Raw genomic sequence first — 55943 nt, forward strand, 5'->3', positions numbered from 1 at the left:
CCACCCCCGCCCTCTGCCGCGCCCCCGGTATGCGGGGCCGCGCCGCGGGTCGTCTCTGCCCGGCCCGGCACCCCCTGTGCTCCTGCTCTGCGGAGCAGCTCTCCAAGTCGCTTCGCTCGGATTGAGCGGGTTTGATCAACCGTTCAATCCGGGTCCGGATCATCAATGGTGCGGACACCTTTCAAGCGCCAGAGGGGATAAGCATGGAACACGTCCTCTGTAACGCCATTCCTGCTCACCCCCTCCCGGCCTCCCCCCTCAGGCGGGAGGGGGAAACACGGCGTGTTCATGGCCGGTCTGCCCTGAAGGTATGAACCTGTCCGCACCATTGATGATCCGGACTGCCGTCTGGTTCGCCGACCATCCGGAACTTCACCGGATGGCCAGCGCCACGTCCGGAGGGGCGTTTCTCTCCTTCTCTGCGGAGCAGCTCTCCGGGTCCGCATGATACGGATTCCGTTTGTTTCGCCAACAATCCGGAACTTCACCGGGTTGCCAACTCCACGTCCGGAACCCGCCCAGCTCCCACTCTGCAGGGCAGCTCTCCGAGTCGCATCCGCTCGGATTGAATGGGCTGCAAAGACCATTCAATCGGAGTCCGTATGAGAGGGTCTTGAAGGGATCCTCATTTGTCCCGGCCGTTGCGGCGGGCGATCTGGTACGCTGCGGCGTTGTGATCGCCCATGTGATCAATCCAGGAACCAGTGGGATCAAGCTCGCCTGCGCGAGCATCGAACCCAGCGAGAATCCGGCGCTGCCCGGACAGCTGCGTCTGACCCTCACGCGCGCCGAACTGCCCCTCACGGCCCCCCCCACGGCCGATCAGGTTCCGGAACTCACCCGCGCCGTCCTGGCCCTGACCGCCGACTGGCCCGCCCCGGACGCCATCGTGGGCCGCGGCGGCCTGATCGGGCAGGTCGCGACCGGCACGTACCGCGTCACGCCGGAACTCTCCGCCTACGCCGTCAGCGGCAGCGGCGCCAGTTACCCCCCCAACCTGGGCGGCCCGCTCGCCCTCGCGACCGCCCAGGTGCGCGGCGTGTCTGCCTTCATCGTGGACCCGCAGAGTGCCGACGAACTGCTGCCGGAAGCGCGCCTGACCGGCGTTCAGGGTGTGCGCCGCACCGCCGAATTCCACGCCCTGAACGCCCGCGCCGTCGCCCGTCGCGCCGCCCACGAGGTCGGCAAGCGCTTCCAGGACGCCCGCGTGGTGGTCGCGCACCTCGGCGCGACCACCAGCGTCACCGCCTTCGACCGCGGCCGCGCCGCCGACACGACCGGCACCGGCCCGGACGGCGGCCCGCTGGGCGCCATGCAGAGCGGCCCCCTGCCCACCCGCGCCCTGCTGGCACTGGCCCGCGAGCTCGGCGAGGCCGGGACCCTCACGCGCCTGAGCAGCGAGGGGGGCTTTCTCGCCCTGACCGGCAGCCGCGACCTGCGTGACCTGGAGCAGCGGCTCCCCAGCGACCCGGACGTGCAGGCCGTCGCCGCCGCATTCGTGCATCAGGTCTGCAAGGCGCTCGGCGAGCAGACCGGGGCGCTCAGCGGCCGCCCGGACGCACTGGTCATCACGGGCGGCATTGCCCGCTGGGATGAACTGGTCGACCGGATCGAGCGGCGCGTCGCGTGGATCGCGCCGGTCCTGGTCATTCCGGGCGAACTGGAACTCGAGGCGCTGGCCGAGGGGGCCGGCCGCGTCCTGCTGGGGCTGGAACAGGCCCGCGAGTGGCACCCGCCGCTGTCTGGCGGCCGCTGACATGCCGCGCCGCCGCCCGCCCCGCGCCGCGCCGGAACCCATCCGCGCCACGAGCATGTGGCGGGTGGATCAGGTCTTCCTGGCGCGCCGCGGCCTGCGCGTCGAGGTGACCTGCTCGATGGTGAATGACCAGGGGGGCTTGCGGAACCTCAGTGTCACCGCGCCCACCGAGGACCCCCATGCCGCCGTCCGGCACGCCGCGCGGTTCATTGCCGGCCGTGGCAACGTCAGCAGCGCCCGGCAGGCCCGCGTCCGCTGGACCCGCGAGCAGGCCACCACCGAACAGGACGCCCTGATCCGCGACCGCGCCCTGGAAGACGAATTCCTCGACGAGTTCGAGGAGACGCTCGCCGCCGTCCGTGACCAGCAACGCTGAGAGGAAGTGGGCGGCAGGCCGCGGCGCGTGGGTGGCTGCGGGTGGTCACGCCCCGCCCCCTGACCGTCCCCCGCTCCCCGTCACCGTTGGCGTCCGGTCTGCCTGCTACACTCCCCCCCGATGAGTGTTTCTGCCGATTCCGGGCCTTCCGCTCCCCTGCGTTCCGGTCCTGTCCGCGTGCTGGGCATCGACACGTCCTGCGACGATACCGGGGTGGGTGTCGTGGAACTCCTGCCGGACGGGCGCGTGCAGCTGCTGTCCAACCGGGTGTGGTCGCAGACGGTGCACGCCCGCTACGGGGGCGTCATGCCGGAACTGGCCAGCCGCGAACACGTCGAACGGATCGACGAGATCCTGCAGGACGCCCTGCAGGAGGCGGGCCTGACCGTCACGGACCTCGACGCGGTGGCCGCCACGTCCGGCCCCGGTCTGGTCGGGGCGCTGCTGGTGGGCCTGATGTACGGCAAGGGACTGGCGCAGGCGCTGAACGTGCCGTTCCACGCCGCGCATCACCTGGAGGGGCACATCTTCGCGGCGGCCAGCGAGGCCGAGCTGCGCGCCCCGTACCTGGCGCTGGTCGTCAGTGGCGGGCACACGCACCTGTTCGACGTGCCACGCGACGGGGAGTACCGGCTGGTCGGAGCCACCATGGACGACGCGGCCGGCGAGGCCTTCGACAAGATCGCGCGCCTGGCGGGCCTGGGCTATCCGGGCGGCCCGGCCATCAGTGAGGCGGCGATGCGTGGCGACCCCAACGCCGTGCCGTTCAAGGAACCGCTGCAGGGGCAGAAGGCCTTCGATTTCAGTTTCAGTGGCCTGAAGACGGCGGCGCTGCTCGCCCACCGGGGCGGCGCGCGTGCCGAGGATCTCGCCGCGAGCTTCCAGCGGGCGGCCGTGAGTTTCCTGGTGAAGACCACCGTCCGCGCCGCGCAGGCCAACGAGCGGCGAACCGTGGTCGTGTCCGGCGGGGTCGCCGCCAACGGGGCGCTGCGCGAGGCGTTCCGCGCGACCGGTCTGAACGTCGTGTTCCCGGGGAAGGGCCTGAACACCGACAACGGCGCCATGATTGCCCTGGCGGGCGCCGCTGCCATCCGCGCCGGACGCCCCGCGAGCGCCCTGAACGGCAGCGCGACCGCCTACGCGCCTCTGGCCAACGCCTAGGATCGGGACACACCGGCAGACGGCCGGGGGGGGCGGCCTGAGCAGGCCGCCCCCTCTGTTTTCCCGCTGCCTGCTTCCTGCCGTGCATACGGACTGCCGTGTGTGTCGTTCACAGATCGGAAGTGGCGCCGGATTGCCCTCTCCAGGCCCGCCTCCCCGGCGCTCTGCGGGTCCGTGTGGGGTGATACGGACTGCCGTTTGTTTCGTTCACAGATCGGAACACCGCCGATCTGTCAACTCCACGTCCGGAACCCGCCCAGGTCCTCCTCTGCGGGGCAGCTCTCCGGGTCGCATCCGCTCGGATGGAACGGCTCTGTCAGCCATTCAACCGGAGTCCGGATCAGGCGCTCCTGGCGGCGCGGGTCTCGCGGGCTTCCTGGGCAAGCTGGCGGCGCAGGATCTTCATGGCGGCGGTCTTGGGGAGTTCGGTGCGGAATTCGACGCTGCGGGGCACCTTGTAGGCGCTCAGCAGGCCCTTGCAGTGCGTGATGATGTCGGTTTCGCTGGCGGTCTGGCCGGGTTTCAGGGCGACGACCGCGTGGACGCTCTCGCCGCGGTAGGGGTCGGGCACGCCGACGGCGGCGGCCTCGAGGACGGCGGGGTGGCTCATCAGGGCTTCTTCGACCTCGCGGGGGTAGATGTTGTACCCGCCGGCGATGATCAGGTCCTTCTTGCGGTCCACGATGCGGAAGTAGCCGCGGTCGTCCATGGTGGCCATGTCGCCGGTCATGAGCCACACCTGACCGTCCTGCTGGCGCAGGGTCTTGGCGGTCTCGTCGTCGCGCTGCCAGTAGCCTTTCATGATCTGCGGCCCGGCGACCCACAGTTCGCCGACCTCGCCGGACGGGGTGGGTTGCCCGTCGTCGCTGACGATGATGGCGTCCACCCCGGGGACGGGCAGGCCGATGCTGCCTTCGAGCTGGTCGCCGAAGATGGGGTTGACGTGCGTGATGGGGCTGGCCTCGGTCAGGCCGTACCCCTCGACGAGGTTGGCGCCGCCGGTGATTTCCTTGAACCTGCGGGCGGTTTCGAGCAGCAGGGGGGCGCTGCCGCTGATGCAGGCGCGGATGCTGGTCAGGTCGTGCCGGGGGGTGTCCGGGTGGTTGTTGATGGCGTTGTACAGGGTGGGCACGGCGGGGAACAGCGTGGCGCGCGAGCGTTCGATCTGCGTGAGGACCATCTTCAGGTCGCGGGGGTTGGGGACCAGGACGATGTTCGCGCCGATCAGGATGCTGAGGTTCATGGCGACCGTCATGCCGTACACGTGGAAGAACGGAATGGCGGCCAGCGTGACTTCCTGGCCCTCGTGCAGGTCGCTCATCCAGCTGCGTGCCTGCTCGCAGTTCGAGACGAGGTTGGCGTGCGTGAGCATGGCGCCCTTGGGAACGCCGGTGGTGCCGCCGGTGTACTGCAGCAGGGCCACGTCGTCCGGCTGGAGGCTGACGGTGGGCGCGGCGGCAGGCTGCGAGGCCAGGACCTTGCGGTAGGGCAGGACGCGCTCGTCGTAGGGCACGTTGACCCAGCTGCCCTCGCGGCGGGCCTTGACGGGGTAGAGGAGGTTCTTGGGAAAGCTCAGGGCGTCCTGCACGCCGGTCACGAGAACGCGTTTGACCGGGACGCGCGTGCGGATTTCCTGGTAGCGGGGGTAGAAACTGTCGAGGATGATCAGGGTCTCGCTGCCGCTGTCCTGCAGCTGGTGTTCGAGTTCGCTGGCCGTGTACATGGGGCTGGTGTTCACGGCGATCGCGCCGGCCAGCAGCGTGCCGTAGAAGCTGGTCACGAACTGCGGGGTGTTGGGCAGCATGATGGACACGCGGTCGCCGGGGCGCACGCCCATGCGGCGCAGCGCGGCTGCGAAGCGCTGGGCGTCCTGCCACAGCTGGCGGTAGCTGGTGGTCGCGCCGATGAAGGTCAGGGCGGTGTGGTCCGGGTACTTGGCGGCGGCGCGTTCCAGCAGGGCGGGCAGGGTCAGGCCGCTGGGCGTGAAGGTGCGGGGCACGCCGCTTTCGTAGCTGCTCAGCCAGGGGCGGGGGTGGGTTGGGTGTGTCATGGCACTCCTGCGGGGGTGCCCCGGCCCAGCGGCAGGCCGGGTGGCGGGGATGGAGGGTGGAATCTGTTCCGCGCGGTCCGGTGGAACGTCTGGGGGGCGACCCCGGCGGGTCTGGAGCGGGACAGATGGGTACGAAGTTGAACTCAGTATAAGCAAAATTGGGGTGTCATCAATAGCTGACCCCGCCCGAACCGTAAGCAGCCTCACCCTGAATCGGGTCTTCACGCACGCGCAGAACACAGCCCAGCACACAGAATTCTTCCGTCAGACCGTCAGACTGCCGCCATGCCCCCCCAGACCCCCACCCCCACCGACCACCGCCGCTGGCTGCGACTCACCCTGGACCTCGCCCGCGAAGCGCAGCAGGCCGGCAGCGCGCCGGTCGGTGCCGTACTGGTCGACGCCAGCGGTCACGAGGTCGCACGCGGCCGCAACCGGGTGGGCGAGGCGCAGACCCCCGAACACGTCGGAAAGGCCAGCGTCGCCCACGCCGAGATGGACCTGTACTTCAGCGCCGGCAGCCTCGACAACCCGGAAACCCTGACGCTGTACACCAGCCTGGAACCCTGCCTGATGTGCGGCGGTGCCAGCGCCCTGCTCGGCGTGGGCCGCGTCGTGTGGGTCACGGACGACCCCTGGGGCGGCTCCGGACGCCTGATCCGCTGGAGCGACCACCCCGCCATGCAGGACACCGAGGTGATCCCCACCCCCGACCCGGAACTGGAACGTGAGGGCGCGCGCCTGTTCGCCCCGGAAGCCCGGCGGGCCTTCCCCGACGAGGGCTGGCAGCTGTGGCGGCAACGCTACCCCCGCGAGACCGAAGGCCTGTAACGCGCGCCACCCCCCGTGTTCCCCGCGCGGTTCCACCCGCCGCCGCACGCCGCTTCACGGTCGCCCCGTCCCGCATGGGCTAGCCTGCCCGCATGCGCTACCGCACCTTCACCGAGGCCGACTACCCGGCCATGCAGGCCCTCGACCTGCGCCTGCAACGCCAACGCGACCCGGCCTTCGACACCCTCCCGGAACGGGAACGCGACGGCCGCCTCCACACCAGCCTCCCGGCCCTGAAGTTCTACGAGCGCAGCGAACACTCCTTCGCCGCCGAGGAGGGCGACACCCTGATGGGGTTCATCCTCGCGCAGTCCGTGTGGCAGGGCGACCGTCCCCTGGTCCTGGTGCGGACCGTCAGCGTCGCCCCCGACGCCCCGGACGGCACGCACACCGGCCTGCTGCACGCCGCCGTGAAAAGCGCGTACGACACCGCCGTGTACGAACTGCACTTCACGCTGACACCCGAACTGCACGCCGCCGCGCTCAGCGAGAGCGCCGTCGTGACCGGGCAGAGCGCCGTGTGTCACCTCGGCACCCGCGCCGATACCGCGCCCGGCATCCGCCTGCGCACCGGCAGCCAGGAGGCATAATGACCGTCATGACCAACACCGCCACCCGCGTGCTGCTGGGCGTGCGCGGCATGACCCGCGACGCCGGGACCGCCGTCGCTGCCGCCCTGACTGCCCTGCCCGGCGTGATACGCGCCACGCCCGACGACGGCCAGATCGAAGTGCACTACGACCCCTCACAACTGACCGTCATGGACCTCGTGCGCGCCGTGCGCCGTCAGGGTTTCCTGGCCGGCATGCTCTGAGCGTGGCGCTCGGCTATGTGGGCGTCCTGACCATCCGGGTCGAGATGCCCTGGGTCGCCAGCCTCAAGGAGAAACGCGCCCTGGTGCGGCCCGTCGTGGAGCGCCTCAAGGCCCGCTACCCGTTGACCGTCGCCCGCCTGGACGGCCTGGACGCCCACGACTGGGAAGTGATCGGCGTGGCGACCATCAGCAACGACTACGGCTGGGTCGAGGAGACGCTGCGCATGGCCGCCGACTACATTGCCCGGGAAGGGCCGTACCGCGTCGCGAGCGAACACACCGAGATCACGTCCCTCGGACCCGACGGACCGGAGGACGTGGACTGATAAGGACTCCGATTGAATGGCTTACAAAGCCCGTTCAATCCGAGCGAAGCGAGTGGGAGCAACACGCCCCTCCGGACGTGGCGTTGACAGATCGGTGGTGTTCCGATCTGTGAACGAAACAAACGGCAGTCCGTATGGCCGTCCCGGCCGGGGAAGGCCACGCGCGGCCCGCCCCCGGCTGACCCTGCACGCCGCGCCCCGGCCGATCCCGGGACCGCGGCGTGGGTCAGGGTGCCGAGGGGGTCAGGGTGCCGAGGGGGTCAGGGTGCGGTGGGGGTCTTGAGCGCGCCGAACCCGGCGGGAGGGGTCAGCAGACGCCAGTTCAGGACGTTCTCGCCGCTGAACTCCGCGACCGTCCCGGCGCTGCAGTCGTACTTCACGTTCGCCTTGCGCATGATGGGCCACACGACGGCGGCCGCGCGGCCCGCCACGTCCCGCCGTTCGACCGGACCGATCATGCGGGAATCCTCGGAGCCGTTCTGCGTGCGGTTGTCGCCCATCACGTAGTAGCTGCCGGCCGGCACCGTGAACTCCTTCTGGTCCGACACGACGCCGTAGTTCACGGACGCGGTGGCGTAGTTCGCCAGGTCGCTCTGCGTGTCCCAGCAGCCCTGCTCCTTCCAGTAGGAGGTCGTCCAGCTGGCATCCAGCGGCGTGCCGTTCACGGTCACCTCGCCGCCCGTGATGCTGATGCGGTCGCCGGGCAGGCCGATCAGGCGCTTGATCAGGAAGGGCCGGTAGGTCCACAGTCCGAACGCGCTCTTGTTCAGGTTGGCGATCTGGGTGCTGGCCTCACGGGACGGCTTGAAGATCAGGATGTCCCCGCGCTTGAATTCCCCCACCCCGGCCTTGTGCAGCCACGTCTCGTACTTCGGCACGAACACGCGCTCGCCGTTGCGCAGGTTCGGCATCATGCTCACGCCGTCCACGCCGACCAGCGTCGCAACGAACTGCGTGATGACCACCGCGAACACGATCGGTTCGAGCAGCTCCTTCCACAGCTTCTGGAGGGCGGTCGGTGCAGGTCTGTCAGGTCTGGTCATGCACCGGGCAGAATACCGGATGGGACCGGGCCGCATGTCTCCGGGCGGGTGCTGCCCGTCGGGTGACGGATCATACGGATTCCATTTGTTTCGTTGACAACCCGGAACGGCACCGGGTCGTCAACTCCACGTCCGGAATCCGCCCAGCTCTTCCTCTGCGGGGCAGCTCTCCGAGTCGCATCCGCTCGGATTGGATGGCTTGCAGGGCCGTTCAATCGGAGTCCGTCTCAGCCCAGCAGGGCGCGGATGCGGGGCAGTTCACTCAGGGCCGCGTCGCGTCCGGCCTGGGTGGCCTGCGCGGCGCGGTTGAAGTTCATCAGGTCGATGTCGCCCAGCTGGGGGCGCAGCAGCACGTCCGGGCGGTACAGGCTGATGCGGGCGTCGGTCAGTTGCGCCTGCATGATCTCCACCGAGCGGCGCAGCGCCCGCAGCGGCCCCAGGTTCGCCTCGCGTTTCCAGAGCAGCACGCGCCGCTCATGCAGTTCCAGCGGGTCGGGGGCGGTCACGTCCACGGCCAGCACGCGCCGCGCCCCCAGGAACAGCGCGGCGTCCACCGGCACCTGGTTCAGGATGCCGCCGTCCGAGAGCAGCATGTCGTCCATGGGAACGGGTTCCAGCGCGCCCGGGTACGCGGTCGTGGCGCGCAGGGCGCTGTGCAGGTCCCCGCGCGTGAGGTACACCGCGCGGCCCGAGAGCATGTCGGTCGCGGTGATCGCCAGCGGCCGGCGCAGCTCCTCGAAGGTGGGCGGCAGGTGATGGGTCAGCCACGCACTCAGGCTGGACGTGCGGATCAGGCCGGGGCCAGGGCGCAGGTCCAGCAGCCGCCGCCAGGAGACGGACCGCGAGATCCGTTCCAGTTCATCGCCGCTGTACCCGGCGGCGATGAAAGCGCCCACCAGCCCGCCCATGCTGGTGCCGGCCACCACGTCCGGCAGGACGCCGCGTTCCTCGAGTACCTGCCAGACGCCCACGTGCGCCAGTCCGCGTGCGCCGCCTCCGCCCAGGACCAGGCCGTACCCGCTCATGCGGGGCCCTGCGGGAAGCGGGAGGCGGGCGCGGGCAGGGCAGGCGTCATGCTGCTGATTCTACGGGGAGCCGCCCGGATATTGAACCCGGTTCAGTTTGAGGTGATTCCGGGCCTTCCGACGACACTTTCAGCTGGTCCCGTTCCCCGCCGTCCCCCGCGCACCCCGGCAGGTCTACCCGCCCCGCGCGCCGCTGGGGTAGCTTGTACGGGATGCCTCTCGCAGGACAGATCGTGGGCGACGGAGTGAGACTCATCCGTCCCGTCGGCCGCGGCTCTCACAGTCTGGTGTACTTCGCCGTGGCGCGCGACGGTCAGCCCTGCGCCGTGAAGATCTTCCCCGCGCACCTCAGCGGGTACGCGGACCGCGAGTACCAGCACGCGCATGACCTTCACCACCCCCGGCTGGTGCGGGTGCTGCACCGCGCCGTCGTGGACGAACAACCCGCGCTGGTGGGCACCCTGGCGCGCGGAGAGGTGATGTTCCAGCGCTTCGCGCAGCGGCCCGCCGCGCAGCGGGACCGGCGGGCCTTCCTGCTGACCATCGTCCACCTGCTCGACGCCCTCACCTACCTGCACGGGCGCGGCCTGGTCCACCGCGACATCAAACCCGAGAACATCATGGTCGACGAGGACGGCAGCGCCAAACTGGTGGACTTCGACCTGTCCGGCCCGGCCTTCGAGACCTTCGACACCCCGGTCCGCATGGGCACCGCCGCCTTCCAGAGCCCGGAAGCGGCCCGTGGCGAACCGCTCGGACCGGAAAGTGACCTGTACGGGGTGGGCGTCCTGATCGGCTGGGGCATTCACGGCCGCCTGCCGGAATCCGACGAACCCTACCCGCTGAGTGCCGACCCGCTGGGATCCCTGCACGCCACCCTGACCCGCACGCACCGGGCAGAACGCCCGAACGACGCCGGAAGGGTCCGCCGGGAACTGCTGAGGCTCGCGCAACTGCCCTACTGATCCGGACTCCGACTGTCTGGCCCCGGGTTGCCAGCGCCACGCCCGACCGTCCTCCGGGCTCCCGCTCTGCGGCGCCGCTCTCCGGGTCCGTATGATCCGGATTCCGTTTGTTTAGCCGACCATCCGGAAGTTCACCGGATTGCCAGCTCCACGTCCGGAGGGGCGTTTCTCTCCTGCTCTGCGGAGCAGCTCTCCGGGTCGCATCCGCTCGGACCCAGCGGGCTTAGCAGCCCATTCAATCGGAGTCCGTATGAGACGGACCCCGATCCGGGCGTGAATCCGCCTCCCGCCCCGGGTGACCCGGTGCTGCCAGCGGTTCGACCGGAAACCGGATGACCGCCGCCCCGCCGGGAGCGCAGGCGGCGGCCAGACCCATCAGCGCAGGATGCGGGCCTCGTCCGGGCGCAGGGGTGCGCCGCTCGCGGGGTGGTCGCCGTGACTGCTCAGGAGCGTCTCGCCGGCCGCCAGCGCGCCGAGGTCGTGGGTCTGCGCGCCAAAGTTCAGCAGGACGGTCAGGGTCTCGCCGTGACCTTCGCGTACGAAGGCGAACACGCCGTCCGGGGCGTCCACGCTGCGGTACGAACCGCCGATCAGCGCGGGGTGCTCCTGGCGCAGACGGGTCAGGGCGCGGAAGTAGTTCAGGTCGCTGCGCGGGTCGTTCTCCTGCGCGGCGACGTTCAGGGTGGCGAAGTCGTCCGCGAGGGGCAGCCACGGCGTCGTGCCGGGCGCACTGAAGCCCGCATTCACGGAAGCGTCCCACTGCATGGGCGTGCGTTCCGGGTCGCGGCCCGCCTCGGGACTGTCGGGCTGCTGAAGCGCGGCCGGGTCCACGATGCGGTCAGCGGGGATGGGCACGTCGCGCATGCCGATCTCGTCGCCGTAGTACACGGTGGGCGTGCCGCGCAGCGTCAGCAGCAGGGTCTGCGCCACGCGGTACTGCGCGTCGCCCACGCGGCTGCGGAAGCGGTGCTGGTCGTGGTTGCCGAGCACCCAGTTAGGCCACGCGCCCGCCGCGAGGCACGCCGCGTCGTACCCGTCCGCGAACTGCCGCACCTCGGCGGCGGTCCAGGGGATCAGGATCAGGTGGAAGTTGAACGGCAGGTGCACCATCCGCGCGTCCTCGGTGCCCGAGTACGGCAGCAGGCGGTCGACCGGCAGGTAGATCTCGCCGACCATCATGCGGTCATCGAACTCGTCCAGCACGGCGCGCATCTCGCGGATGTACGCGTGTGTCTCCGGCTGGTCCTGCGTGTACGGGTGCAGCAGGCTCCAGTGTTCGGGCTGGCCGGGCTGCCAGTCCGGATTCTCGGGTTCGTCCAGGTAGCGGTCGTCCTCGGCGAGCAGCCAGATCACGTCCACGCGGAAGCCGTCCACGCCCCGGCGCATCCAGAAGCGCAGCGCGTCGAACATCGCCTCCCGGACGGCCGGGTTGCGCCAGTTCAGGTCCGGCTGGCTGGGCAGGAACTGGTGCAGGTAGTACTGCCCGCTCGCCTCGTCCAGCGTCCAGGCGGGCCCGCCGAAGAAGGACTTCCAGTTGTTCGGCAGGCCGCCGCCGGGAGCCGGGTCGCGCCACACGTACCAGTCGCGTTTCGCGCTGTCCTTGCCGGTCAGGGCCTCCTGGAACCACGCGTGGTCGGACGACGAGTGGTTGGGCACGTAGTCCAGCATGACCTTCAGGTCCAGGCGGTGCGCCTCGGCCACGAAGGCGTCGAAGTCCTCCAGCGTCCCGAACAGCGGGTCGATGTCGCAGTAGTCGGCGACGTCGTACCCGAAGTCGCGCATGGGACTCCTGAAGATGGGGGAGAGCCACACGGCCCGCACGCCCAGGCTCGCCACGTACGGCAGGCGGCGGGTGATGCCGCGCAGGTCGCCCACGCCGTCGCCGCTGTCATCCTGGAAGGAACGCGGGTAGATCTGGTAGATGATGCCGCTCTGCCACCACTTCAGCTCGCCGGTCAGGGAGGAGGTCATGCCCAGCACAGTACGGTCTGAATCGTTTCAGATCAAGAGGGGGGGCCGGAAAACCGGCAGTGGATGGGTGCCTCCTCTCCCACCCCCCTCATACGGACTGCCGTTTGTTTCGTTCACAGATCGGACCACCACCGATCTGTCAACTCCACGTCCGGAACCCGCCCAGCTCCTCCTCTGCGGGGCAGCTCTCCGAGTCGCATCCGCTCGGATTGAACGGCTCTGTCAGCCATTCAACCCGGGTCCGTATCAGGGTGCAGGTGTGTCCGAGCCCAGGCGCACCGTCACGTCCGCGCCGGACACCAGCGGCTGATCGCTGACCGTCCCGAAGCCCACGTCGCGCAGCACCCGCGCCGCCGCCGCCCCGGACGCGGTGGTCCTCGCAGGGACGCGCGCCTCGTTCGCGATCCAGACGTTCGTGTACCCCAGGCCCTCCAGCCGCGCCTTCAGCCGCCCGGCACTGCCGTCCGGGGCGTCGGTGTTCACGACCGCCACGCCCAGCGACCGCGCATCGTTCGGATCCCGGAAGTGCTTCGCGACAAGCGTGTTCAGCGCCGCGCGGTCCACCTCCCACACGCTCGCCGCACCCCGGTACCCGAACGTGCCGGGCACCTGATGGGTCCTGATCTTCACGCCGCCCAGGCCCGCCCCCATCAACGCGCCCACCTGCGACCGGGTCAGGTTCGACTTCATGTTCCGGTCCACCGCCGCCACCATCAGCGGGAGCCGCCACACGTTCAGCGGGCTCCGCACCTGCTCGCCCAGCGCCCCCACGAACTGCTGCTGCCGCGCGATCCGCCCGATATCCCCCAGGTTGTCGTGCCGGAAACGCAGGAAGCCCACCATCTGCTCGCCGTTCAGGCGCTGCCGCCCAGGCTTCAGGTCAATGTGCAGGTTCCCGGCGTTGTCGTCGTACTTCATCGCCTGCCCCACATCCACCGTCACCCCGCCCGCAGCCTCCGTCAGGGCCGGCACGGCATTCAGGCTCACCAGCACGTACCCGTCCACGGTCACGCCGGTCAGGGTCTGCACGGCGCGCATCAGCATGTCCGGTCCCCCGTGGACGTTGGCACCGTTGATCTTCCCCCAGCCGTATCCGGGCAGGTTCACCCAGGAGTCGCGCGGGACCCCCAGGATGTTCACCCGCCCGTCCGGCCAGACCTGCGTCAGCATGATGGTGTCGGTGCGGGTCTTGAACGACTCCGCCTTCGCCGGCCAGGGCCACACGGCCGCCCGGTCGTCGTAATCCACGTCCACACCGGCCACGACCAGGGTCACGGGCCCGTCGGCCCTGTAAGGCACGCCCGCGTACCGGGAGAGAAACGGCGCGGCGGGGGAGGCCACGGCCACCAGTCCCGCCGCCGCAACAAGAACCCACACAACACGGCGCACGCCGCCGAGCATAGCGCTCCCGCTCCCCCGGCGGATCAACCGGAGGGATGATCCACCCCCCGGCTGAAAGGTTGGCAACTGTCAACCCGGGCGGACTCGCAGGGCCGCGCCACTGAGCGAGCAGGAGAGGAACGCCGCTCCGGGCGTGGCGTTGACAGGTCGGTGGGGTTCCGATCTGCTGGAGCGGTTCTCCGAATGACGGCACCGGACGTCTGCTGTGCCCGTGTCTCTGTGCCCATGCCTCCATTCTCTGCCTCGCCGCTGTTCCAGTCTGTCCTGCCCGTCAACATGCCCTCGCTCTTCTGCAGGGCGTGACAGGTCCGCCCGGCGACACAGACCGCCTCCTCATGGCAACGGCTCTGCCGAAACAGACGGATTCCGTATGGGCGCCCGCGGGCCACCCACAGCAAAAACCGGGCTCCCGAAGGAACCCGGCCCGGCGCGAGGCGCCTTAGTTCAGGGTGATCTTGCTGGCGACGAGCTTCTCGCCTTCGATCTCGCCTTCCACGGCGACGTTGGCGTCCTTGCGGTCGGTGCCGAAGAACTCCTCGGCGGTCGTGGCGCCACCCTCGTAGGTGGTGGTGTCGGTCACGCTGACCTGGTAGTTCTTGTCGTTCTCGTTCAGGCCGAAGGTCTTGGCGGTGCCGTCGAACTCCATGATGGTGCCTTCGAGGCCGTCGCCGGCCGCCATGTCCACTTCCTCGCTGGTGCTGGCGCTGTCACCGTTGTTCATGGTGCTGTCGGCAGCGGCGCCGGTATCGGTGGTCGTGGTGGCAGTGGTGCCGTCCGTGGAGGTCTGGGTCGCCTCTTCCTTGGGAGCGCAGGAGGCGAGGAGGGCAGCGGTCAGGAGAGCCAGCAGGGTGGGTTTCATGCCCTCATCTTCACGGCTGGCACCGGTGACTAGATGAGGAGAATCGCAGGGAACCTTTACGTCCAGCACGCTGAAATTCCTGACCAAAGCATGAAGTGGTCATGAAGTGCCGGTGCCGCACCTGCGCCTCCTGACCGCCCGCCAGCTGCTATGGGGCGGCCCCGCCCGCCCCGGCGCGGAGTTTCAGTTGAGCGTGAATTCCCCGTTCCGCACGCCCACCTTCACGTTCCCGCCGTTCTTCAGGCGCCCGAACAGCAGCTCGTCGGCCAGCGGCCGCTTGAGCCGCGTCTCGATCACCCGCGCCAGCGGGCGGGCGCCCATGGCCGGGTCGTACCCCAGTTCCGCCAGTCGCGCCCGGGCCGCCGGACTGACCGTGACAGTCACGCCCCGCTCGGCCAGCTGCACCTGCAACTCGCGGATGAACTTGTCCACCACGCCGCCCATCACGGCCGGGGACAGCGGCGAGAAGTGCAGCACGGCGTCCAGGCGGTTACGGAATTCCGGCGTGAACGTCCGTTTCACCGCCTCGGCCTCCTCGCCCGCGCGGCCCACCCGCCCGAAGCCCAGCGCGGGCCGCGAGGCGTCGGCCGCCCCGGCGTTCGTCGTGAAGATCAGGATCAACCCGCGCCCGTCCACCTTCTTCCCGGTGTGGTCGGTCAGGGTGCCGTGGTCCATGAGCTGCAGGAACACGTTGTACACGTCCGGGTGCGCCTTCTCGATCTCGTCGAGCAGCACCACCGCGTGCGGGTGCCGCGCCACGGCGTCCGTCAGCAGGCCCCCCTGATCGAAGCCCACGTAGCCGGGGGGCGCTCCGATCAGGCGCGCGACCGTGTGCGCCTCCTGGTACTCGCTCATGTCGAAGCGCGCCAGGTGAATGCCCAGCCGGTCGGCCAGCGCACGCGCCAGTTCGGTCTTGCCCACCCCGGTCGGCCCGGCGAACAGGAACGCCCCCTGCGGTTTCTGCGGGTCGCGCAGGCCCGCGCGGGCCAGTTTCACGGCGCTCGCCACGGCGTCCACGGCCGGGTCCTGCCCGAACACCCGCGCCCGCAGGTCCGCGCCCAGCGTCGCCAGGGACGTGACCTCCTCGGCCTTCACGGCACCCAGCGGCACGCGGGCCATGCGGGCCACCGTGCCCTCGATGTCCGGCACGTCGATCACGCCGCCCTTCCCCGTACTGCTGCGCGCCGCGCCCGCCTCGTCGAGCACATCGATGGCCTTGTCCGGCAGGAAGCGGTCCCGCAGGTGGCGCACGGACAGCCGCACCGCCGCCTCCAGCGCCCCCGGCGTGAACGTCACCCCGTGGTGCGCCTCGTAACGCCCGGACAGCCCCTGCACGATCTTCAGGGCGTCCTCCTCGGACGGCTCGGGCACCTCGACCGTCTGGAAACGCCGCCACAACGCCCGGTCCTTCTCCAGAAAGCGCAGCTCGGCGGGCGTGGTCGCGCCCAGCACCCGCAACCCGTGCCCGTGCGCGCTGCCGCGGGCCAGCGCCGGCTTCAGGAGGTTCGCGGCGTCCACGTTCCCGCCCTCGGTCGCCCCGGCCCCCACCAGCGTGTGCAGCTCGTCGATGAACAGCACCGCGTTCCGCCCGTCCAGCGCCGCCAGGACCGCCTTCAGCCGCGCCTCGAAATCGCCCCGGTACCGCGTGCCGGCCAGCAGCGCCCCCAGGTCCAGCGCGAACACGCTGGCGTCCCGCAGGAACCCCGGCGCCCGCCCGTCCGCGATCCGCTGCGCGAGTCCCTCGGCCAGCGCGGTCTTGCCCACGCCCGGCTCGCCGACCAGCACCGGGTTGTTCTTCCCGCGCCGCGCCAGGATGTGCACCACCCGTTCCAGTTCCGCTCCGCGCCCGATCACCGGGTCGAAGCGCCCGGCCCGCGCCAGCGCCGTCAGGTCGGCGGCGTACGCCTCCAGCGGGTCCACGTCCGGCCCCGCACCCCCGGCCTCATCCGGGGCCGGGCCGTCCACGCCCGCCACGCGCCGCTCCCGCTCGCGGCCCGGCACCCTCGCCGTCCCGTGAGACACGAAATTCAGCACGTCCAGCCGCGACGCTCCCTGCGCCTCGATCGCGGCGCGCGCCGGACTGTCCTCCTCCTCCAGCAACTCCACCAGCACCCGCGCGCCGTCCGCCTCCTGTCCGCCACGGCCGCTGGCGTGCAACTGCAGCACCGCGCCCTCCACGACCCGGTGGACGCCCAGCGTGAAATCCGGCTCGGCGTCCGGCACGGCGTCCAGCTCCGCCAGCACCGCCCGCAGATCATCCCGCAGCCGCTCCACGTCCACACCCACCGCCAGCAGCGCCTCACGCGCCTCCGGGTCGTGCGTCAGGGCCAGCAGCAGGTGTTCGAGCGTCACCAGTTCATGTCCGGCCTCACGCGCGTAGTCCGCCGCGCGGCCGATCGTGACCTGCAGGTGCTCGCTGATCATTCGCCCGCCTCCGGCTCGGCCACCACGCGCAGCGGGAAGCCCTCCTGCCGCGCCGCCGCCATCACCTGCGCCACCTTCGTCTCGGCCACGTCCCGCGAGTACACGCCCGCCACGCCCTGCCCCCTGTGGTGCACGGCCAGCATGATCAGTTCGGCCTCCTGCTCGGACTTGCGGAAGAAGCGGCGCAGCACCTCCACCACGAACTCCATCGGGGTGTAGTCGTCGTTCAGCAGCAGTACCCGGAACAGCCGGGGCCGCTGCGTTCGCGTGCGCTCCAGCGTCTGGGTTCCAGAGTCAAGGTCCCGGCGTGTCATGCCGCCGAGTGTAGCGGCCCCGCGCGGCCCCTGCCGGAGCCAGGGTCACGGTCCAGAGGCTGCGGGCATCGGGGCGCGGTGCGTGGACGGCGGAGCGGCGCCTGCTCCCCCATACGGACTGCCGTTTGTTCGTTAACAGATCGGAACACCACCGATCTGTCAACTCCACGTCCGGAGGGGCGCCCAGCTCCTTCTCTGCGGAGCAGCTCTCCGGGTCGCATCCGCTCGGATTGAACGGCTTTGTCAGCCATCCAATCGGAGTCCATATCACACGACAGGGGCCGCGCCCCCTCCGGTGGGGGAGGAGGCGCGGCACTGGTGGAAAATGGATCAGGCTTTCTTGGCGTCGCGGGCCGCGCCCTTGACGTCGTTGGCGGCCTTCGTGGCGTCGGCCTTCACGTCGGCGGCCTTGGCCTGCACGTCCGCCTTGACCTCGGCGGCCTTGTCGGCCGCGGCGTTCTTCGCGTCGGCCGCGGCGTCCCTGGCCTTGTCGGCCACGTCGGCGGCCCGGTCGCTGGCGGTCGCGGCGGTGTCCCTGGCGGCGTCGGCAGCCTTCCCGGAGGCGTCGGCCACGGCGCCCTTCACGTCACCGGCCACTTCCTTGACCTTGTCGGCGGCGGCCTGGGCACCGCTGGCCGCGGCGTCCTTGACCTCGCCGGCCTTCTCGGCGATCACGGTCCCGGCGTCCTTGGCGGCGTCACGGGTCTTCTCCCAGCCTTTCGTGACGCTCTGGCCCACATCCTGCGCGGCGTCCTTGAGGCCCAGGTCGGCCAGTTTGGCATCCAGGGCGCGGCGGTTCTGTTCACGGCTGAAGTAGTACGCGCCCGCGCCCACCAGGGCACCCAGGACCAGCAGTCGTTTCAGGGGGAAATGACGATCACTTTTCATGAGAGTCAGCCTACGCCCCCCTCATCTGTGCAGGATGAGCCGTGATTCACGCGCAGTTCACGCCCCACCCGCCACGCACCCTCACCCCTGCGCACTGCCCCCGGTTTCGCCCTCCACCCGGAACCCGGCCTGTCAGCGCCACGCCCGGCAGTCCGCTCGGGTTGAACGCTGCTGCACACCTTCCAACCGCAGTGCGGATCAGAGCAGGCCCAGGCGGCGCGCCAGTTCACGCCCCAGAATCCACTCCTCGGGTTCCTCGGTGTCCTGCACGCGCACCAGCACGCACTCGCGACCCAGGTAGAACGCCACGATCTTCTCCCAGGCTTCCTCCTCGGTGTCCGCGGTCTCCTCGATGTCCTCCAGCGTGCCCCAGACGTCACCGTCCACGTCCGCGCTGCGCAGCGCCTCGGCGTGACCGCTCAGCACGTACGCGTCGACCGCCTCGTCGCGGCGGTACGTTTCACCGTCCCGGCGCAGGTCCAGGCGGTCGTCCCGCTCGAACAGGCTCTCCAGAAGGGCGTCCCACTGCCCGGCACTCAGGGTAATCACGTCGCGTCGCTCGTCACTCACGCGGGCAGTGTACCCGCCGGGACCGCCACCCCACCGAAAGAACACGTGAAGGCAGACCGTTCAGATGCGGGCCCGCACCGCCCCGTACACTGCGGACATGCAGCCCGCACAACGCAACCCTGGCGTTCCCCGCCGTCTCCTGTCCCTGGGCGCCCTACTGATCGCGCTGCTGACGCTGCTCGCCCTGGTCTCGCCGCTGGCGCAGGCGCAGTCCGGCGGTGGGTTCGGCGGCAGTTCCCGCAGTTCCGGCAGCTCCGGCAGTTCCGGCGGCAGCTTCGGTGGAAGCCGCGGCGGGTCCGGTGGCGGGTACAGCGGCAATTACGGCGGCGGGTACAGCGGGCCGATCATCATCAACGGCGGCGGGTACGGCGGCGGGTACGGGTACAGCAGCGGCGGTCTCGGCGGCGTGGTCACCCTGATCATCTTCGGCGTCGTGATCTTCGTGGTCATCAGCGCCATGCGCCGTAACCTCGGCGGGAGCGGCCGGGGCCTCACGGGCCTCAGCGGTACCGCCCAGGCCGTCAGCGTGCAGATCCTGATGGCCGAGGGCGAAGAGGTCAAACGCGCCCTGCAGCGCGTCGCGCAGACCGGCGACCCCGACACCAACGAGGGCCTGGCCCGCATGCTTCAGGAGGCCGCGCTGGTCGCCCTGCGCCACCCGGAACGCTGGGTGTACGGACACGTGCAGCGCGCCCAGGGGTCCGCCAGCACCGCCGACAGCCAGGTGGGCGCCTGGGCCACCGAGGCCCGCGCCGCCTTCACCGAGCAGACCACCAGCAACTACCAGAACAATGACCCCCGCAGCGGGTACGCGCACCGCGGCGACTACACCTTCAAACCCGACGCCGGCGATCAGTACCTCGCCGTGACCCTGGCCGTCGCCGCCCACACCCTGGCCGCCCTGCCCCCGGCCGGCACCACCAACGCCGCCGAGGCACGCGCCGCGCTGAGCGCCATCAGCGCCGTCGCGCCCGGCGACCTGATCCGCGCCGAGGTCGTCTGGAGCCCCGACGCCGACGGTGAATTCCTCAGCGAGGACGAGGCCATCCAGAAGTACCCCAACCTGACCCGCCTGTAACGGCCTGCACCCCACCTGCCCGGCCGGACTGTTCAGCGTCAGACAGTCCGGCCTTCCCGTGCGCCCGTATCTTCACGCATGGCCCGCCGGTCCCCCGCACCCACCTGGCCCCCGCCGCCCAGACCCGCGCCCACCTGCGCCCTGTGTCAGCGGGCGGTGCCGCACCTGACCGAACACCACCTGCTGCCCCGCTCACAGGGCCGCCGCCAGGGCGTGCGCGTGGCCGACCTGCCCACCACGCTGCTGTGCCGCCCCTGCCACAGTTTCCTGCACCGCACCTTCAGCAACGCCGAACTGGCCCGCGACTACCAGGACATCGGCGCGCTGCGCGCCCACCCGGACGTGCAGCGCTTCACCCGCTGGCTGCGCACGCAACCCGTCAGCAAGGGCGTGCGGGTGCGCTGATACGGACTCCGTTTGTTTCGCTGATACGGATTCCGTTTGTTTCGTTCACAGATCGGAACACCACCGATCTGTCAATTCGACGTCCGGAGGGGCGTTTCTCTCCTGCTCGCTCCGCGGCGCAGCTCTGCGAGTCCGCTCGGATTGAACGGCTTTGTAAGCCATTCAATCGGAGGCGGGCAGGACGCGCGGCATGCAGGCAGCGGGGAATGGAAAGGGGCCCGCCGCTGCCATGCCGGACGGGCCCCTTCCGGGTCAGGTCATTTCAGGGTGGCGACGTACGCGGCGACGGCCGTCAGGTCGGCGTCGGTCATGGGGCCCAGGGCGATGCGCATGGCGTCCGGGTAGGGAATGCCGGTCACCGGCGCGGCCTTGTACGCGCGCAGTGCCGTCAGGACCGACGGGGCGCTGCGGCCCTTCAGTGCGGGAATCCCGAGGGTCTCGGCGCCTTCGCCGGTCTCGCCGTGGCAGACGACGCAGGCGAGCACGCCGCGCGCCGGATCACCCGCGCTGTACAGCGTCTCGCCGGTCAAGGTCGTCCCGGCGGCGCTCGTGACCGGGGGCGCCGCGGGCGTTCCGTAGAACGCGGCGAGATCCGCGATGTCCTGGTCGCTGAGAGCCCCCGCCACGCGCTGCATGGTGCCGTTCGGGCGGGTGCCGGCGCGGAAGGCCAGCAGCGCGGCCTGGATGCCCGCAGCGCTGCGGCCGCTCAGGGTGGGGGCGCGGCCCGCACCGTGACAGCCGGCGCACGACCCGCTGAGGCCCTGCCCGCGCGCCGCGTCCGCCACCGGACGGCCCGGCGCGGCCTGGGCCAGGACAGCCGGCCGGCCCAGAATGACCGGCGCGCCGAGGACCAGCAGCGCGGGCAACAGGAACCGGGAAAGCCGTGTGAAGCGGACCTGCTCGAATCTGATCTTCATGGGTTCAACTCCGGTCAGGGGAGGTGCGCCGGAATGCCCCGGCCCGCTCATCCGCGCCGCTGGCATTCCTGACGAACTGGCTTTGACGGTCAGGCGCGTCCCACCACTGTACTCCCTCCGCTTCCGCTCACCGGGTGCCGGTCACCGGGGCGTGCCGGGTGGCAGGCTGCGCCGGCAGCGGCTCACCGGGCAACCAGCGGCGCAGCAGCAGCGGCACCCCCTCGGCCGCCACCAGCACCAGCAGCGCGTACCGCAGCGCCCGCACCAGCCCGATCTCCTTGATCCCGGCGGGCAGCGCCCCCAGCCCGAAGTACACGGCGAACACCACGGTCAGCCCGGCCAGCGCCACGATCAGTCGTCCTGCCAGGTCACGGGGGGGCGTGAAGGTCGGCCGCGCGAACCAGAACCCGGCCGCCAGCCCCAGGCCGACCGCGAACTCGCGTGGTGCGCCGATCGGCAGCAGGGCCGCCACGACCAGCGCCGCCAGCGGCGGGGCCCAGCGCAGCGCGCCAGCCTGCGGGAACGCGCCCCGAGCCGCCAGCAGGGCAAACGCGCCGCCCAGCAGCAGACCCACGGCCACGTCACTGGGGTAATGCACGTGCAGAACCAGGCGGGACGCGGCGATCAGCGCCACGAGCGCGAGCGTCACGCCGGTCACCCAGGGACGGCGCACCTGCGCGGCGATCCCCCACCACAGGGTCGCGGCCAGCTGCGAGTGCCCGCTGGGCAGGCCCGGCCCGCCCGCCGTGGCCCGCGCCGCGGCCGACGCCACGGACGGATCGTCCGTGAACGGGCGCGGCAGATTCAGGCCGTACTTCAGCGCCGCGTTCAGCAGGTAACTCAGCGCGAACGCCACGCCCAGCTGCCGCCCGCCCCGCGGGCTCACCAGCCAGGTGTACAGGGCCAGCGCCACGATGAAGACCTCGTCACGACCCAGGTTCGTGATCATCAACCAGACAGATTCCATGATCCCATCATCATGCCCCACGGAACGCCCGGACGGCAGGCGGGGTGTGACCGAAACAGCCGGCCCCGTCCGTATGACGCGTGCGCCCAGCCTGCCGGCCCTGCCACCGGTCCCGCGCACCCCCCCGGGGTCTGTCCAGACGAGCCCGTGAAAGCTAGACTGAACGTTATGACTGTTCCACAGGCCGACGTTCTGCGCGCCGTTCAGCACAACTCCCCGAACGCGCTGGAGTTGCGCGGCATCACCAAGCGCTTCCCCCTCGTACTCGCCAACGACGACATCTCCATGCAGGTCAGGTGGGGCAGCGTTCACGCCCTGTGCGGCGAGAACGGCGCGGGCAAGAGCACCCTGATGAAGATCGTGTACGGCATTCAGCCCCCCACCAGCGGGCAGATCGTCGTGGACGGCGAGACCGTCGACCTCACCGACCCCAGCGAGGCCATCAAGCGCGGCATCGGCATGGTCTTCCAGCACTTCATGCTGGTCGAGACCCTGACCGTCACCGAGAACGTCATCCTGGGCATGGAGCCCACCAGTGGCGGCGCCATCAATTACGCCGCGGCCCGCAAGCGCGTCGCGGAACTCATCAAGCAGTTCAACTTCGACCTGAACCCCGACGCCATCGTCGGTGAACTGCCCGTGGGCCTCCAACAGAAGGTCGAGATCCTCAAGACCCTCTACCGCGGCGCCCGCATCCTCATCCTGGACGAACCGACCGCCGTCCTCACCCCCAGCGAGACCGACGAACTGTTCGACTTCCTGAAACACCAGTACGCCGCCAGCGGCAACGCCGTGATCTTCATCAGCCACAAGCTGCACGAGGTCCTGCACATCAGTGACACCATCAGCGTCATCCGGGACGGCCGCATGATCGGCACCATTCCGACCCAGGGCGCCACGACCGAACTGCTGGCCCGCATGATGGTGGGCCGCGACGTCACCCTGAAGGTCAACAAGGCCCCCGCCCAGCCCGGCGCCGTCGCGCTGGACGTGCAGAACGTCACCGTCAAGGGTGAACACGGCAACGCCGTGGACGGCGTGAGTTTCCAGGTGCGCGCCGGCGAGATCGTCGGCATCGCCGGCGTGGAAGGCAACGGCCAGAGCGAACTGGTCGAGGCGATCACCGGCCTGCAGGCCTACCAGGGCCAGATCACGTACCTCGGCAAGGTCGCGCGCGGCGTGCGCGAGGTCGAGGCGTCCGGCCTGTCGCACGTGCCCGAAGACCGCAACGAGCGCGGTCTGGTCCTCGAGATGACCACCGCCGAGAACTTCATCCTGGGGGAGCAGGACCGCGCGCCCTTCGCCGGACCGCTGGGCTTCCTGAACCGCGAGGTCATCGAACAGAACGCCCGTGACCTGAGCGAGAAGTACGACGTGCGCCCCCGCTCCACCAGCCTGCCGGCGGGCCGCTACTCCGGCGGGAACGCCCAGAAGATCATCGTCGCCCGCGAGATGCGCAAGGGCCCCAGGATCCTGGTCGCCAGTCAGCCCACCCGCGGCGTGGACATCGGCGCCATCGAGTTCATTCACGCCCGCATCGTCGAGGCGCGCGACCAGGGGCTGGCCGTGCTGCTCGTCAGCGCCGACCTGGGCGAGGTCATGAACCTCGCCGACCGCATCCTGGTCATGTACGAGGGCAAGGTCGTCGGCGAGGTGGACGCCGCCCACGCCACCGACACGCAACTGGGCCTGCTCATGACCGGCAGCGGCGAGGCCATGAACACCCAGGTCAGCTGGCAGGAGTGATACGGACTCCGATTGAATGGCTGACAAAGCCGTTCAATCAGAGCGAAGCGAGGAGGAGAGAAACGGGTTCCGGACGTGGAGCCGGCAATCCGGTGCAGTTCCGGATTGTTGGCGAAACAACCGGAGTCCGTATCAGTTCACCGGTTCAGGCTCCGTGTGGGCGGTGGGTTTGCCGGTCAGGTTGATGCCGGCGCTGGCGGCGATCACGCACAGCATGGCGATCCACTGCGCGGCGCCCAGACGTTCACCCAGGAACAGCAGGCCGCTCAGGGCGGCGATGGCCGGTTCGACGCTCATCATCACGCCGAACACGCGGGCGGGAATGGCGCGCAGCGCCCGCATCTCCAGGGTGTACGGCAGGGCGCTGGACAGCACGGCCACGCCCAGGCCGAGCAGCAGTGAGCCGGGTGCCAGCAGTTTCGGGCCGGCCTCGGCCACGCCGAAGGGCAGGGTCACGATGGCCGCCACGATCATGCCCGCCACCACGCCGGTCGTGCCGGGCACGCGCCGCCCCACCGCGCCGCCCGCCAGGATGTACAGCGCCCAGAACGCACCCGCCAGCAGCGCCAGCCCGATCCCGACCGGGGAGACGGCCTCGGCGGCGCCGCCCGTCAGCTGATGTCCCAGCGGTGAGATCAGCGCGATGCCCACCCCGGCCAGGACGACCCACGCGACGTCCAGGGCGCGGCGGGACAGCAGCAGCGACAGCGTGAGCGGCCCGATGAATTCCAGCGTCACGGCCAGCCCCAGCGGCAGGGTCCGCAGGGCTTCGTAGAACGCGAGGTTCATCAGGCCCAGCGCCGCGCCGTACGGCACGATGGCCGCCCATTCGGCCCGGCGCAGCTGCCGCAGGGCGGGGCGCAGCACCAGGGTCAGCAGGGCGGCGGCCAGGGTCACGCGGACGGTCGTGGTGCCGGCGGCACCCAGCGTCGGGAACAGCGTCTTGGCGAAGGCGGCGCCACCCTGAATGCTGAGCATGGCGAGCAGCAGCGCCGGAATGGGCGGCAGGTCCGGCCGGGGGCGGGCAGCAGAGCGGGCAGCAGTCATGCCGGGCATTAGAGCACCTGCCCCTCCCCGGGCTGGCGGCGGGCGCTAGAGCAGTTGCCATAGAGAGGCCGTCTGCATGGCCGGGCGGACCTGTCACGCTCCGCAGGAGAGCGGGTGAAGGTTCACGGGCAGGAGGACTGGAACAGAGGCGAGGCAGAGACTGGAGGCACCGGACGTCTGTTGTTCCGACGCCTCCAGTCGGAGAACGGCTCTAGAACACGTTCCGTGCGCGTCTGCGCTGCGGCGCCCCCACAGGTTCGCCGCGGATTTCCCGCAGGGCCTGCCCCCACCATTCAACCGGAGTCCGTTTCATACGGACTCCGATTGAATGGGCTGCAAAGACCATTCAATCCGAGCGGATGCGACTCGCAGAGCTGCCCCGCATAGTAGGAGAGAAACGGATTCCGGACGTGGAGTTGGCAGATCGGTGGTGTTCCGATCTGTCAACGAAATAAACGGAATCCGTATCAGTCGCGCGCCGGTCCTTCCGGTGTCCCCTTGTCCGGTGTCTGCACCTGCGGCGCGGCCTTCCGTTCGGCCAGGACGCGCCCGGCGATATTGAAGCCGTTCAGCCCGGCGGGCACCCCGGCGTAGATGGCGACCTGATGGAGTACGTCGCTCAGGTCGCGTTCGCTCACGCCACTGTTGGGGGTGGCGCGCAGGTGCCCTTCGAGTTCGCGGTCACGGCCCAGCGCCGCCAGGATGCCCAGCGTGACCATGTGCCGCTCGCGGTCGGTCAGGCCGCCGCGGCCCCACACGGCGCCCCAGGCGTACTCGGTCAGGAACCGCTGGAAGTCCGCGCCGAAGGCGTCCGGGTCGCCCGCGAAGGCGCGGTCCACGAAATCCTGCCCCATGAGTTGCGCCCGCTTCTGCTTGCCGCGCGTGAGCAGTTCGCTGTCCTGCGGGCCGGTTCCCGGAGCGTCCGTGTGGTCGTTCATGCTCCACGCTACCCGCTGCGGGCATGTGTGGGTGTCATGCGGACTCCGATTGAATGGGTGGCAAAGACCGTTCCATCCGGGCGGAGCCAGACGGCAGTCCGTCTCATACGGATTCCGTCTGTTTCGTTGACAGATCGGAACGGCACCGGGTCGTCAACTCCACGTCCGGAACCCGTTTCTCTCCTACTCGCATCCGCTCGGATTGAATGGCTTACAGAGCCGTTCTATCGGAGTCCGTGTCACCCCGTGAAGGGCAGGGGAGACGCAGGGCCGTTCCCGAAACAGGGCCGCCCCCCGCGGACTGGGCGGGGGGCGGCGTGGGGTCAGTCCGGGCGGATCAGGTCCGCTTGATCAGGCCCACTTGATCAGGCCGGCTTCCAGGTCGTTGCTCAGGCCCTCCACGGCCGGGAACATGCGCACGCCGACCGAGTACAGCCCGCTCTCGTTCAGGGGCACGTCGGCGCTGAAGGTGCCGTCGCCGCGGCTGGTCAGCGGCACGCGGGTCAGCTGGCCGGCGCGGTTCAGGACGGCTTCCACCCGCAGTTCGTTCAGGTTGATGCCGGCCGGGTTCACGGTTGCCGTGACCGGCACGGTCTGGCCGGGCTGGCTGGTGGCGGGCAGACTGGCCTGGGCGTTCAGGGCCGTGTAGGGCCACTGCTGACGCACCCAGCCTTTCCAGCTGGCGATCTCGCGGGCGCGTTCGCTGTGGCGGGCGGCGAGGGCCGCGCCGCGCTCGGCGATGGGCCGGTAGTACTTCTGCACGTAGTCGATCACCTGACGCTGCATCGAGAAGCGGGGGCTGCAGGTCTCGATGGCGCGGCGGACGGTGTGCGCCCAGGATTCGGCGCCCTCGCGCTGCCCGTAGTAGCGGGGCGCGATCTCGGTCTCGATGGTCTGGTACATGCTGAAGGCGTCGGCGTCGTCCTGCACGTTCAGGTCGGCGTACTCGCGTTCCTCGCCGATGGGCCAGCCGTTCGTGCCGTCGTAGCCTTCACGCCACCAGCCGTCGAGGATGCTCAGGTTGGGGCTGCCGTTGAAGCTGGCCTTCATGCCGCTGGTGCCGGACGCTTCCAGGGGGCGGCGGGGGTTGTTCAGCCAGATGTCCACGCCCTGCACGAGGTGACGGGCGACGTGCATGTCGTAGTTCTCCAGGATCACGATTCGGCCGCGGAATTCGGGTTCCTGGCTGAGTTTGTAGATCTCCTGGATGAAGGCCTTGCCGGGGTTGTCGGCGGGGTGGGCCTTGCCGGCGAACACGAACTGCACCGGGCGTTCCGGGTGGTTCACGATGCGGCTGAGGCGTTCGCGGTCACGGAACAGCAGCGTGGCGCGTTTGTACGTGGCGAAGCGGCGGGCGAAGCCGATGGTCAGGGTGTTCTCGTCGAGCAGGGTGTCGGTGGCGGCGACGTCGGCGGCCGAGGCGCCGTTGCGGAGCTTCTGCTCGCGCATGCGGCCGCGCACGAAGGTGATCATGTCGCGTTTCATGTCGCGCTGCACGTCTTGCAGCTGCTGGTCGGTCAGCTTCTCGACTGCCTGCCACATCTGCTCGTCTTCGAGGCGTTCGGTCCAGTCGGCGGGCAGGACGGTCGAGAGCAGGTCGCGCATGGCCTGGCTGGTGAAGGTGAGGTTGTGCGCGCCGTTCGTGACGTGCCCGATCGGGACTTCCTCGGTCTGCGCGCCGGGGTACAGGAACTTCCACATGTCGCGGCTGACCTCGCCGTGCAGTTCGGACACGCCGTTCGCGGCGCGGCTCATGTTCAGGGCGAACACGGTCATGGAGAAGGTGGGGACGAGGTGGCCGTCCCACATCTGCTCGTGCTCGGCCAGCCGGTACAGTTCGTCGCGGCTGGTGGCGAGCTGCGCGGGCCACGCGCCGATGTAGCGGTCCATCAGGTCGTACGCGAAGGCGTCGTTGCCGGCGGGGACGGGCGTGTGCGTGGTGAACAGGGTGGAGCTGGCGACGGTTTCCACGGCGGTGCGGAAATCCAGGCCCTGCGCGACGTACTCGCGGGTGCGTTCCAGGCCCAGCAGGGCGGCGTGGCCCTCGTTCATGTGGTACACGTCGCCGGGGATGTTCAGCAGCCTGAGGGCGCGGATGCCGGCCACGCCGAGCAGCACGTACTGCTGCACGCGCAGTTCCTGGTTGCCGCCGTACAGGCGGGCGGTGAGTTTGCGGTCCTCCTCGCTGTTCTCGGGGACGTTGGTGTCGAGCAGCAGCACGCGGATGCGGCCGACGTTCAGGTTCCACACGCGCGAGTGAACGGTGCGGTTGCCGATCACGACGCTCACGCGCGTCTCCTCGCCGCTGTGGGTCAGGGCGGGGGTGATGGGCAGGGTGGTCAGGTCGAGTTCGTCGTAGGTTTCGTTCTGCCAGCCTTCGCGGTCGAACAGCTGCGTGAAGTACCCCTGGTGGAACAGCAGGCCGACCGCCGTGAAGGGAATGCCGAGGTCCGAGGCGCTCTTGCAGTGGTCGCCGGCCAGGACGCCCAGGCCGCCGGAGTAGATGGGCAGGGACTCGTGGTAGGCGTACTCCATGGAGAAGTACGCGACGGGTTTCATGTCCGGGGCGTTCTTGGCGGCCCAGGTGTCTTTCTTGCCCATGTAGGCGTCGAAGTCGGCCATGACCTGCGCGTAGCGGGCGAGGTAGGCGGGATCGGCGGCCACCTGTTGCAGGCGGGCCTGGGGGACTTCCAGCAGGGTGCGGACCGGGTTGTGCTGGAAGCGCTCCCAAATGGTGGAATCCAGTTCCTGGTACAGCGCCTGTGCGCGGGGGGTCCACGACCAGTACAGGTTGTACGCGAGTTCAGACAGCCTTGCGATGCCGGGCGGCAGCTGGGGCAGCACGGTGACTTTGCCAATGACGTTCATACCAGATGAGCTTACACTAAGCCCATCTTTACCGTCTAAACTCCGCCGCCGCGTGCAGCACGCCGCGTGAGGGCTGTTGTCCAGACAGGCACGCCGCGTGGCAGCATGACCGCATGCGCCCCACCGATTCCTCACCGGCCCCCGACCCGCAGGCCGCCCTGATGGCCGAAGGAGACCGCCTCGCCCGCCACCTGGCACAGACGCTGGGGGCCACCCTGCCCGACCAGCCGCGCCTGACACTGCTGGGCCGCAGCCTCGCCCTGAACCTCGTGAACGCCTTCGTGCCCACCCTGGAACACGTCACGCGGCGCGCCGGCAGTCCACTGCACGCCGCGCTGACCGTGGACGACCGGGGCCGGCCCCTGCTGCAGACCGCCACCCCGGACGGCGAGGCCGGCCCGGCCCTCAGCGCCGACGACCTGCTGCGCGACCTGCTGTTCGTGCGCGGCCACCTGCACCCCACCGTGCGCGACCACCTGCAGGCCGGCCTGGGCGGCAGCGAACACCAGGCCACCCGCGCCCTGGTCGCCTGCCTGAACAGCCGCCCCGTGCTGGACGCCATGACCCGCGCCGTTCAGGCGCTGATGCCCCGTTCCTGAACCGACCGCCGGCCGCTCCGGACGGCCGGTGGCGCGGCCCCGCAGAGGAGCAGAACGGGCCTCGGGCGTGGCGTTGGCAACCCGGTGGTGTTGCGGGTCGTCAACGAAACAGACGGAATCCGTTTCACACGGACTCCGATTGAACGGGCTGCAAAGCCCGCTGGGTCCGGGCGGATGCGACTCGGAGAGCTGCCCCGCAGAGCAGGAGAGAAACGCCCCTCCGGACGTGGAGTTGACAGATCGGTGGTGTTCCTACCGGTGAACGAAACAGACGGAATCCGTTTCAGCCGCGCTGCGGGCGGTTGCTGCTCTCCTGCGTGACCGGCGCGGGGCTCTGCAGGTGGCGGACCAGCATCACCAGCACGGCGCTGGCGTGCAGGGTCAGCAGCATCAGCAGCTCCAGGGTGGGTTTCATGACGTACCCGGCCGCCCCGACCAGCTGAAACAGGATCAGAATCAGCAGGCCGTGGGCGCGGCGCTCAGGCAGCCGCCGGTAGACGTAGGTGCCACCGACCATGCTGAACATCAGCGGCAGCAGCAATGCGTTAAGCATTTCTTGATCCATACCTCATTATGTGCCGGTCATCATGACAGCCGCATGACCGCCCCGGCCGCCCGGCCCTTCATACTCGTTTCCCACCCCGGAACTGCCTAAACAACTGCGGCCCTACACCCGGTAGCGGGCCAGAAGGGCCGGATCCACCCGGTGCGCCCGCAGGGACCCCACATCCAGCCAGCCGTCCCGGAACTCGATGGGTGCGTCCAGCAGGTCCGCCTGGAGTTTCAGCACGAAACTCAGTTCACACGGTTCCGTGACCTCGGGACGGGTGGACAGCAGCGCCGCGTGCAGCGTGCCCAGACCGGTGCTGGCCTGCGAGCCCACCATGCCGCGCTTCCCGTGCGCCGCCGCGCGGGCCAGCATGTCCAGCCCGTCCGTGAAACCGTTCCGGGCCGTCTTCACGTTCAGCACGTCGAAGGTGTTGAAGTCCAGTTCGCGCTCCAGGTCGGCCGGCGTGAAACAGGAGTCGTCCGCCACGATCGGCAGCCGCCCCTGCGCGTGCAGCTCGGCCCGCGCCCGCAGGTTCCGGGCTGGCAGGGGCTCCTCGACGTACAGCAGGCCCGCCGCGCGCATGGCGTCCAGCGCCGCCGGTGCCGAATCGGGCGTCAGCGTCTCGTTGCTGTCGGCGTACAGCAGCACGTCAGCCCCGAACTCCTCGCGCAGCGCCCGGATCACGCGCAGGTCCCGGTCGTGTTCGCGGCCCACCTTCACCTTCAGGCAGCGCACCCCGGCCTCCACCGCCCGGCGGGCCTCGGCCAGCATCTCTGCGGGCGGCGCGATGCCCAGAATGAAACTCACCCGCACGCGGGTGTTCGGGCCCAGCAGCGTGTCGAACAGCGTCAGGCCCTGCGCGCGGGCGCGGGCGTCATGCAGCGCCATGTCCAGCGCGCCGCGCGCCGTGTGGTTGTTCGCCACGCTGTTCCGCACGCGGTCCAGGCCCGGTCCGTCCGTGATCGGCAGGCCGCGCAGCTGCTCTTCCAGGTGCGCCAGGATGCCCAGCACGCTCGCCACCGTCTCGCCGTAGATGGTGGGGCGCGGCGTGGCCTCGGCCACTCCCACCGTGCCGTCCGAGAGGATCACGCGCACCAGCACGTGCTCGGCCGCGTTCAGCGCCGAGTGCGCCCCCCACGCCAGCGCGGAGGTCAGCGGCAGACGGAACGGAACGCCCTCCACCCGCGCCACCGTGGGCGCACTCACGCGGCACCTCCCGAGCGGGCGGCCCAGCCGCGCACGGCCGCCGCCACGCCGGCCGGGTCCAGCGCCACCGTGTCCAGCACCAGCGCCCGCGCGGGCGGCAGCGTCCGCAGGAACGACTCGGCCGCCGCCGGATCGTAGTTGCGGCGCTCGGACACCACGATCTTCACCTTCGCCAGCACCTCCGCCGGGTCGAACCCCGCGCCCGGCAGGGCCGCCAGCTCATCGAGTTCCGCGGGCGTGAACACGTCCTGCACGCCCCCGAGCCGCGCGAGTTCCTCCCGTGGCGTTCCCGCCCCCCCACCCCCGACCTGATCGAAGCTGTCCGCGCGGCCCAGCAGGCGCCGCACCCGCACCGTGTCCGGCGCGCCCAGCGCCACGAACCGCCACGCCGGGAACGTCCGCGCCGCGAAACGCACCTCGTCCAGGCCGCGCAGCCCGTCGAACACCGGCGCCTCGCCCCAGTGCCGCAGGTCCGCGACCAGGCTGCCCAGCGCCTGCGCCATGCCTCCCGGGTGCGCCTCCCGGTACGCCGCCGTCAGCCGGAAGCGTTCCTCGCGGTCCCGCACCGGCCGGCCGCCCGTGGCGGGCAGGATCATCACGGCGTCCGTCACGTCCCGCCGGTCCGGCAGGACCCGCATGGCCGCGTCCGCGCCGGTCAGGGCCGCCAGGGCCGTGCTCTTGCCCACGCCGGTCACGCCGACCAGGACGGTCAGCGGCAGGTCCGCAAGTCGCCGTTCGTGCGCGGCGGGGGGCGCGCCATCGGCACGCAGGAAGGGCAGGGAAACAGGGAGACTCACCCTCCGAGCGTAGCTCCTGCGCGGCGCTCCGGGAAACCCGAGGTTCAGTCAAGTCCGCCCGCGCCTGTCTGCCTGATTCCGGTTGCGGCGGCGCGCAGGGCCTATCCTGGGCGGCATGATCGAGTCGCTCATCGGCCACACGCCCCTGGTGCAGTTGCAACGGGTCACGGAACCGGACATGGCGGACGTGTTCGTGAAACTCGAGGGTCAGAACCCCGGCGGAAGCATCAAGGACCGCACGGCGCTCGGACTCGTCGAGGACGCCGAACGGCGCGGCCTGCTGAAACCCGGCGGGACCATCGTGGAACCCACCAGCGGCAACACCGGCATCGGGCTGGCGCAGGTGGCGGCCGCCAAGGGCTACCGGCTGATCCTGTGCATGCCGGCACAGATGAGCGAGGAACGCAAACGCACGCTCGCCGCGTACGGCGCCGAACTGGTCCTGACCGACCCGCAGCGGCGAATGCTGGCCGCCATCGAGGAGGCCGAGGCCATCGCCGCGCGCACCGGCGCGGTCATGATGGGCCAGTTCACGAACCCCGCCAACCCCGCCGTGCACGAGGCCACCACCGGCCCCGAACTGTGGGAGCAGATGGAGGGCCGCATCGACGCGTTCGTGTACGGCACCGGCACCGGCGGCACCATCAGCGGCGTCGGCCGGTACCTCAAACGCCTGAACCCGGCCGTGCAGATCATCGCCTGCGAACCCGCCCGCAGCAACGTCCTGAGCGGCGGGGAGCGCGGCGAGCACGGCTTTCAGGGCATGGGCCCCGGCTTCATCCCGCAGAACCTCGACCGCAGCGTCCTGGACGACGTGGCGCAGGTCTGGGAGGAGGACGCCTACCCGCTGGCCCGCCGGCTGGCCCGCGAGGAAGGCATCTTCGTGGGCATGAGCAGCGGCGCGATGGCCTGGGCGGCGCTGCAGGTCGCCCGCCGCCTCGGCCCCGGAAAGCGGGTGGCGACCATCGCCTGCGATACCGGCGCCCGCTACCTGACCACCAGCCTCTTCCAGCAGGAGCAGGACACCCCGCCCGGTTACCGCCCCCGCTCACGCGAACGCACGGACCGCACCGCCACGACCTGACGCTGACTCCGGTTGAACGGCTTGCAACGCCGCCGGGTCCGAGCGGACGCTGCCGGAGCGGCGCCGCACAGGAGCAGCAACACGGATTCCGGACGTGGACTCGGCGTCCCGGTGCATGGGCGGGTTGACGAAACAGACGGACTCCGTGCGCCCCCCACACTGGCCCGGCCCGCACGGCAGACGCCGGGGGTCAGCGGCGCTGGCCGGCCCCGCCGAACATGCCGATCAGGTCGTCCAGGGCGCTGCCGTCGCCGTCACTGTCCAGCGCGCGGTTCAGGGTGCCCATCAGGCCGCCGGCCGGCGCGGCCTGCTGCGGGGCCGGAGCTCCCCCCAGGACGCTGCCCAGCAGGCCGCCCAGGTCGCCGCCCGTGGACGCCGGCGCGCGGCCCGTCTGCGCCTGAGACTGCGCGCCCCCGCCCAGCAGCCCACCGAGCAGCCCGCCCAGCCCGCCGGCCGCGCCGCCACCCAGCAGTCCGCCCAGGACGCTGCCGAGGTCCGCGCCGCCCGCCGGCCCCTGACCCTGCTTCTGGCGGCTCAGGTAGGCCAGGACCAGCGGGGCCAGCATGCTCATGATCTGCATGGCGACCTGCGGGTCGATCCCGGCGCGCCGGCTGACGGCCTGCGCCGCCTGCTCCTGCTGCGCGCCGAACACGTGCCCGAGGATCCGCTGCCCGTCCTGCGTGTCGGGCACCTGCCCGCCCGCGAAGGCGTCCAGGGCGCTGCCGTCGTGGCGGTCGAGCGCGCCGGCCAGGGCGTCCAGGCCGCCGGGCTGCGCGGCGTTGCGGGTCAGGGCGCCCAGCAGCAGCGGCAGCGCCGCCTGGATGGCCGCCTGGGTCTGGTCGGGGCTGGTCCCGGTCTGCCGCGCCACCGTCTGCTCTGCCTGTCCCGCGCCGCCCAGCATGTTGAAGATGTCCATCATGGTGTGTTCCTCCGGTTGGTGAAGTGGGTTCAGCGTACCTCCCGGCGCGTCCCGCCCCCGCCGGGGGTGCTTCAGGAATCCCTGACGTCCGCGCCGTTCCCTCCGCCACCCGGCGTATTCCGCGTCCGTCCCCGCCCCTGTAGCCTGAACGCTTCCAGTTCGGCAACTGGAGGAGGGAACCTATGACCACCATGCCCGCCCCCCCCACGGGGGGCCACGTTTCACGTCTGTCCCGGCTGGCGCTGCCCTGGGCGGTGGCCCGGCTGGGCTTCCGGCGGCAGGTCGCGTACCCGCAGGCGGCCCTGTGGGGCCTGATCACCAACTCGTTCTTCGGCCTGCTGCGCGTGGCGGTGCTGCTGGCACTCTTCGGCACGCGCCCGCAGGTGGCCGGGTACACCCCGCAGGACGCCATCACGTACACCGGCCTGACCCAGGCGTTCATCATGGCCTTCAGCCTGTTCGGCTGGTTCGACTTCATGCGCGCCGTCCACCGGGGCGAGGTGACGGCGGACCTGCTGCGCCCCGCCAGCCTGCTGGGCTTCTGGGCCGCGCAGGACGCCGGGCGGGCCCTGGGGCAGCTGGTGCTGCGCGGCCTGCCCATGCTGCTGATCTTCCAGGTCATCTGGGGCCTGAACTGGCCGCCCGGCCCGCTCGCGTGGGCGCAGGTCGTCCTGAGCGTCCTGCTCGCCTGGGCGTGCGGGTTCCTGTTCCGCTTCCTGGTGAACTGCGCGGCGTTCTGGTCGCCGGACGCGGTGGGCTTCGGGCGCTTCGCGTGGGCGGTGCTGGGCCTGGGCTGCGGCTTCCTGATGCCCCTGGCGTTCTTCCCGGAAGGCTTTCGCGCCGTGCTGGCCTGGACGCCCTTTCCCGCCATGCTGAACACCACCGTGGAACTCTGGGTGGGCGTCACCACGGGCGGCGCGGCGTGGGCGGCGCTGGGCACGCAACTGGGCTGGACCGTGGCGCTGCTGCTCGCCTGCCGGGTCACGCTCCGGGCGGGCCTGCGGCGGCTGGAGGTGGCCGGTGGCTGACCTGCGGCGTCACCTGACCCTGTACCTGCGGCTGCTGGGCGCGCAGATCCGCTCGCAGGGCGCGCACCGCACCTCGTTCCTCCTCGACGCGCTGGGCAGCCTGCTGATCACCGCCGCCGAGTTCGCCGCGCTCGCCCTGGTCCTCCCACGCTTCGGCGGGCTGGGCGGCTGGACGCTGGGCGAGATCTGCCTGCTGTACGGCCTCGCGGAACTCGCGTTCGTCCTCATGGACATCCTGTTCGGGGGTTTCGACGCGCCCAACCTGTCCGCGCACGTCCGCAGCGGCTCGTTCAGCACCTTCCTGCTGCGCCCCGCCCCGCTGACCCTGCAGGTGTTCGCCTCCGACTTCGCGCTGCGCCGCCTGCCGCGCGTCCTGCTTGCCGCCGCCATCGCCGGGTACGGCCTCACGCACGCCCCCCTCGCGCCCGGCCCGGAAACGGCCGCCCTGCTGACCGCCGCCATGCTGGGCATGATCTGCTTCTTCGGCGGGCTGTTCGTCATCGGCGGCACCCTCACCTTCTGGACGGTGGACAGCGTCGAGGCCATGAACGTCCTGACCTACGGCGGCCGCACCCTGATCAGCTACCCCATGGACATCTACTCCGCCTGGCTGCGGCGCACCTTCACGTACCTGATCCCCGCCGGGTTCCTGTCCTACCTGCCCGCCCTGCACCTGCTGGGCCGCCCCCTGCCCGACGGCCTGCCCGGCTGGGCCGCGCTGCTCGGCCCGCTGGCCGGACCGCTCGTGCTGGCCGGGGCGTTCGCGTTCTGGCGGGTCGGCGTGCGGCACTACCAGGGCACCGGGACATGAGGGCGGTGGGCTCTGGGCGGTGGGCTTCGAGGATCGACCCGACCGTCCCCGCCTTTCACGACACGCCATTCAAGAGAGGAGGCACCCCATGATTCACGTCGAGCACCTGCGCAAGACCTTCACCACCCGCACCGGCCGCTTCCTGAGCGCGGGGCGGCGCACCCACGAGGCCGTCCGGGACGTGTCCTTCCACATCCCACGCGGCGAGATCGTCGGGTACCTCGGGCCGAACGGGGCGGGCAAGAGCACCACCGTCAAGATCCTCACCGGGCTGCTCGTACCCGACAGTGGCGCCGTCACCGTGGGCGGCCTGACCCCCTGGCAGGACCGCCGCCGCCACGTCGCGCGGCTCGGCGCGGTGTTCGGGCAGCGCACCACCCTGTGGTGGGACCTGCCGGTCATCGAGAGCCTGCGCCTGCTGCGGCACGTGTACCGCATCCCGCAAGGCCACTGGCAGGCGAACCTGGACACCTTCACCGACCTGCTCGACCTCGGGCCGTTCCTGCACACCCCCGCCCGCACCCTCTCGCTGGGCCAGCGGATGCGGGCCGACCTCGCCGCCGCGCTGCTGCACGACCCGGAACTGCTGTTCCTGGACGAACCCACCGTCGGCCTCGACGTCGTGGCGAAGGACCGCATCCGCGACTTCATCGCGCACATCAACCGCGAACGCGAGGTCACGGTACTCCTCACCACGCACGACCTCGGGGACGTCGAGCGCCTCGCGCGGCGCGTGCTGATCATCGACCACGGACAACTGCTGTTCGACGGCCGGCTGGCGCACCTGCAGGCGCAGTACGGCTCGCACCGCGAACTGCACGTGGAGTTCAGCGAACCCGTCCCCGACGCCGGGGTGCCGGGCCTGACCCTCCTGAGCCACGAACCGGGCCGCGCCACGTACGCCTTCACGGGCGCCGCTGCGGACCCCATCGCCCGCGTCACCGCTCACGCCCCCGTCCGGGACCTGACCGTGCGCGAACCGGACATCGAGGCCACCGTCCGGCGCATCTACGAGGGCGACCTGCTGCGCGCCGCACTAACATGACGGGCGTGATCACTCCAGACAGGGCAGGCGCGGTGCCCGGCATGCCCCCCCCGCTCCCGCCGTCCCACTTCCGGGGCGATCCGGTTCCCGTCGCCCGCGCGCTGCTGGGGGGGACGCTGGTGCGCGTGCTGGACGGCGGGGAACGCCTGACCGGGCGGATCGTCGAGGTCGAGGCCTACGACTGCCCCCGCGATCCCGCCTGCACCGCCGGACGCTTCCACGCGGCCCGCAGCGCCGAGATGGCCATCCCGCCCGGCACGTGGCTGTTCTGGACCGCGCACGGCCACCCGCTGCTGCAGGTCGCGTGCCGCCCGGAGGGCGTGTCCGCCAGCGTCCTGATCCGCGCCCTTGAACCGCTGGAGGGCCTGGGCCAGATGCTGAGCTTCCGGCCCGTCATCCGCGAACGCGACCTGACGAACGGCCCCGCCAAACTCGTGTACGCGCTGGGCCTGAACCCCGCGCAGATCAGCGGGCGGCCCGTGAACGCCCCGGAACTCCACCTGCTGCCGCCCCCCGCCCCCCTTCCGGACGAGATGGTGGAGGTCACCGCCCGCGTCGGCATCCGCGAGGGCCGCACCCTCCCGTGGCGCTTCACGATGCGCGGCAACCCCTGGGTGTCACCCGCCGCGCCCAGCATGGACCTGAGCGTCACCCCGGACGGGTAGGGGCCTCCGCCAGCAGCGCGGCGACGCCCTGCACCGCTGTGCGCTCGCCGCGCAGGACCTCGCCTCGTAGGGCGTGCAGCCGCGCCGGGTCGAGGCCCGCCTGGAACGCCCGCCAAGCGGCCTCGCGCAGCAGTTCGTCGAACCACTGCGCCGCCTGCCGCTGCCGTTTCTCGCGCAGGTCCACGGCGGCGCGGTACGCCTCGACGGTGTTCCACACGGCGTCCAGTCCCTCGCCGGTCAGTGCGGAGGCCCGCAGCGCCACGGGCCGCCACGGCGCGTCGTGCGGGGTGAGCAGCGTCAGCGCGGTGCGCAACTCCGTCTGGGCGCGTACCGCCGCCTGCGGGTTCGTGTCGGCTTTGTTCACCACGCACACGTCCGCCAGTTCCATGATCCCCCGCTTGATGCCCTGCAACTCGTCCCCGGCGTTCGGGAGGGTCAGCAATACGAACAGGTCCGTCATGGCGGCCACCTGCGTCTCGCTCTGGCCGACGCCCACCGTCTCCACGAGGATCACGTCAAACCCCGCCGCCTCGCACAGCGTGATGGATTCCCGCGTGCGCCGCGCCACGCCGCCCAGCGTGCCCCCGCTGGGGCTGGGGCGGATGAACGCGTTCGGGTGCACCGTCAGGCGCGGCATGCGCGTCTTGTCGCCCATGATGCTGCCGCCCGTCCGGGCCGAACTGGGGTCCACGGCCAGCACCGCCACCCGGTGCCCCGCGTCGGCCAGTCGCACGCCCAGCGCCTCGATGAACGTGCTCTTGCCCACGCCCGGCACGCCCGTCAGGCCGATCCGCACCGACCGCCCGGCACGCGGCATGACCTCCGCCAGCAACGCCTGAGCCTGCGCCTCATGCTCCGGCCGCGTGGACTCGACCAGCGTGATCGCCTTCGCCAGCGCCCGCCGGTTCCCCGACAGGAGCGGCAGGGTCAGGGGATGCGGAGCGGCGGGCACGTGAACCTCTCTATCAGCTCGGCGGGACGCAGTTCCCTCTCCAGGGTGGGCCACGGAATGCGGTGCTCGGGTTGCACGGCCCCCCACTCGCGGGTCTGCACGACCTGCCCGTCCGGGCCGATCAGCCGTTCGATCCGCGCGGCGACCGTGTCCTGGCCGGGCGTGCGGCGCAGCGCCCACGAGTACGCGCGGGGGCGGCCCGCCTCGTCCCAGTCGATGCGCTGCTCGGTGCGGTCCGGGTTCCAGCCGGACGCCGCGCGGAACACCAGCCGCCGCACCGTGCCGCGCGCGTCCGTCCACGTCTGCACGTCGAAGAACGCGTCCATGATGCACGGCATCGACGAACCCTGGAACGCCCGCCAGCCGCCCAGCGCCGCGTCGTTCCCGGTCACGACCGCCCGCGCGGACGCGGCAGAGGAGAGGCCCACCGGGCCGCCCGCCCCGCCTGCCAGTGCGGCCCCGCCCGACAGCGGCGCACTCAGCAGCAGCGCCAGCATCACGTGCTTCAGCATTTCACTCCTTTCGGCACCGCCCGCAGATACGACCCCAGCGGTGTCGTCACACCCCGCGCCCGGAAGCCCGTCTCCTTCACCAGTCGCCCCCGCGCGTCGAACGATCCGCGCACGTCCAGCAGGCGCCCCGCGAACCCACTCCAGCTCACACTGAGGCCCGTCAGTCGCCCCGCCCGGTCGTAACTCTGCCGCACCCACAACCGGTTGTCCGGCACCAGCCGCGCGTACGTCAGGCTCCGCACCCGGCCCGAACGGTCCAGCAGGAACGTCGTATCCCCCCGCTCGCACACCCGCAGGCCCCCCACCTGCGCGGGCGGCCCTGCGGGTGGGGCGGGCAGGGTCATTCCCAGCGCGCCCGCACCGCTCAACCCAGCCCCGCCCAGCACGGCACACGCCACCACAGCCCTCAGTTGCTTCAGCATGCGGGCAGGTACGAGGCGGGGCGCGTGGAGGTTGCTCTCATGCCTGTTCGCGTGCTCGCAGGAGGTTCAGCACTTCGCGGGCGCTGCTGAGGATGGGGGTGCCGGGGCCGAAGATGCCCGCCGCGCCCGCCTCGCGCAGGGCAGGGTAGTCCTGTTGCGGGATCACGCCGCCCACGACGACGAGGATGTCCCCGGCGCCCTGTTCGCGCAGCGCGGCGATCAGCTGCGGGACGAGGGTCTTGTGCCCGGCGGCCTGACTGCTCACGCCGACGACGTGCACGTCGTTCTCGATGGCCTGCCGCGCGGCTTCGTCGGGCGTCTGGAACAGGGGGCCGACGTCCACGTCGAAGCCCAGGTCGGCGAAGCCGGTGGCGATGACCTTCGCGCCGCGGTCGTGCCCGTCCTGGCCCATCTTCACGACGAGGATGCGGGGGCGGCGGCCCTCGGCCTCGGCGAAGGCCTCGATCTCACCCTGGAGGGACGCGAAGCCCTCGTCGCCGTCGTACCCGGCGGCGTACACGCCGCTGAGGGTGCGGATCTCGGCGGCGTGGCGGCCCCAGGCGCGTTCCAGGGCGTCGCTGACCTCGCCGACGGTGCAGCGGGCCTGCATGGCGGTCACACTCAGGGCCAGCAGGTTGCCCTCGCCGGAGCGGGCGGCGTGTTCCAGGGCAGTCAGGGCGGCCTGCACGGCCTGCGGGTCGCGCGTTTCGCGCACGCGGTTCAGGCGGGCGATCTGCGCGTCGCGCACGGCGGCGTTGTCGATGTCCAGCACGTCCACCGGGGTGTCCTGGGTGGGGCGGTACTTGTTCACGCCGACGATGACGTCCTCGCCCCGGTCGATGCGGGCCTGTTTGCGCGCGGCGGACTCCTCGATGCGCAGTTTCGGCACGCCGCTCTCGATGGCCTTCGCCATGCCGCCCAGCCCTTCGACCTCGCGCATCAGTTCCCGCGCCTTCTCGGCGAGGTCGTGGGTGAGGCGTTCCATCATGAAACTGCCGCCCCAGGGGTCGATGACGTGCGGGATGCCCGTCTCCTCCTGGATGACCAGCTGGGTGTTGCGGGCGATGCGGGCTGAAAAATCGGTGGGCAGGCCGATGGCCTCGTCGAAGGAGTTCGTGTGGAGGCTCTGCGTGCCGCCGAACACGGCCGCCATCGCCTCGACGGTCGTGCGGATGACGTTGTTGTACGGGTCCTGCTCGGTGAGGCTCCAGCCGCTCGTCTGGCAGTGGGTGCGCAGCGCGCGGCTCATGGGGTTTTTCGGCTCGAAGGGGGCCATGAGTTCGCTCCAGAGCAACCGGGCGGCGCGGAGTTTGGCGACCTCCATGTAGAAGTTCATGCCGATCCCAAAGAAGAAACTCAGGCGCGGCGCGAACTCGTCGATGTGCAGGCCCTTCCCGAGCGCGGCCTTCACGTACTCCAGCCCGTCCGCGAGGGTGTACGCGAGTTCCAGCGCGGCGTTCGCCCCGGCCTCCTGGATGTGGTACCCGGAAATGGAAATCGAGTTGAAGCGCGGCATCTGCTGCGCCGTGAACTCGATGATGTCCGCGATGATCCGCATGCTGGGCGCGGGGGGGTAGATGTACGTGTTGCGGACCATGAACTCTTTCAGGATGTCGTTCTGGATGGTGCCCGACAGCTGATCCAGCGTCGCGCCCTGCTCGAGCCCCGCCACGATGTATCCCGCCAGGATCGGCAGGACCGCGCCGTTCATGGTCATGGACACCGACATCTCGCTCAGCGGGATGCCGTCGAAGAGGACCTTCATGTCCTCGACGGAGTCGATGGCGACCCCGGCCTTGCCCACGTCGCCCACCACGCGCGGGTGGTCGCTGTCGTACCCGCGGTGCGTGGCGAGATCGAACGCGACCGACAGGCCCTTCTGCCCGGCGGCGAGGTTGCGGCGGTAGAAGGCGTTCGATTCCTCGGCGGTAGAAAAGCCCGCGTACTGCCGGATCGTCCAGGGGCGCGCGGCGTACATGGTGGCCCTGGGGCCGCGCGTGAAGGGCGGCAGGCCCGGCAGGGTGTCGGTGTCCAGGCCCTCGGTGTCGGCGCGGGTGTACAGCGCCCGGAGGGTGATGCCCTCGGGCGTCTGGCGGTTCAGGCGCGCCGGGTCGGCGCCCTTCAGGTCCTTGCTGGCCTGGGCTTTCCAGGCGTTCAGGTCGGGTGCCTGGGCGGGGGTGGGGTGGGTCATGCGGTGGACCTCCGGCGGGTCAGGAGAGGCGGAGCGCCGTGGGGGGACTCCGGGAGTGGGGGACTTGATGCGCCCATCATGCCACGCACTCAAACGCACGTTAGGGTCGCTGGCGTTCCCGGCCGCGTGACAGGATTGCGCGCCCGTTCACGCTGTTCCGGGGGGAGTCGCCGGGACCATTCACCCCGTGGAGCTGCCGGAGCGGGGGCGTGCCGGTCCGTACACCAGGAAAGGTGGAAGGCGCGTGCCACGGACCCCGATTGACCGGGGTGCCAGAACCGTCCTGTCCGGGCGAAGCGGCTCGGAGAGCTGCCCCGCACGAGGGAAGCAGAGAGGACGGCCGGACGCGGAGCTGGCACCCCGGTGGTGGTCCGGGTCGTGAACGAAACAGACGGCAGTCCGTGTAATCCCGAATCGGTCATCTGTTCCTGACGTAACGTGAGGAATGTTAGACTACCCGGCGTGACTGCCGAACCCGATTCCGCCCGCCGCGTGAAACTCGCGCCGAGCATCCTCGCCAGCGACTTCAGCCGCCTCGGCGAGGAACTGAACGCCATCGCCGGAGCCGACTGGGCGCACGTGGACGTCATGGACGGCCAGTTCGTGCCGAACATCTCCTTCGGGCTGCCCATCCTCGCCGCCGCCCGCGCCGCCAGCAGTCTGTTCATGGACGTTCACCTGATGATCGACCGCCCGGAACGCTACCTGAAAGACTTCGCGGACGCCGGAGCCGACGGCCTGACCGTCCACGTGGAAAGCACCCCCCACATCCACCGCGCCGTGCAGCAGATCCGGGAACTCGGCAAGAAGGCCGGCGTGACCCTCAACCCCGGCACGTCCCTCGAGACCCTCCGCCCCGTCCTGCCCGAGGTGGACCTCGTCCTGATCATGAGCGTCAACCCCGGCTTCGGCGGTCAGAAATTCATTCCGCACAGCCTGGAGCGCATCCGCACCGTCCGCCGCTGGCTGGATGAACTCGGCAGCGCCGCCGAACTGCAGGTGGACGGCGGTGTCGGCCCCACCAACGCCCGCGCCGTCGTGAACGCCGGGGCCAGCAACCTCGTCGCCGGAAGTGCCGTGTTCGGCAGGGACGGCGCCCAGGCCGGACTGGAACGCCTGCGCGAGGCACTGAAATAACATGCGCCTCCGCGTCGACCTTCTCCCACACGGCAACTACCCGGATGTCGTCGTCATCATCGACGTGCTGCGCGCCACCACCACCGCCGTCGCGTACCTCGAACGCGGGGCCGACGCCCTGCTGCTGACCGCCACCCCCGAAGTCGCCCTGGCCCTGCGCCCGGAAGGGGAAAGCACCCCCTACCTTCTCGGCGGGGAACGCGGCGGCCTGCCCATCCCCGGCTTCGACTTCGGGAACAGTCCCGTCGAGGCTGCCGGGCAGAACTTCACGGGCAAGACGGTCGTCATGAACACCACCAACGGCACCGGCGCCGCCCACACCGCCGCGCAGACCGGTAAGCACATCTTCCTGGCTGCCCTGACGAACGCGCACGCCGCCGCCCGCCGCGCCCGCGCCGCCGCCACCGAGGAGATCGCCATCGTCTGCGCCGGTACCGACAGCCACGTCGGCCTGGAGGACGTGTATGCCGCCGGGGTGCTCGCCGAGTACCTGCTCGCCATGGGGGAATTCAGCATCGATGACGGCGCCCGCATCGCCCTGACCGTCCGCCGCAACGGCGGCAACCCCCTCGAGGCACTCAGCAGCAGCGGTCACGGCCAGCACCTCAGCCGCCTGGGGCTGGGCGAGGACGTGCGCCACGCGGCCGGCCTGAGTACCAGCACCATCGTTCCCACCCTGACCCGCGACGAGGACACCCCGGACCAGACCCTGAAGTTCACGGCCGGGTAACCCGCCGCCGTGCGCGCCTGCCCGCCCCTCACGGGGGTGGGCAGATTCGTTTGGTGGGGGAGAGGGCGGGCATTACCATGAACGCTGCATGAACGGCCCGGACCTCCTGAACCTGCTGCGCCGCAGCGACATTGACCCCCTTCACACGTACCTGAGCGACCTGCAGGCTCAGTTCGAGGCCGGAAGGCTGCACGAGAACGACCTGCTCCGCGCCTTCCAGTGCTTTCAGACCTCCGACCTGACCCTCGGGGACGGCTTCCAGCGATGGACCGAAACGCACCCCGGCACGTACGCCCCGCACGTCGCGCTGGCCAGCTGGTTCCTGGGCCGCGGCTGGGAAGCGCGCGGGCAGGCCACCTCCGACCGGGTCAGCGACCAGGGCTGGCGCGCCCTGGACCACTTCCTGACCCAGGCGGACGGCTGCGCCCGCCACGCCGTCACCCTCACCGAGAACCCCCTGGCCGCCTGGAAGGTCGTGGGCCTCGTCAGCAACACGCGCGGCTGCCAGCTGAGCCTGCACGACGTGCAGACGCAGCAGTACCCGGACTGGTTCACGCGGGGCGTGCAGGACCAGCCGGGCAGCCTCGCGCTGCGCCGCACCATGCTGCTGCACCTGCGCGCCGAGTGGGGCGGCAGCGAGGAACACATGCTGACCTTCGTCCGCCAGCAACAGGACGCCGGGCAGCTGGGCCAGGCCGACATGCAGCGCCTCTGGGCCGAATTCCACAGCCACGTGTCGCATCACGCCATGGCCTTCGCGAACGACCCCGCCACCGCCGTGGAACGCGCCCGCATCGCCGCCGAACTGTACCCCCTGCAGGCCGAGCAGCTGTTCATCGCCCTGACCGGCGCGAACGCCGCCCCGGACGAACGCCTCGCCGCCCTGAGCCGCTACCTGGACGCCGCCGCGCAGGAGGGCCGCGCCGCGCCCGGCCGCATGTTCGGGTGGGCCCTGCACCAGGCGGGCGACTGGCTCGTTCCGGAAACGCCACGCCTGGCCGCCCTGCTGACCCGCGCCGCGCAGGACGGGGACGACGACTCGGCCATCATGCTGGGTGAACTGCAGCTCACCCACCCGAAATGGAAGCTGCCGGACGCCCGCCCGCTGCTGCAACAGGCCCGCGACCAGGGACACACCGAGGCCGCCGAACTGCTCGTCCGCTACCAGGAGCAGACGCTGGGCGAGAAACTCAGGGACACGCCGCAGAAACGCGAGGACATCCTGAAAGCCGCCGACCTGCTCAGCGGCGACATGAGCTGGCGCGTGTACCGCGACTTCGACGCGTACCGCACGCAGTTCACGCTCGACGACCGCCAGAAGTTCCGTTACCTGCACCGCGCCGCCGACAGCGGCGACAACGACGCCCGCTTCGAACTGGCCCGCCAGCTGCGCGGCGGGCGGGTCGAGGTGGGCGAGGACGGCGTGCTGCGCCCCGTGGACACCGCGCCCCTGCAGGGCAGCCTGGACTACGCCCGGCACCTGCTGGAACGCGCGGCCAGCACCAACCACCGCGGCGCCGTGAAGATGCTGCGGGCCACCCGCGACCGCGACTGGCAGGCCGCCACCGCCCGGCGCCTGAACGTCGCGGGCGTCACCACGAATTCCGGCGGGTTCTGGCAGGACTGGTGGAAGTGGATGCTGGCGGCCGCCGTGATCCGCCTGATCGCCGCGCTGCTCGGGCATCACTGAACGCCCGCTGACCTTCGGTGCGCCCCGCAGCAGGTAGGCTGTGGGGCGTGACTGTACTTGATTTTGCCCTGCCTGCCGTGACGCCCGTGGATTCCGTGGACTGGTCAGCGATTCCCAGTCCGGCGTTCGTGCTGGACGAGTCCCGCCTGCGCCGGAACCTGGCCCTGATCTCGCACGTGCAGCGCGAGAGCGGCGCGCAGATCATCGTGGCGTTCAAGGGCTTCTCGATGTGGTCGGCGTTCCCGGTGCTGCGCGAGTACGGGATCACGGGCGCGACGGCCAGCAGCCTGAACGAGGCGCGGCTGGCGCGCGAGGAGATGCGCGGCGAGGTGCACGTGTACGCCCCGGCGTACAGCGACGCGGAATTCCCGGCGATCCTGGAACTGGCCGATCACCTGGTGTTCAACTCGTTCAGTCAGTGGGAGCGCTTTAAGCCGCAGGTGATGGCCGCGCGTGAGGCTGGCCGGACGGTACACGTGGGCATCCGCGTGAACCCGGAGTACGCCGAGGTCGAAACCGACCTGTACAACCCGGCCGGGCCGTTCTCCCGTCTGGGCGTGACGCGCCGTGAGTTCCGCATGGACCTGATGGACGGCGTGGACGGCCTGCACTTCCACACGCTGTGCGAGAAGGACAGCGACACGCTGGAACGCACGCTGGAGGTGCTGGAACGCAACTTCGGGGACGTTCTGGCGCAGGTGAAGTGGGTGAACTTCGGCGGCGGGCACCTGATGACCCGCGAGGGCTACGACATTCCCCGCCTGATCCGCGTGGTCCGCGCGTTCCGTGAGCGGTGGGGCGTGCACGTGATCCTGGAGCCCGGCAGCGCGTTCGGCTGGCAGACCGGCTGGCTGGTGAGCAGCGTGCTGGACGTGGTGCATAACGTGAAAGACGCCCTGCTGCTGGACGTCAGCGTGTCGGCGCACATGCCGGACGTGCTGGAGATGCCGTACCGGCCCCGCATCCTGGGGGCGGGCGACCCGCCGGAACTCGACCATCACCGCGAGACGAGCGAGGGCGCGGGCGGGTATCCGTACATCATCGGCGGGACGACCTGCCTCGCGGGGGACGTGGTCGGCGAGTACGTGTTCGACCGGCCCCTGCAGGTCGGGGACCGCGTGGTGTTCGACGACATGATCCACTACACGATGGTCAAGACGACCTTCTTCAACGGCGTGAAACACCCGGACATCGGGATTCTGCACCCGGACGGCTCGTACAGCCGCGTGAAGACCTTCGGGTACGAGGAGTTCCGCGCGAAACTCAGCTGAACGCGGCGGGCGTCGCGTGGGCGGCGCACCCCCTCGGGTGGGGGTGCGCCGCGGTGTGTCAGGGGCGGATTGGGACCCGCCGGGGGCCGCGCACAGTGCGGCGCCTGCGGGATTGCGGGGGAGGCCGGGGGGCGGCGAGGATGCAGTGGAGGGTGTCCCCGGATCGAACGCGTGCCCAACAGCCGGGCGAACGGGTACGTACCTGTTGGGGTGTCGTCAGGGTAGGTCGGCGGCCTGACCCGCGCCTGAACACCCGGTTCATTGCCCTCATACGGACTCCGATTGAATGGTCTTTGCAGCCCATTCAATCGGGGTCCGTATCATGCCACCACGGCACAGGCGCGCGCCGCCCCGGACGGCAGTCGGGGGCGGCGCGGTTGGGACGGGGCAGGCCCTCGGCCCCCTCGACCGGGGTTACTTGCGGTAGACCTTCACGGCGCCGCTGACGGTGCGGATGGTGCCGCCCTCGAAATCGGCCGCCCAGGCCCCGCCGATCTGGTACTGGTCGCGGGTGGGGAAGCCCAGGAACGAGCCGCTGCCGCCCAGGCCCTGGTAGGTCTTCAGGACCGCGCCCGTCAGCCAGAACGTGCCGTACTTCTCGGTGCCGTACAGTGCGCCGTTCTGGAAGAACCCGTACAGGCCGCTGGTGCCGTAGGTGTTGCGCGGAATGACCTTCTCGTCACCGGCCGCCCAGCCCAGGCGGCCAGGGGGGCGGGTCGCGCCGTTCTCGGCCTTCGCCAGCGCCAGGTAACGTTCGAGCAGCATGCCGTGCACGGCGTACGAGCGGCTGCTGCCGTTCGCGTGCAGCAGGACCGCGTCGCCGTACGCACCGACGCCACGGAACTTCTGCCACAGACCGTCACCCCACGGCGCGGCGTAGGTGACCGCCTGCCCCAGGCTCTCGCTGCCCTTCAGGCGGGCGTAGGCGTCCACCATCGCCTGATCACGCGCGGCGTTCTGCCGTTCGCCCGGCTGGATCTGTCCGCTCGGGGTGGGCTGCGGGGCCGGCTGGGGAGCGGGTTGCGGGCCCTGGCCCGGCGTGATGGTCACGCTGCCGGTCGCACCCCCCTGCGCCGGGGCGGGCGGGGTGACGGCCTCGCCGGCCACGCGGAAGCTGACGGTGTCGGTCGTCCAGCCCTCGGCGGGCAGCGGATTGACGACGATACTCAGGGCGCGCGCCAGGTTCTCCTGCCCCTGCACCCGCACCTTCGCGAAGCCCTGATCCTCCGCGAAACGCGCCACGTCCTCCAGGTCGAGTGGCCGGGTGCTGGCCAGCGCCAGCAGGCGGTCCTGACCGTTCGGGCCGCCCACCGTGAAGGTGTACTTCGCGCCCTGCGGCGGGAACACGCGCGTCACGCCGGCCTTGACGAAGTTGCTCTCCTCGAAGTTGTTCGGGAAGAACAGGTCGATCTGCCCGTTGGCGTTCACGTTGAACAGGTACACGTAGGCGTCCTGGTTGGTTTTCAGGCCGACGCTCAGCTGCTCGCCCTTGCGGTAGGTGGGGTTGTTCTGCCCGCCCGCGTCGCGGTTCACCCAGACTTCCACCTTCAGTTTGGTGTCCACCGGGTTCACGATGATGCTCTGCGCGGTGATCTTCGCGGGACTGGCGCTCGCCTGGGCGCCCACGCCCAGCAGGACGGAGAGGAGAAGGGCGGCGGTCTGCAGCGGCTGATGCTTGAACGGTTGGGCCTGACGCATGTGATCGTGACGCATGGTGCCTCCTTGTGAGAAGTTCACCGTAGGCCGTGAAACTGACCGATGGCTGAAAATAGCGCGCGCTGCAAGGTTTCCCGAAGGTCGGCTCAACGGCGTGTCAGCTTCCTGCCGGCCACGTGAGAACCTGCTGACAGGACCCTGAACATGCGTTCAGGCAGGGCTGGCCCTTCCAGGCATGGTGGGCGGCGGTAGGCTGGGCAGCATGTTCACGCGCCGGTCCACGCTGCACACGCTGCTGGCCACCCTGGCCTGCAGCGGGACGTTCCTGCCGGCCGAGGGCCGGGCGGCACCCGGCCCGGCCGATCCCTGGCCGGCGGCGCCGGTCCTGACCCGCCTGTTCCGGTTGCCGGAAGGCCGCGCCGACGCGCAGGCACTGATCGCGGCGCTGGACCTCACGGTGGCGCAGGTGCGGGAACTGCAGCGACTGGCCGACAGTGAAACCCTGTCGGCCGCGCGCCCCGCGGCGGTGGCGGCACGGGCCAAACTGGCCGCCACGCAGGCCGAGAAGGACCGCAAGGTACGCCTGCTGCTCGGCGCGGACTACGTCCGTTTCCGCGAGTGGGTGCAGGCCTGGTGGCGCGAGCAGGTCCGCCGCGCCCGCCCCTGAGGGCCGCCCGCTCAGCCGCCCAGGTGGATCGCGGCCCACAGGGCCAGCGGGGCGAGCAGCAGCGCGGGCAGCAGGCTGCCGACCCGCACGCGGCGGTCCTCGAAGCCCAGTCCGGCCAGCATCAGGTTCCAGCTGATGCCGATGATCGTCAGGCCGCCGGCCCCCGTGATCAGCAGCACGTAAGCGTTGGTCTTCAGGACCGACGGGTCCGCGCCGCCCAGCAGACCGGCCGCGAAACCGCCTGCTGCCAGACTGATGCCGCCCTGGACCAGCAGGACGGTCAGGGCGCTGAACCCCACCCCGCTTCCGTACGCGCCCGCCAGCGCCAGCGCGGCGATCCCGTCGAGCGTGCTCTTCAGGACGTAGGTGCTGCTGTCACCGGTCAGGCCGTTCTGCAGCCCGCCGATCACGGTCATGGGGCCCACGCAGAACAGCAGGCTGGCCGCCACGAAGCCTTCGGTGAAGCGCCCGCCGCCCCGGAACCGTTGCCGCAGCGTGTTCCCCAGGCGACCCAGCGCCTCCTCGATCCCGAGCGCCTCCCCGATCACCGCGCCGGCCGCGAGGCTGATCAGCGCCAGGATCACGCCCGGTACCGCGCCACCCTGCACCCGGTTCAGGCTGCCGGCCATGTCCAGACCGATGAACAGCGTCACCAGACTCAGCGTCTGCAGCAGCGTGCGCTGCGTGCGTTCGGGCAGCCGGCCCCCGATGGTCAGGCCCAGCAGGGTCCCGGCCAGGACCGCGCCGACGTTCACGAACGTCCCGGAAAGTTGCGTCAGAACACTCATCCGCCCCGACTGTAGCGCGCCCTCAGGGGCGTCCGGACCGCACCTGTCTGCCCCGCGCCGCGCGGGACGCTTTTCTCAAGGAGCGGGCAAGGTCACCCTGACTTGCACCTGACCCGGCCTGTGGTAAGTTCTGGGCAAGTTGAAACGAGTGACCGCCCGCCTTCCCAACACGCCGCGCCGCTGCGGCGGGCCGGGCGGCGCGGACGAGACCGCCAGCGTGAAGAATCTGAACTTGTGTGTGGGGCTGCCGTGTGGTGGCCCCACGTTCGTTTGAGGAGGCCAGCGTCATGACCTTATCCGACCAGTACCAGAACATGCCCAAACTCCTGAAAGTCAGCGAAGTGGCCGATTTCACCGGCACCCACGAACGCACGGTCCGCCGCTGGATCCGTGACGGACGACTGGGGGCCGTCGAGCATCCCAGCGGCCTGCGCGTCCCGCGCCGCTCGCTGTGGCGTTTCCTGGGACTCGACCTGGCCCTCAGCGCCTGACCCGCCTGCCCGGCCGCGCCTGCCCCACGCACGCCGCGTCCGGGTGTGGCGGCGCAACCGCCCGCGCCGTCCTCAGCCGGTGAGCGTCTGATACGGACTCCGATTGAATGGGCTGCAAAGCCAGTTCAATCCGAGCGAAGCGAGTGGGAGCTGGGCGGGTTCCGGACGTGGAGTCGGCAATCCGGTGAAGTTCCGGATTGTCGGCGAAACAAACGGCAGTCCGTATGATACGGAGTCGGTCTGCGGATGGCATAGTGTCGGGCGTGATGGACCTGACGGCCGCCCTGACCCACGGTGAAACGGAAGCCAGAGCGGCCTTCGCCGCGCTGCCCCCCAGCGCCCGCGGGGATGCGGGCGCGCACGCCCTGCGCCTGGGCCGCCCGCACCTGACCCTCGACTGGAGTGCCGACGCCCTGACCCGCGCGGCCGCGCACCTGCGCCTGGGCGACACGGGGGCCGCCCGACAGGAACTGCGCGGCCAGCCCGACACGGCCCGCCCGGCCGTCCTGCACGCCCGCGCTGCCCGGCTGGACCGCGCCCCGGACGCCGCCCCCCTGTCTGCCCACGCCGCCCGGCTGGCCCGCACGGAGGGTGACGGGAACGCCCTGATCGCCGCCGCGATCCTGAACGCCGAGCAGGACCTCGCCGGCACCGACCGCTCGGCTCACTTCGCGGCCCTGCGCACCCTGGCCGAGGGCCTGAAGGTCGCCGAGATGACCGGTCAGCCCGCCGACCCGCACCTGCTGGCGGTCCTGGCGCACGCGCAGCGGCCCCTGAACGCCCGCAAGGCCGCCGCCACCGCCGCCAAGGCCCTGGACCGCAGTGATCCGGGCAGCCCGGCGCGCGTGCTGGCCCTGCTGGCCCTGGACCGTCCCGCCGACGCCCACGCGCAGGCGCAGCGCGGATCGCTGGCAGAGGCGTGGTGGGAACCGTTCACGCGGCCCCCGCTCAGCGCAGCCCGGCCTCCTGCCACACCGCCGGAAACGAACGGTCCGGCGGACGGATAGATGGACGCGGCGCCGGGTTGCTGCCCGGGTACACGCCGCCCCCCAGCGGCGTGACCGACTGGACAGTGCCGACCGGCCACCGCGCCTCTATCCCTGGCACCGTGACCTGCGCCGCCCTGGGGACAGCCGCGTTCACGGCGGGGTCTACCCGACCTGCACGGTCAGGCGGTCCAGGCCGCGAATCACGAAGCCACCCGTGTACTGCGCGGCGTCCGGGCCGCCCAGGTGCAGGTCCGGCAGGGCGCGGCACAGGGCGCGCAGGCTCATGGCCAGTTCCAGGCGGGCCAGCGGGGCGCCCAGGCAGTAGTGGATGCCCAGCCCGAAGGTCAGGTGCGGGTTCGGGTCGCGGTCCAGGCGCAGGTCGTCCGGCGCGTCGAAGCGCTGCGGGTCGCGGTTGCCGCTGGCGTACAGCAGGCTCACGCGGTCGCCGGGGCGCAGGTCCGCGCCGCCCAGCGTGACGGGGTCCAGCACGATCCGCTCGAACATCGGCAGGGGCGTGTCGAAGCGCAGCAGTTCCTCGACGGCGCGGCGGAACACCGGCAGGCTGCCTTCGTGCGGCGCGGCCTGCACCAGCGTCTCCCAGTGCCGCCGGTCGCGCAGCAGGGCCTGCACGCCGGCGCTCAGGCCGTTCACGCTGGCCTCGTGCCCGGCGTTCAGCAGCAGGATGCAGGTGTCGATCAACTCCTGCGCGGTCAGGCGGTCGCCGTCCTGTTCGACCTGCACGAGCGCCGTGATCAGGTCGTCACGCGGTTCGGCTCGCCTCTGGGCGGCCAGTTCGCGCAGCAGCGCACTGAAGTCCAGCACGGCCCGCTCGGCCGCCGCCTGCTCTGCCGCCCCTGCCGACGGTTCGTACAGTTTCACGATGGCGGCCGACCAGGGACGCAACTGCGCGCGGTGTTCCTCCGGCACGCCGAGCAGCTCGGCGATGACCGTCACGGGCAGCGGTTCGGCGTAGGCGCTCACCAGATCGAAGGTGCCCTGTTCGCGCAGGCCGTCGAGCTGCTCGGCGAGCAGCGTCTCGATGCGGCCCTGCAGGGCCTCCACGCGCCGGGGCGTGAAGGCCAGCCCCACCAGCGAGCGCAGGCGCGTGTGCTTGGGCGGCTCGCTGTCGAGCAGGTGGTTGGTGTTGAACGCGTCGAAGTTCGCCTGCGCCGGGTCCGGGCGCGGCCAGCCCAGCTCGTCGCGCGAGTAGCGGTGCAGGGCGCTGCGGCCCAGCCGCCGGTCGCGCAGGGCCGCGCTGATGTCCGCGTGCCGGGTCAGCACCACCCGGTCGAGCGCCGGGTCCACGAACACCGGCGCGTCGGCGCGCAGCTGCGCCAGCAGCGGGTACGGGTCACGCACGAACGCCGGGTCCGACACCGGCAGCGTGCGGGTCGGCACGCTGCCCGGCACACGCCCGCGCAGCGCGGCGCGTTGCGGGGCGGCACTCACAGGAACTGCTGTCCCTCGACGCGCAGCGCGGGTTCCGAGGGACCGTCCCGCTGCGCCGACCCGCCGGCCGGACTGACGGGCGGATCGTTCGGCGGGTCACCGAGCGGCGCGGAGGTCATGCCGGGCGGCGTGACCAGCGCGTGCCGGGTCAGGTCCGGTGCGGCCAGACGGGCCGGGCCGGCCTCCAGCGGCTCCGGGTCGGCGCGGTCCGGCGTGAGGCCCGCCGGCAGGTCGGCGGGGTGGTCGACGGGGGGTGGGGCGCTGCTCAGGGAGGCGTGTCCGGGCATGGGCGGGGCCGGCAGGATGGTTTCCTCCGGCAGCACGTGCCGCCCGGACAGGTCCGAGAAGGACGACATCAGCGCCCGGTAGCCGCTCAGGAACTGCGTGTACTCCTGCCGGGCGGCCGTGAGGCGCGAGGTCAGCTCGGCGTGCCGCTCGGAGAAGGCCCGCTCCAGTTCCGCGAAGCGTTCGGCCTGCACCCGCTCGCGCTCGCGGATCAGTTCGTGATGCTCGCGTTCCATGTCGGCAAACCGCCCGCGGAAGGCGGCCTCCAGCGCCGCCAGGCGCGCCTGATGTCCGGACTCCAGCTCCGAGCGGCGGTTCTCGGCGTCCCGCACGATCGCGTCGCGCTGCAGGCTGGCCTGGGCGATCATCAGGTCCGATTCCCGCGCGGCGTTCTCTCGCAGCTCGTGCGAGATGCGCTCGGCCGCCACGACGGCCCGGCGGATCTCGTCCTCGTTCTGCCGCTGCTCTTCGAGCTGCCGTTCCAGGCCCGTGATCTGGTCGCGCAGCGCCTGATGCTGCTGCAGCAGCGTTTCCAGGTCGTCGGACAGTTCGTTCAGGAACGCGCGCACCGCGCCCCGGTCGTAACTGCCCAGCCGGGTCGGGAATTCCTGATGACGCACGTCGAGTGGGGTGAATTTCACGAGAACAGACTCCTTCCCACCCGGACGAGGGTGGCTCCTGCGCGAACGGCCAGCGGGTAATCCCCGCTCATGCCCATGCTCAACTCTGACAGACCCAGATCATGCGCCCGCCGGGCCGTGTCCGTAAACAGCGCCAGCAGCCGCGCGTCACGTTCGGCGGCCTCCAGGCCCTCCAGGTCCGGGGCCATGATCATCAGGCCGCGCACGGTCAGGCCGGTGGCCTGCACCTCGCGCAGCGCGCCCGGCAGCTCGGCGGCGCTCAGGCCGTGCTTCTGCGCCTCGCCGTTGTGCAGTTGCAGCAGCACGTCCGGTGCGCGTCCCCAGCCCTGCGCGGCCTGCGCGATCGCCTCGGCCTGCCAGGGCGCCTCGATGGAATGCACGAGCGTCACGGGCCGCAGGTACTTCACCTTGTTGCGTTGCAGCGTGCCGATGTAATGCCACTCCAGGTCCGGGCGCTGCGCCGCCTTGTCCCGCAGTTCCTGCGCCCGGCCCTCGCCCAGCGGAAACGCACCGAACGCCAGGACGCAGCGTTCGATGCTCGCGAGGTCCTGGCCCTTGGTCACGGCGACCAGCCGCGCGCTGCCCCCGGCGCGCCCGGCCTGCGCCTCGGCCTGCCGGATGGCGGCCAGGACCGCCGGAACGCTCAAGCGGTCCTCGCCGGACCGGGGTGGAGGACCGGCTCGCCGGCCGGCCGCTGCTGATAAACCGTCACGCCCGTCATTCTCACCCAATCCGCAGTCGCACTCAAGCCCGTGGCGGAAGCGTGTCCGGCGCGTCCCTGCCCGGGCCGGCCCCCGGCCCCTGCCCCGCGCCTCCCAAGCCCCCCCGCAGGAAACCTTCACCCTTCTCAGAGACGCAGCGGCAAGGGTGAGTGAAGTGCTCGCCGTGCCCAGCCCCCAGCCCTTCTCCCCGGTGGGGGCGATTTCAGGGTTCCGTGCGAAACTAGGAGAAGAATGCGACACCCCATGACGCTCGCCGTGACCGTCCTCCTCGCCGCGCCCGCCGTCGCCCAGACCGCCGGGACCGTGCAGGACGTGACCGTGGTCGGCACCAGTGAACTGCTGGCCAATTTCGTCCGCGCCACCCTCAGCGTGCAGACCGGCGCGCCCCTTTCCAGCATCAACCTGCGACAGGTCGAGCAGGAAGTCGTCGCGTCCGGTTACTTCAAGAGCGCCGTCGCGGAACTGCGCAGCGTGGCCGGCAAGGACACCCTGGTCGTCACGGTCGTCCCGAACGCCACCATCAAGGACGTCACCGTCACCGGCCTGACCTTCCTGCCGGCCGACGGCTTCAAGAAGAGCGTCGGGGACCTGCTGAACATCGCCCCCGGCGCCACCCTGAACACCCAGCGCATCGACGAGGCCAAGACCGCGCTCGCCAGCAACTTCCAGGGCGAGGGCTACCCCTTCGCGCCCAGCATCAGCGCCAACGTGAAGACCGAGACCGACGGCACCGTCACCGTGAACTTCATCGTGGACGAGACCGCCCCCCTGACCCGCGTGGAGGTGCAGGGCGTCACGCTGCTGCCCGCCAGCACCGTCACCGCCATCTTCAAACCCCTCTACGACGCCCGCCGCTTCACCCCGGACGCGTACTTCGCCGCCGTGCAGCGGCTCCAGCAGGCCTACGACGCCGCCGGGTACCTGCAGGCCGGCGTGAACGCCCAGGCCACCACCCTGGAAGGCGGCGTGCTGAAGGTCAGCGCCACCGAGGGCAAGGTCGCCAGCGTCGACCTGACCGACCTGGGAGCCAGCGGCGCGGCCCTGCAGACCCGCGCCGGTCAGCCCATCAGCCTCGCCGCCCTGCAGGCCGACGTGCGCACCCTGGCCAACCAGACCGGCAAACCGGTCGGCTTCGCCATCCAGCCGGACCCCCAGAACCCCGCGCAGGTCACGGTGCTGTTCGGGTCGGCCGGCGTCGCCACCGGCCCGGTCAAGAGCATCGAGATCAAGGGCAACACCCTGGTCCCCACCGCCACCCTGCTGGCCGCCGTGAAAACCAAGACCGGCGACGTGTACAGCCCCCAGCTCGCCCAGGACGACTTCCTGGCCATCCGTGACGCCTACCGCAAGGCCGGGTACGAGATCAGCACCCGCGACGCCATCACCTTCGACGGCGGCGTGCTGACCTTCAACACCCGCGAGGTCAAGGTCGCCGGGTACGAACTGCAGTGGCAGGGCAAGCACACCACCAAGGACCGCGTGATCCTGCGCGAACTGCCGGAACCCGGCAAGGCCTTCAACCAGAAGGACCTGTACGCCGCGCTGGGCCGCATCAGCCGCCTGGGCTTCGTGCGGGTCGTGACCGAGAGCGTCCGCAGCGACCCCGCCAACCCCGAGAACGTCACGTACGTCCTGGGCCTCGCCGAGACCACCACCGGCATCCCCGTGAACCTGGGCCTGACCTACGATTCCTTCGCGGGCGGCTTCGGCGGCGACGCCGGCTACACCAACAACAACGTGTTCGGCCTGGGCCACAACTTCACCGCCTCGGTCGGCGGGCAGCAGAACGACGCCGGGCAGAACCTCGTGGGGAACGTCTCGTACTCGATTCCCTGGCTGGACGTGGACTTCCTGGACTTCCGCAAGACGCCCACCAGCCTGTCCGTCAGCGCCGGCTCCAACGTCG

At 70.8% G+C, this 55943-nt stretch carries 53 protein-coding genes (1 of these 53 only partly in view); 25 read left to right on the forward strand and 28 right to left on the reverse strand.

Going from position 1 to position 55943, the window contains the following annotated elements; translation table 11 throughout:
• Positions 1-673: 673 nt before the first annotated feature.
• From ABDZ66_RS01325 to tsaD, 3 genes are all read left to right on the forward strand, one after another.
• The gene (locus ABDZ66_RS01325) at positions 674-1756 is read left to right on the forward strand and encodes a butyrate kinase (protein ID WP_343755210.1); all 1083 of its coding nucleotides are present in this window, start codon (positions 674-676) and stop codon (positions 1754-1756) included.
• A 1-nt stretch (position 1757) separates the two neighbouring features.
• A complete protein-coding gene (locus ABDZ66_RS01330) occupies positions 1758-2132 on the forward strand; it encodes a hypothetical protein (protein WP_343755212.1) in 375 nt (124 codons plus the stop codon).
• 120 nt (positions 2133-2252) lie between these two features.
• Entirely contained in the window at positions 2253-3293 is a 1041-nt protein-coding gene (gene tsaD / locus ABDZ66_RS01335) for a tRNA (adenosine(37)-N6)-threonylcarbamoyltransferase complex transferase subunit TsaD (protein WP_343755214.1), read from the forward strand.
• A gap of 340 nt (positions 3294-3633) precedes the next feature.
• On the opposite strand, the gene ABDZ66_RS01340 is transcribed toward tsaD, so the two are convergent.
• Positions 3634-5343, reverse strand: coding sequence for a long-chain-fatty-acid--CoA ligase (locus tag ABDZ66_RS01340; protein ID WP_343755216.1), 1710 nt, complete (start codon positions 5341-5343; stop codon positions 3634-3636).
• A gap of 285 nt (positions 5344-5628) precedes the next feature.
• Between ABDZ66_RS01340 and ABDZ66_RS01345 the strand changes: the two genes are divergently transcribed.
• The 4 genes from ABDZ66_RS01345 (at position 5629) to ABDZ66_RS01360 (ending at position 7314) form a co-directional block, all read left to right on the forward strand.
• Positions 5629-6174 carry a nucleoside deaminase gene (locus ABDZ66_RS01345; protein WP_343755218.1) on the forward strand — a complete coding sequence of 182 codons (546 nt, stop codon included), beginning with the start codon at positions 5629-5631 and terminating at the stop codon, positions 6172-6174.
• A gap of 92 nt (positions 6175-6266) precedes the next feature.
• Positions 6267-6764, forward strand: coding sequence for a DUF1999 domain-containing protein (locus ABDZ66_RS01350; RefSeq protein ID WP_343755220.1), 498 nt, complete (start codon positions 6267-6269; stop codon positions 6762-6764).
• Positions 6764-6988: a heavy-metal-associated domain-containing protein gene (locus tag ABDZ66_RS01355; RefSeq protein WP_343755222.1), complete on the forward strand. Its 225-nt coding sequence runs from the start codon at positions 6764-6766 to the stop codon at positions 6986-6988. Before ABDZ66_RS01350 ends, ABDZ66_RS01355 begins: the two co-directional genes overlap by 1 nt.
• 2 nt (positions 6989-6990) lie before the next feature.
• Positions 6991-7314, forward strand: a complete 324-nt coding sequence (locus tag ABDZ66_RS01360; protein WP_343755224.1) for a DUF503 domain-containing protein — start codon at positions 6991-6993, stop codon at positions 7312-7314.
• A gap of 260 nt (positions 7315-7574) precedes the next feature.
• Here the strand turns inward: ABDZ66_RS01360 and lepB are convergent, their stop codons facing one another.
• Together lepB and ABDZ66_RS01370 are read right to left on the reverse strand one after the other, a co-directional pair.
• A complete protein-coding gene (gene lepB / locus ABDZ66_RS01365; RefSeq protein ID WP_343755225.1) occupies positions 7575-8357 on the reverse strand; it encodes a signal peptidase I in 783 nt (260 codons plus the stop codon).
• A 227-nt stretch (positions 8358-8584) separates the two neighbouring features.
• Positions 8585-9382, reverse strand: a complete 798-nt coding sequence (locus ABDZ66_RS01370) for a patatin-like phospholipase family protein (RefSeq protein WP_343755226.1) — start codon at positions 9380-9382, stop codon at positions 8585-8587.
• A gap of 212 nt (positions 9383-9594) precedes the next feature.
• On the opposite strand from ABDZ66_RS01370, the gene ABDZ66_RS01375 reads away from it, so the two are divergent.
• Positions 9595-10347, forward strand: a complete 753-nt coding sequence (locus tag ABDZ66_RS01375; RefSeq protein ID WP_343755228.1) for a serine/threonine-protein kinase — start codon at positions 9595-9597, stop codon at positions 10345-10347.
• Between the two features lie 375 nt (positions 10348-10722).
• Here ABDZ66_RS01375 and ABDZ66_RS01380 read toward each other — a convergent pair whose 3' ends face one another.
• The 7 genes from ABDZ66_RS01380 to ABDZ66_RS01410 all read right to left on the reverse strand — a co-directional run bounded on the left by ABDZ66_RS01380 (position 10723) and on the right by ABDZ66_RS01410 (position 18774).
• Positions 10723-12318 carry an alpha-amylase family glycosyl hydrolase gene (locus ABDZ66_RS01380; RefSeq protein WP_343755229.1) on the reverse strand — a complete coding sequence of 532 codons (1596 nt, stop codon included), beginning with the start codon at positions 12316-12318 and terminating at the stop codon, positions 10723-10725.
• A gap of 246 nt (positions 12319-12564) precedes the next feature.
• On the reverse strand, positions 12565-13707 hold the full coding sequence (locus ABDZ66_RS01385) for an LCP family protein (protein ID WP_343755231.1): 1143 nt from the start codon (positions 13705-13707) through the stop codon (positions 12565-12567).
• Between the two features lie 451 nt (positions 13708-14158).
• A complete protein-coding gene (locus tag ABDZ66_RS01390; RefSeq protein WP_343755233.1) occupies positions 14159-14578 on the reverse strand; it encodes a hypothetical protein in 420 nt (139 codons plus the stop codon).
• A gap of 183 nt (positions 14579-14761) precedes the next feature.
• Positions 14762-17002 carry an AAA family ATPase gene (locus tag ABDZ66_RS01395; protein ID WP_343755235.1) on the reverse strand — a complete coding sequence of 747 codons (2241 nt, stop codon included), beginning with the start codon at positions 17000-17002 and terminating at the stop codon, positions 14762-14764.
• On the reverse strand, positions 16999-17316 hold the full coding sequence (gene clpS / locus ABDZ66_RS01400; RefSeq protein ID WP_343755237.1) for an ATP-dependent Clp protease adapter ClpS: 318 nt from the start codon (positions 17314-17316) through the stop codon (positions 16999-17001). The genes ABDZ66_RS01395 and clpS overlap by 4 nt, the downstream gene beginning before the upstream one ends.
• A 330-nt stretch (positions 17317-17646) precedes the next feature.
• A complete protein-coding gene (locus tag ABDZ66_RS01405; RefSeq protein WP_343755239.1) occupies positions 17647-18204 on the reverse strand; it encodes a desiccation-associated late embryogenesis abundant protein in 558 nt (185 codons plus the stop codon).
• Positions 18205-18402: 198 nt separating this feature from the next.
• On the reverse strand, positions 18403-18774 hold the full coding sequence (locus ABDZ66_RS01410; protein WP_343755241.1) for a hypothetical protein: 372 nt from the start codon (positions 18772-18774) through the stop codon (positions 18403-18405).
• 97 nt (positions 18775-18871) lie between these two features.
• Here ABDZ66_RS01410 and ABDZ66_RS01415 point away from each other — a divergent pair, with 97 nt between their 5' ends.
• Together ABDZ66_RS01415 and ABDZ66_RS01420 are read left to right on the forward strand one after the other, a co-directional pair.
• Positions 18872-19852 carry a DUF1517 domain-containing protein gene (locus tag ABDZ66_RS01415; protein ID WP_343755243.1) on the forward strand — a complete coding sequence of 327 codons (981 nt, stop codon included), beginning with the start codon at positions 18872-18874 and terminating at the stop codon, positions 19850-19852.
• Positions 19853-19930: 78 nt separating this feature from the next.
• Positions 19931-20257: an HNH endonuclease gene (locus ABDZ66_RS01420; RefSeq protein WP_343755245.1), complete on the forward strand. Its 327-nt coding sequence runs from the start codon at positions 19931-19933 to the stop codon at positions 20255-20257.
• A gap of 257 nt (positions 20258-20514) precedes the next feature.
• Here the strand turns inward: ABDZ66_RS01420 and ABDZ66_RS01425 are convergent, their stop codons facing one another.
• Together ABDZ66_RS01425 and ABDZ66_RS01430 are read right to left on the reverse strand one after the other, a co-directional pair.
• Positions 20515-21174, reverse strand: a complete 660-nt coding sequence (locus ABDZ66_RS01425) for a c-type cytochrome (protein WP_343755247.1) — start codon at positions 21172-21174, stop codon at positions 20515-20517.
• 127 nt (positions 21175-21301) lie between these two features.
• On the reverse strand, positions 21302-22141 hold the full coding sequence (locus ABDZ66_RS01430) for a phosphatase PAP2 family protein (RefSeq protein WP_343755249.1): 840 nt from the start codon (positions 22139-22141) through the stop codon (positions 21302-21304).
• Positions 22142-22309: 168 nt separating this feature from the next.
• Between ABDZ66_RS01430 and ABDZ66_RS01435 the strand changes: the two genes are divergently transcribed.
• On the forward strand, positions 22310-23887 hold the full coding sequence (locus ABDZ66_RS01435; RefSeq protein ID WP_343755251.1) for an ABC transporter ATP-binding protein: 1578 nt from the start codon (positions 22310-22312) through the stop codon (positions 23885-23887).
• Between the two features lie 132 nt (positions 23888-24019).
• Here the strand turns inward: ABDZ66_RS01435 and ABDZ66_RS01440 are convergent, their stop codons facing one another.
• The 3 genes from ABDZ66_RS01440 to glgP all read right to left on the reverse strand — a co-directional run bounded on the left by ABDZ66_RS01440 (position 24020) and on the right by glgP (position 28740).
• Positions 24020-24943: an EamA family transporter gene (locus tag ABDZ66_RS01440; protein WP_425544384.1), complete on the reverse strand. Its 924-nt coding sequence runs from the start codon at positions 24941-24943 to the stop codon at positions 24020-24022.
• A gap of 458 nt (positions 24944-25401) precedes the next feature.
• Positions 25402-25872, reverse strand: coding sequence for a carboxymuconolactone decarboxylase family protein (locus ABDZ66_RS01445; RefSeq protein WP_343755253.1), 471 nt, complete (start codon positions 25870-25872; stop codon positions 25402-25404).
• Between the two features lie 351 nt (positions 25873-26223).
• A complete protein-coding gene (gene glgP, locus ABDZ66_RS01450; protein WP_343755256.1) occupies positions 26224-28740 on the reverse strand; it encodes an alpha-glucan family phosphorylase in 2517 nt (838 codons plus the stop codon).
• A gap of 113 nt (positions 28741-28853) precedes the next feature.
• On the opposite strand from glgP, the gene ABDZ66_RS01455 reads away from it, so the two are divergent.
• Positions 28854-29339 carry a hypothetical protein gene (locus ABDZ66_RS01455; protein WP_343755258.1) on the forward strand — a complete coding sequence of 162 codons (486 nt, stop codon included), beginning with the start codon at positions 28854-28856 and terminating at the stop codon, positions 29337-29339.
• A gap of 283 nt (positions 29340-29622) precedes the next feature.
• On the opposite strand, the gene ABDZ66_RS01460 is transcribed toward ABDZ66_RS01455, so the two are convergent.
• The 3 genes from ABDZ66_RS01460 to ABDZ66_RS01470 form a co-directional block, all read right to left on the reverse strand.
• On the reverse strand, positions 29623-29892 hold the full coding sequence (locus ABDZ66_RS01460) for a hypothetical protein (RefSeq protein ID WP_343755260.1): 270 nt from the start codon (positions 29890-29892) through the stop codon (positions 29623-29625).
• A 114-nt stretch (positions 29893-30006) separates the two neighbouring features.
• Positions 30007-31095 (reverse strand): enolase C-terminal domain-like protein, encoded by a 1089-nt coding sequence (locus tag ABDZ66_RS01465; protein WP_343755262.1) that lies wholly within the window; start codon positions 31093-31095, stop codon positions 30007-30009.
• The gene (locus ABDZ66_RS01470) at positions 31092-31892 is read right to left on the reverse strand and encodes an ATPase (RefSeq protein WP_343755264.1); all 801 of its coding nucleotides are present in this window, start codon (positions 31890-31892) and stop codon (positions 31092-31094) included. Before ABDZ66_RS01470 ends, ABDZ66_RS01465 begins: the two co-directional genes overlap by 4 nt.
• A 115-nt stretch (positions 31893-32007) precedes the next feature.
• Here ABDZ66_RS01470 and cysK point away from each other — a divergent pair, with 115 nt between their 5' ends.
• A complete protein-coding gene (gene cysK, locus ABDZ66_RS01475) occupies positions 32008-32976 on the forward strand; it encodes a cysteine synthase A (protein WP_343755266.1) in 969 nt (322 codons plus the stop codon).
• Positions 32977-33166: 190 nt separating this feature from the next.
• Here the strand turns inward: cysK and ABDZ66_RS01480 are convergent, their stop codons facing one another.
• The gene (locus ABDZ66_RS01480) at positions 33167-33895 is read right to left on the reverse strand and encodes a DUF937 domain-containing protein (protein ID WP_343755268.1); all 729 of its coding nucleotides are present in this window, start codon (positions 33893-33895) and stop codon (positions 33167-33169) included.
• Between the two features lie 182 nt (positions 33896-34077).
• On the opposite strand from ABDZ66_RS01480, the gene ABDZ66_RS01485 reads away from it, so the two are divergent.
• The 4 genes from ABDZ66_RS01485 to ABDZ66_RS01500 all read left to right on the forward strand — a co-directional run bounded on the left by ABDZ66_RS01485 (position 34078) and on the right by ABDZ66_RS01500 (position 37444).
• Positions 34078-34923 carry an ABC transporter permease gene (locus ABDZ66_RS01485; protein ID WP_343755270.1) on the forward strand — a complete coding sequence of 282 codons (846 nt, stop codon included), beginning with the start codon at positions 34078-34080 and terminating at the stop codon, positions 34921-34923.
• Complete coding sequence (locus tag ABDZ66_RS01490; protein ID WP_343755272.1) at positions 34916-35734, forward strand: ABC transporter permease; 819 nt, start codon at positions 34916-34918, stop codon at positions 35732-35734. The genes ABDZ66_RS01485 and ABDZ66_RS01490 overlap by 8 nt, the downstream gene beginning before the upstream one ends.
• An 88-nt stretch (positions 35735-35822) precedes the next feature.
• Positions 35823-36779, forward strand: coding sequence for an ABC transporter ATP-binding protein (locus ABDZ66_RS01495; RefSeq protein WP_343755274.1), 957 nt, complete (start codon positions 35823-35825; stop codon positions 36777-36779).
• A 41-nt stretch (positions 36780-36820) separates the two neighbouring features.
• Positions 36821-37444, forward strand: a complete 624-nt coding sequence (locus tag ABDZ66_RS01500) for a DNA-3-methyladenine glycosylase (RefSeq protein WP_343755833.1) — start codon at positions 36821-36823, stop codon at positions 37442-37444.
• Here ABDZ66_RS01500 and meaB read toward each other — a convergent pair.
• The 4 genes from meaB to scpA all read right to left on the reverse strand — a co-directional run bounded on the left by meaB (position 37428) and on the right by scpA (position 41521).
• A complete protein-coding gene (meaB, locus tag ABDZ66_RS01505; protein ID WP_343755276.1) occupies positions 37428-38396 on the reverse strand; it encodes a methylmalonyl Co-A mutase-associated GTPase MeaB in 969 nt (322 codons plus the stop codon). The genes ABDZ66_RS01500 and meaB overlap by 17 nt on opposite strands.
• Complete coding sequence (locus ABDZ66_RS01510; protein WP_343755278.1) at positions 38372-38908, reverse strand: hypothetical protein; 537 nt, start codon at positions 38906-38908, stop codon at positions 38372-38374. Before ABDZ66_RS01510 ends, meaB begins: the two co-directional genes overlap by 25 nt.
• Positions 38902-39252 carry a hypothetical protein gene (locus tag ABDZ66_RS01515; protein WP_343755280.1) on the reverse strand — a complete coding sequence of 117 codons (351 nt, stop codon included), beginning with the start codon at positions 39250-39252 and terminating at the stop codon, positions 38902-38904. The genes ABDZ66_RS01510 and ABDZ66_RS01515 overlap by 7 nt, the downstream gene beginning before the upstream one ends.
• Before the next feature lie 115 nt (positions 39253-39367).
• Positions 39368-41521, reverse strand: a complete 2154-nt coding sequence (gene scpA / locus ABDZ66_RS01520) for a methylmalonyl-CoA mutase (protein WP_343755282.1) — start codon at positions 41519-41521, stop codon at positions 39368-39370.
• A 462-nt stretch (positions 41522-41983) separates the two neighbouring features.
• On the opposite strand from scpA, the gene rpe reads away from it, so the two are divergent.
• The 4 genes from rpe to nspC all read left to right on the forward strand — a co-directional run bounded on the left by rpe (position 41984) and on the right by nspC (position 46349).
• Positions 41984-42658, forward strand: a complete 675-nt coding sequence (gene rpe, locus ABDZ66_RS01525; protein WP_343755284.1) for a ribulose-phosphate 3-epimerase — start codon at positions 41984-41986, stop codon at positions 42656-42658.
• 1 nt (position 42659) lies between these two features.
• Entirely contained in the window at positions 42660-43388 is a 729-nt protein-coding gene (locus ABDZ66_RS01530; RefSeq protein WP_343755286.1) for a 2-phosphosulfolactate phosphatase, read from the forward strand.
• Between the two features lie 88 nt (positions 43389-43476).
• Positions 43477-45078 carry an SEL1-like repeat protein gene (locus ABDZ66_RS01535; RefSeq protein WP_343755288.1) on the forward strand — a complete coding sequence of 534 codons (1602 nt, stop codon included), beginning with the start codon at positions 43477-43479 and terminating at the stop codon, positions 45076-45078.
• A gap of 47 nt (positions 45079-45125) precedes the next feature.
• Positions 45126-46349, forward strand: coding sequence for a carboxynorspermidine decarboxylase (gene nspC / locus ABDZ66_RS01540; RefSeq protein WP_343755290.1), 1224 nt, complete (start codon positions 45126-45128; stop codon positions 46347-46349).
• 414 nt (positions 46350-46763) lie between these two features.
• Here nspC and ABDZ66_RS01545 read toward each other — a convergent pair whose 3' ends face one another.
• On the reverse strand, positions 46764-48047 hold the full coding sequence (locus ABDZ66_RS01545; RefSeq protein WP_425544391.1) for a DUF4384 domain-containing protein: 1284 nt from the start codon (positions 48045-48047) through the stop codon (positions 46764-46766).
• A 220-nt stretch (positions 48048-48267) separates the two neighbouring features.
• Here ABDZ66_RS01545 and ABDZ66_RS01550 point away from each other — a divergent pair, with 220 nt between their 5' ends.
• The gene (locus tag ABDZ66_RS01550; RefSeq protein WP_343755294.1) at positions 48268-48672 is read left to right on the forward strand and encodes a hypothetical protein; all 405 of its coding nucleotides are present in this window, start codon (positions 48268-48270) and stop codon (positions 48670-48672) included.
• Positions 48673-48683: 11 nt separating this feature from the next.
• Here the strand turns inward: ABDZ66_RS01550 and ABDZ66_RS01555 are convergent, their stop codons facing one another.
• Positions 48684-49460, reverse strand: a complete 777-nt coding sequence (locus ABDZ66_RS01555) for a DUF554 domain-containing protein (RefSeq protein ID WP_343755296.1) — start codon at positions 49458-49460, stop codon at positions 48684-48686.
• Between the two features lie 287 nt (positions 49461-49747).
• Between ABDZ66_RS01555 and ABDZ66_RS01560 the strand changes: the two genes are divergently transcribed.
• Entirely contained in the window at positions 49748-49951 is a 204-nt protein-coding gene (locus ABDZ66_RS01560; RefSeq protein WP_078300149.1) for a helix-turn-helix domain-containing protein, read from the forward strand.
• 266 nt (positions 49952-50217) lie between these two features.
• A complete protein-coding gene (locus ABDZ66_RS01565) occupies positions 50218-50958 on the forward strand; it encodes a hypothetical protein (RefSeq protein WP_343755835.1) in 741 nt (246 codons plus the stop codon).
• Positions 50959-51102: 144 nt separating this feature from the next.
• On the opposite strand, the gene ABDZ66_RS01570 is transcribed toward ABDZ66_RS01565, so the two are convergent.
• Genes ABDZ66_RS01570 through ABDZ66_RS01580 form a run of 3 tightly spaced genes read right to left on the reverse strand, consistent with a single transcriptional unit; the run spans position 51103 to position 53962 of the window.
• The gene (locus tag ABDZ66_RS01570; protein WP_343755303.1) at positions 51103-52389 is read right to left on the reverse strand and encodes a cytochrome P450; all 1287 of its coding nucleotides are present in this window, start codon (positions 52387-52389) and stop codon (positions 51103-51105) included.
• Complete coding sequence (locus tag ABDZ66_RS01575) at positions 52386-53315, reverse strand: DivIVA domain-containing protein (protein ID WP_343755305.1); 930 nt, start codon at positions 53313-53315, stop codon at positions 52386-52388. The genes ABDZ66_RS01570 and ABDZ66_RS01575 overlap by 4 nt, the downstream gene beginning before the upstream one ends.
• On the reverse strand, positions 53312-53962 hold the full coding sequence (locus tag ABDZ66_RS01580; protein WP_343755307.1) for an alanine racemase: 651 nt from the start codon (positions 53960-53962) through the stop codon (positions 53312-53314). The genes ABDZ66_RS01575 and ABDZ66_RS01580 overlap by 4 nt, the downstream gene beginning before the upstream one ends.
• 306 nt (positions 53963-54268) lie before the next feature.
• Here ABDZ66_RS01580 and ABDZ66_RS01585 point away from each other — a divergent pair, with 306 nt between their 5' ends.
• Positions 54269-55943: the 5' portion of a BamA/OMP85 family outer membrane protein gene (locus tag ABDZ66_RS01585; protein WP_343755309.1), read on the forward strand. The gene runs 917 nt beyond the window's last position; 1675 of the gene's 2592 nt are visible here — the first part of the coding sequence; it begins with the start codon at positions 54269-54271; the stop codon falls past the right edge of the window.

The sequence above is a fragment of the Deinococcus depolymerans genome, assembly GCF_039522025.1.
Lineage (GTDB): Bacteria > Deinococcota > Deinococci > Deinococcales > Deinococcaceae > Deinococcus > Deinococcus depolymerans.

Excerpts from the sequence above, each read along its gene's own strand:
- ABDZ66_RS01330 (WP_343755212.1), top strand. The coding sequence starts at position 1,758 with ATGCCGCGCCGCCGCCCGCCCCGCGCCGCGCCGGAACCCATCCGCGCC.
- tsaD (WP_343755214.1), top strand. The coding sequence starts at position 2,253 with ATGAGTGTTTCTGCCGATTCCGGGCCTTCCGCTCCCCTGCGTTCCGGT.
- ABDZ66_RS01340 (WP_343755216.1), bottom strand. The coding sequence starts at position 5,343 with ATGACACACCCAACCCACCCCCGCCCCTGGCTGAGCAGCTACGAAAGC.
- ABDZ66_RS01345 (WP_343755218.1), top strand. The coding sequence starts at position 5,629 with ATGCCCCCCCAGACCCCCACCCCCACCGACCACCGCCGCTGGCTGCGA.
- ABDZ66_RS01350 (WP_343755220.1), top strand. The coding sequence starts at position 6,267 with ATGCGCTACCGCACCTTCACCGAGGCCGACTACCCGGCCATGCAGGCC.
- ABDZ66_RS01355 (WP_343755222.1), top strand. The coding sequence starts at position 6,764 with ATGACCGTCATGACCAACACCGCCACCCGCGTGCTGCTGGGCGTGCGC.
- lepB (WP_343755225.1), bottom strand. The coding sequence starts at position 8,357 with ATGACCAGACCTGACAGACCTGCACCGACCGCCCTCCAGAAGCTGTGG.
- ABDZ66_RS01370 (WP_343755226.1), bottom strand. The coding sequence starts at position 9,382 with ATGAGCGGGTACGGCCTGGTCCTGGGCGGAGGCGGCGCACGCGGACTG.
- ABDZ66_RS01375 (WP_343755228.1), top strand. The coding sequence starts at position 9,595 with ATGCCTCTCGCAGGACAGATCGTGGGCGACGGAGTGAGACTCATCCGT.
- ABDZ66_RS01380 (WP_343755229.1), bottom strand. The coding sequence starts at position 12,318 with ATGACCTCCTCCCTGACCGGCGAGCTGAAGTGGTGGCAGAGCGGCATC.
- ABDZ66_RS01390 (WP_343755233.1), bottom strand. The coding sequence starts at position 14,578 with ATGAAACCCACCCTGCTGGCTCTCCTGACCGCTGCCCTCCTCGCCTCC.
- ABDZ66_RS01395 (WP_343755235.1), bottom strand. The coding sequence starts at position 17,002 with ATGATCAGCGAGCACCTGCAGGTCACGATCGGCCGCGCGGCGGACTAC.
- clpS (WP_343755237.1), bottom strand. The coding sequence starts at position 17,316 with ATGACACGCCGGGACCTTGACTCTGGAACCCAGACGCTGGAGCGCACG.
- ABDZ66_RS01405 (WP_343755239.1), bottom strand. The coding sequence starts at position 18,204 with ATGAAAAGTGATCGTCATTTCCCCCTGAAACGACTGCTGGTCCTGGGT.
- ABDZ66_RS01415 (WP_343755243.1), top strand. The coding sequence starts at position 18,872 with ATGCAGCCCGCACAACGCAACCCTGGCGTTCCCCGCCGTCTCCTGTCC.
- ABDZ66_RS01420 (WP_343755245.1), top strand. The coding sequence starts at position 19,931 with ATGGCCCGCCGGTCCCCCGCACCCACCTGGCCCCCGCCGCCCAGACCC.
- ABDZ66_RS01425 (WP_343755247.1), bottom strand. The coding sequence starts at position 21,174 with ATGAAGATCAGATTCGAGCAGGTCCGCTTCACACGGCTTTCCCGGTTC.
- ABDZ66_RS01430 (WP_343755249.1), bottom strand. The coding sequence starts at position 22,141 with ATGGAATCTGTCTGGTTGATGATCACGAACCTGGGTCGTGACGAGGTC.
- ABDZ66_RS01435 (WP_343755251.1), top strand. The coding sequence starts at position 22,310 with ATGACTGTTCCACAGGCCGACGTTCTGCGCGCCGTTCAGCACAACTCC.
- ABDZ66_RS01440 (WP_425544384.1), bottom strand. The coding sequence starts at position 24,943 with ATGCCCGGCATGACTGCTGCCCGCTCTGCTGCCCGCCCCCGGCCGGAC.
- ABDZ66_RS01445 (WP_343755253.1), bottom strand. The coding sequence starts at position 25,872 with ATGAACGACCACACGGACGCTCCGGGAACCGGCCCGCAGGACAGCGAA.
- glgP (WP_343755256.1), bottom strand. The coding sequence starts at position 28,740 with ATGAACGTCATTGGCAAAGTCACCGTGCTGCCCCAGCTGCCGCCCGGC.
- ABDZ66_RS01455 (WP_343755258.1), top strand. The coding sequence starts at position 28,854 with ATGCGCCCCACCGATTCCTCACCGGCCCCCGACCCGCAGGCCGCCCTG.
- ABDZ66_RS01460 (WP_343755260.1), bottom strand. The coding sequence starts at position 29,892 with ATGCTTAACGCATTGCTGCTGCCGCTGATGTTCAGCATGGTCGGTGGC.
- cysK (WP_343755266.1), top strand. The coding sequence starts at position 32,008 with ATGATCGAGTCGCTCATCGGCCACACGCCCCTGGTGCAGTTGCAACGG.
- ABDZ66_RS01480 (WP_343755268.1), bottom strand. The coding sequence starts at position 33,895 with ATGATGGACATCTTCAACATGCTGGGCGGCGCGGGACAGGCAGAGCAG.
- ABDZ66_RS01485 (WP_343755270.1), top strand. The coding sequence starts at position 34,078 with ATGACCACCATGCCCGCCCCCCCCACGGGGGGCCACGTTTCACGTCTG.
- ABDZ66_RS01495 (WP_343755274.1), top strand. The coding sequence starts at position 35,823 with ATGATTCACGTCGAGCACCTGCGCAAGACCTTCACCACCCGCACCGGC.
- ABDZ66_RS01500 (WP_343755833.1), top strand. The coding sequence starts at position 36,821 with ATGCCCCCCCCGCTCCCGCCGTCCCACTTCCGGGGCGATCCGGTTCCC.
- ABDZ66_RS01510 (WP_343755278.1), bottom strand. The coding sequence starts at position 38,908 with ATGCTGAAGCACGTGATGCTGGCGCTGCTGCTGAGTGCGCCGCTGTCG.
- ABDZ66_RS01515 (WP_343755280.1), bottom strand. The coding sequence starts at position 39,252 with ATGACCCTGCCCGCCCCACCCGCAGGGCCGCCCGCGCAGGTGGGGGGC.
- scpA (WP_343755282.1), bottom strand. The coding sequence starts at position 41,521 with ATGACCCACCCCACCCCCGCCCAGGCACCCGACCTGAACGCCTGGAAA.
- ABDZ66_RS01530 (WP_343755286.1), top strand. The coding sequence starts at position 42,660 with ATGCGCCTCCGCGTCGACCTTCTCCCACACGGCAACTACCCGGATGTC.
- ABDZ66_RS01535 (WP_343755288.1), top strand. The coding sequence starts at position 43,477 with ATGAACGGCCCGGACCTCCTGAACCTGCTGCGCCGCAGCGACATTGAC.
- ABDZ66_RS01545 (WP_425544391.1), bottom strand. The coding sequence starts at position 48,047 with ATGCGTCAGGCCCAACCGTTCAAGCATCAGCCGCTGCAGACCGCCGCC.
- ABDZ66_RS01550 (WP_343755294.1), top strand. The coding sequence starts at position 48,268 with ATGTTCACGCGCCGGTCCACGCTGCACACGCTGCTGGCCACCCTGGCC.
- ABDZ66_RS01555 (WP_343755296.1), bottom strand. The coding sequence starts at position 49,460 with ATGAGTGTTCTGACGCAACTTTCCGGGACGTTCGTGAACGTCGGCGCG.
- ABDZ66_RS01560 (WP_078300149.1), top strand. The coding sequence starts at position 49,748 with ATGACCTTATCCGACCAGTACCAGAACATGCCCAAACTCCTGAAAGTC.
- ABDZ66_RS01565 (WP_343755835.1), top strand. The coding sequence starts at position 50,218 with ATGGACCTGACGGCCGCCCTGACCCACGGTGAAACGGAAGCCAGAGCG.